The organism is Paenibacillus sp. EKM211P, assembly GCF_011066175.1.
GTDB lineage: Bacteria > Bacillota > Bacilli > Paenibacillales > Paenibacillaceae > Paenibacillus > Paenibacillus polymyxa.
In genome coordinates, this window is record NZ_JAAMNS010000008.1 from 1 (window position 1) to 57,671 (window position 57,671).

52 protein-coding genes, 6 tRNA genes and 1 pseudogene (1 of these 59 running past the window's edge) are annotated in these 57,671 nt (G+C 44.3%); 47 read left to right on the forward strand and 12 right to left on the reverse strand.

All coding sequences use genetic code 11. The annotated features are described in order from the left end of the window. Nucleotides 1-77: 77 nt before the first annotated feature. The 6 genes from G9G57_RS13285 to G9G57_RS13310 all read left to right on the forward strand — a co-directional run bounded on the left by G9G57_RS13285 (nucleotide 78) and on the right by G9G57_RS13310 (nucleotide 581). Nucleotides 78-151 (forward strand) — tRNA-Trp (locus tag G9G57_RS13285). 18 nt (nucleotides 152-169) lie between these two features. After that, a tRNA-His gene (locus tag G9G57_RS13290) sits at nucleotides 170-242 on the forward strand. 9 nt (nucleotides 243-251) lie between these two features. After that, nucleotides 252-326, forward strand: a tRNA-Gln gene (locus G9G57_RS13295). Nucleotides 327-332: 6 nt separating this feature from the next. After that, nucleotides 333-404, forward strand: a tRNA-Gly gene (locus G9G57_RS13300). A 12-nt stretch (nucleotides 405-416) separates the two neighbouring features. After that, nucleotides 417-491: transfer RNA gene (locus G9G57_RS13305), tRNA-Cys, on the forward strand. Nucleotides 492-502: 11 nt separating this feature from the next. Further along, a tRNA-Leu gene (locus tag G9G57_RS13310) sits at nucleotides 503-581 on the forward strand. A gap of 657 nt (nucleotides 582-1,238) precedes the next feature. Here G9G57_RS13310 and G9G57_RS13315 read toward each other — a convergent pair. Further along, the gene (locus G9G57_RS13315; protein WP_164965052.1) at nucleotides 1,239-1,433 is read right to left on the reverse strand and encodes a hypothetical protein; all 195 of its coding nucleotides are present in this window, start codon (nucleotides 1,431-1,433) and stop codon (nucleotides 1,239-1,241) included. A 222-nt stretch (nucleotides 1,434-1,655) separates the two neighbouring features. Here G9G57_RS13315 and G9G57_RS13320 point away from each other — a divergent pair, with 222 nt between their 5' ends. The 14 genes from G9G57_RS13320 (at nucleotide 1,656) to G9G57_RS13385 (ending at nucleotide 13,539) form a co-directional block, all read left to right on the forward strand. Then, nucleotides 1,656-2,177 carry a MarR family transcriptional regulator gene (locus G9G57_RS13320; protein WP_016819923.1) on the forward strand — a complete coding sequence of 174 codons (522 nt, stop codon included), beginning with the start codon at nucleotides 1,656-1,658 and terminating at the stop codon, nucleotides 2,175-2,177. Further along, the gene (gene sufC, locus G9G57_RS13325; RefSeq protein ID WP_016819924.1) at nucleotides 2,158-2,934 is read left to right on the forward strand and encodes a Fe-S cluster assembly ATPase SufC; all 777 of its coding nucleotides are present in this window, start codon (nucleotides 2,158-2,160) and stop codon (nucleotides 2,932-2,934) included. Before G9G57_RS13320 ends, sufC begins: the two co-directional genes overlap by 20 nt. A gap of 23 nt (nucleotides 2,935-2,957) precedes the next feature. Beyond that, entirely contained in the window at nucleotides 2,958-4,265 is a 1,308-nt protein-coding gene (gene sufD / locus G9G57_RS13330; protein ID WP_446724831.1) for a Fe-S cluster assembly protein SufD, read from the forward strand. A 43-nt stretch (nucleotides 4,266-4,308) separates the two neighbouring features. Beyond that, nucleotides 4,309-5,706, forward strand: coding sequence for a Fe-S cluster assembly protein SufB (sufB, locus tag G9G57_RS13335; RefSeq protein WP_025365814.1), 1,398 nt, complete (start codon nucleotides 4,309-4,311; stop codon nucleotides 5,704-5,706). 313 nt (nucleotides 5,707-6,019) lie between these two features. Continuing rightward, nucleotides 6,020-6,259, forward strand: coding sequence for a NifU family protein (locus G9G57_RS13340; RefSeq protein WP_013373004.1), 240 nt, complete (start codon nucleotides 6,020-6,022; stop codon nucleotides 6,257-6,259). Nucleotides 6,260-6,698: 439 nt separating this feature from the next. Beyond that, nucleotides 6,699-7,256, forward strand: a complete 558-nt coding sequence (locus G9G57_RS13345; protein WP_016819928.1) for a TetR/AcrR family transcriptional regulator — start codon at nucleotides 6,699-6,701, stop codon at nucleotides 7,254-7,256. A gap of 143 nt (nucleotides 7,257-7,399) precedes the next feature. Then, entirely contained in the window at nucleotides 7,400-8,626 is a 1,227-nt protein-coding gene (locus G9G57_RS13350) for an MFS transporter (RefSeq protein WP_164965053.1), read from the forward strand. 127 nt (nucleotides 8,627-8,753) lie between these two features. After that, complete coding sequence (locus G9G57_RS13355; RefSeq protein ID WP_017428655.1) at nucleotides 8,754-9,065, forward strand: LiaF transmembrane domain-containing protein; 312 nt, start codon at nucleotides 8,754-8,756, stop codon at nucleotides 9,063-9,065. An 88-nt stretch (nucleotides 9,066-9,153) separates the two neighbouring features. Next, nucleotides 9,154-9,822, forward strand: coding sequence for a PspA/IM30 family protein (locus G9G57_RS13360; RefSeq protein WP_164965054.1), 669 nt, complete (start codon nucleotides 9,154-9,156; stop codon nucleotides 9,820-9,822). Nucleotides 9,823-9,829: 7 nt separating this feature from the next. Beyond that, complete coding sequence (locus tag G9G57_RS13365; protein WP_016819932.1) at nucleotides 9,830-10,315, forward strand: PspC domain-containing protein; 486 nt, start codon at nucleotides 9,830-9,832, stop codon at nucleotides 10,313-10,315. Continuing rightward, the gene (locus tag G9G57_RS13370) at nucleotides 10,315-11,019 is read left to right on the forward strand and encodes a PspA/IM30 family protein (protein WP_016819933.1); all 705 of its coding nucleotides are present in this window, start codon (nucleotides 10,315-10,317) and stop codon (nucleotides 11,017-11,019) included. Before G9G57_RS13365 ends, G9G57_RS13370 begins: the two co-directional genes overlap by 1 nt. A gap of 148 nt (nucleotides 11,020-11,167) precedes the next feature. Continuing rightward, nucleotides 11,168-11,815 carry a cell wall-active antibiotics response protein LiaF gene (gene liaF, locus G9G57_RS13375; protein WP_164965055.1) on the forward strand — a complete coding sequence of 216 codons (648 nt, stop codon included), beginning with the start codon at nucleotides 11,168-11,170 and terminating at the stop codon, nucleotides 11,813-11,815. A gap of 16 nt (nucleotides 11,816-11,831) precedes the next feature. After that, on the forward strand, nucleotides 11,832-12,911 hold the full coding sequence (locus tag G9G57_RS13380; RefSeq protein ID WP_164965056.1) for a sensor histidine kinase: 1,080 nt from the start codon (nucleotides 11,832-11,834) through the stop codon (nucleotides 12,909-12,911). Beyond that, nucleotides 12,889-13,539: a response regulator gene (locus G9G57_RS13385; RefSeq protein ID WP_013372995.1), complete on the forward strand. Its 651-nt coding sequence runs from the start codon at nucleotides 12,889-12,891 to the stop codon at nucleotides 13,537-13,539. The genes G9G57_RS13380 and G9G57_RS13385 overlap by 23 nt, the downstream gene beginning before the upstream one ends. Before the next feature lie 76 nt (nucleotides 13,540-13,615). Here G9G57_RS13385 and G9G57_RS13390 read toward each other — a convergent pair whose 3' ends face one another. Next, nucleotides 13,616-14,071 (reverse strand): hypothetical protein, encoded by a 456-nt coding sequence (locus G9G57_RS13390; protein ID WP_016819935.1) that lies wholly within the window; start codon nucleotides 14,069-14,071, stop codon nucleotides 13,616-13,618. Between the two features lie 248 nt (nucleotides 14,072-14,319). Here G9G57_RS13390 and G9G57_RS13395 point away from each other — a divergent pair, with 248 nt between their 5' ends. The 3 genes from G9G57_RS13395 (at nucleotide 14,320) to G9G57_RS13405 (ending at nucleotide 18,706) form a co-directional block, all read left to right on the forward strand. Then, a complete protein-coding gene (locus G9G57_RS13395; RefSeq protein ID WP_164965057.1) occupies nucleotides 14,320-15,084 on the forward strand; it encodes a YwmB family TATA-box binding protein in 765 nt (254 codons plus the stop codon). A 187-nt stretch (nucleotides 15,085-15,271) separates the two neighbouring features. Continuing rightward, the gene (zwf, locus tag G9G57_RS13400) at nucleotides 15,272-16,828 is read left to right on the forward strand and encodes a glucose-6-phosphate dehydrogenase (RefSeq protein WP_164965058.1); all 1,557 of its coding nucleotides are present in this window, start codon (nucleotides 15,272-15,274) and stop codon (nucleotides 16,826-16,828) included. A gap of 297 nt (nucleotides 16,829-17,125) precedes the next feature. Beyond that, nucleotides 17,126-18,706, forward strand: a complete 1,581-nt coding sequence (locus G9G57_RS13405) for a peptide chain release factor 3 (RefSeq protein WP_164965059.1) — start codon at nucleotides 17,126-17,128, stop codon at nucleotides 18,704-18,706. A 152-nt stretch (nucleotides 18,707-18,858) separates the two neighbouring features. Here the strand turns inward: G9G57_RS13405 and G9G57_RS13410 are convergent, their stop codons facing one another. Further along, a complete protein-coding gene (locus G9G57_RS13410) occupies nucleotides 18,859-19,092 on the reverse strand; it encodes a small acid-soluble spore protein SspI (protein ID WP_016819939.1) in 234 nt (77 codons plus the stop codon). 157 nt (nucleotides 19,093-19,249) lie between these two features. Between G9G57_RS13410 and G9G57_RS13415 the strand changes: the two are divergent. The 12 genes and pseudogenes from G9G57_RS13415 to G9G57_RS13470 form a co-directional block, all read left to right on the forward strand. Then, a pseudogene (locus G9G57_RS13415) lies at nucleotides 19,250-19,918 on the forward strand (potassium channel family protein); the annotation flags it as partial. Nucleotides 19,919-19,995: 77 nt separating this feature from the next. Continuing rightward, nucleotides 19,996-20,784 (forward strand): TrmH family RNA methyltransferase, encoded by a 789-nt coding sequence (locus G9G57_RS13420; protein WP_164965060.1) that lies wholly within the window; start codon nucleotides 19,996-19,998, stop codon nucleotides 20,782-20,784. 515 nt (nucleotides 20,785-21,299) lie between these two features. Then, the gene (locus G9G57_RS13425; protein ID WP_019688572.1) at nucleotides 21,300-22,001 is read left to right on the forward strand and encodes a response regulator transcription factor; all 702 of its coding nucleotides are present in this window, start codon (nucleotides 21,300-21,302) and stop codon (nucleotides 21,999-22,001) included. Beyond that, nucleotides 21,998-22,984, forward strand: a complete 987-nt coding sequence (locus G9G57_RS13430; RefSeq protein WP_113050500.1) for a sensor histidine kinase — start codon at nucleotides 21,998-22,000, stop codon at nucleotides 22,982-22,984. Before G9G57_RS13425 ends, G9G57_RS13430 begins: the two co-directional genes overlap by 4 nt. Nucleotides 22,985-23,085: 101 nt before the next feature. Beyond that, a complete protein-coding gene (locus G9G57_RS13435) occupies nucleotides 23,086-23,865 on the forward strand; it encodes an ABC transporter ATP-binding protein (RefSeq protein WP_013372981.1) in 780 nt (259 codons plus the stop codon). Continuing rightward, entirely contained in the window at nucleotides 23,831-25,843 is a 2,013-nt protein-coding gene (locus G9G57_RS13440; protein ID WP_113050499.1) for an ABC transporter permease, read from the forward strand. Before G9G57_RS13435 ends, G9G57_RS13440 begins: the two co-directional genes overlap by 35 nt. A gap of 181 nt (nucleotides 25,844-26,024) precedes the next feature. Next, a complete protein-coding gene (locus tag G9G57_RS13445) occupies nucleotides 26,025-27,134 on the forward strand; it encodes a TolC family protein (protein WP_113050498.1) in 1,110 nt (369 codons plus the stop codon). 35 nt (nucleotides 27,135-27,169) lie between these two features. Next, nucleotides 27,170-28,648, forward strand: a complete 1,479-nt coding sequence (locus G9G57_RS13450; RefSeq protein ID WP_164965061.1) for an efflux RND transporter periplasmic adaptor subunit — start codon at nucleotides 27,170-27,172, stop codon at nucleotides 28,646-28,648. Beyond that, entirely contained in the window at nucleotides 28,645-29,382 is a 738-nt protein-coding gene (locus G9G57_RS13455; RefSeq protein ID WP_016819949.1) for an ABC transporter ATP-binding protein, read from the forward strand. The genes G9G57_RS13450 and G9G57_RS13455 overlap by 4 nt, the downstream gene beginning before the upstream one ends. Next, entirely contained in the window at nucleotides 29,379-30,593 is a 1,215-nt protein-coding gene (locus tag G9G57_RS13460; protein WP_044787961.1) for an ABC transporter permease, read from the forward strand. Before G9G57_RS13455 ends, G9G57_RS13460 begins: the two co-directional genes overlap by 4 nt. Nucleotides 30,594-30,658: 65 nt before the next feature. Then, nucleotides 30,659-31,600: a polysaccharide deacetylase family protein gene (locus tag G9G57_RS13465; RefSeq protein WP_164965062.1), complete on the forward strand. Its 942-nt coding sequence runs from the start codon at nucleotides 30,659-30,661 to the stop codon at nucleotides 31,598-31,600. Nucleotides 31,601-31,662: 62 nt separating this feature from the next. Further along, a complete protein-coding gene (locus G9G57_RS13470; RefSeq protein ID WP_025365800.1) occupies nucleotides 31,663-32,139 on the forward strand; it encodes an RNA polymerase sigma factor in 477 nt (158 codons plus the stop codon). Between the two features lie 131 nt (nucleotides 32,140-32,270). On the opposite strand, the gene G9G57_RS13475 is transcribed toward G9G57_RS13470, so the two are convergent. The 9 genes from G9G57_RS13475 to G9G57_RS13515 form a co-directional block, all read right to left on the reverse strand. Further along, nucleotides 32,271-33,551: an apiosidase-like domain-containing protein gene (locus G9G57_RS13475; RefSeq protein WP_019688565.1), complete on the reverse strand. Its 1,281-nt coding sequence runs from the start codon at nucleotides 33,549-33,551 to the stop codon at nucleotides 32,271-32,273. Between the two features lie 75 nt (nucleotides 33,552-33,626). Next, entirely contained in the window at nucleotides 33,627-34,928 is a 1,302-nt protein-coding gene (locus G9G57_RS13480) for a PTS sugar transporter subunit IIC (protein WP_019688564.1), read from the reverse strand. A gap of 154 nt (nucleotides 34,929-35,082) precedes the next feature. After that, nucleotides 35,083-35,382: a PTS sugar transporter subunit IIB gene (locus G9G57_RS13485; protein ID WP_019688563.1), complete on the reverse strand. Its 300-nt coding sequence runs from the start codon at nucleotides 35,380-35,382 to the stop codon at nucleotides 35,083-35,085. After that, nucleotides 35,379-35,735 carry a PTS lactose/cellobiose transporter subunit IIA gene (locus G9G57_RS13490; protein ID WP_019688562.1) on the reverse strand — a complete coding sequence of 119 codons (357 nt, stop codon included), beginning with the start codon at nucleotides 35,733-35,735 and terminating at the stop codon, nucleotides 35,379-35,381. The genes G9G57_RS13485 and G9G57_RS13490 overlap by 4 nt, the downstream gene beginning before the upstream one ends. 188 nt (nucleotides 35,736-35,923) lie before the next feature. Continuing rightward, nucleotides 35,924-37,870 carry a BglG family transcription antiterminator gene (locus G9G57_RS13495; RefSeq protein ID WP_019688561.1) on the reverse strand — a complete coding sequence of 649 codons (1,947 nt, stop codon included), beginning with the start codon at nucleotides 37,868-37,870 and terminating at the stop codon, nucleotides 35,924-35,926. 130 nt (nucleotides 37,871-38,000) lie between these two features. Next, entirely contained in the window at nucleotides 38,001-39,542 is a 1,542-nt protein-coding gene (gene glpK / locus G9G57_RS13500) for a glycerol kinase GlpK (RefSeq protein WP_019688560.1), read from the reverse strand. Nucleotides 39,543-39,557: 15 nt separating this feature from the next. Then, a complete protein-coding gene (locus tag G9G57_RS13505) occupies nucleotides 39,558-40,493 on the reverse strand; it encodes a transketolase family protein (RefSeq protein WP_019688559.1) in 936 nt (311 codons plus the stop codon). A 3-nt stretch (nucleotides 40,494-40,496) separates the two neighbouring features. Then, a complete protein-coding gene (locus G9G57_RS13510; RefSeq protein ID WP_019688558.1) occupies nucleotides 40,497-41,342 on the reverse strand; it encodes a transketolase in 846 nt (281 codons plus the stop codon). 23 nt (nucleotides 41,343-41,365) lie between these two features. Next, nucleotides 41,366-42,826, reverse strand: coding sequence for an L-fucose/L-arabinose isomerase family protein (locus G9G57_RS13515; RefSeq protein ID WP_019688557.1), 1,461 nt, complete (start codon nucleotides 42,824-42,826; stop codon nucleotides 41,366-41,368). Nucleotides 42,827-43,253: 427 nt separating this feature from the next. Here G9G57_RS13515 and G9G57_RS13520 point away from each other — a divergent pair, with 427 nt between their 5' ends. The 12 genes from G9G57_RS13520 to G9G57_RS13575 all read left to right on the forward strand — a co-directional run. Then, nucleotides 43,254-44,693, forward strand: coding sequence for a 6-phospho-beta-glucosidase (locus tag G9G57_RS13520; protein ID WP_019688556.1), 1,440 nt, complete (start codon nucleotides 43,254-43,256; stop codon nucleotides 44,691-44,693). A gap of 275 nt (nucleotides 44,694-44,968) precedes the next feature. After that, on the forward strand, nucleotides 44,969-45,799 hold the full coding sequence (licT, locus tag G9G57_RS13525; RefSeq protein ID WP_025365791.1) for a BglG family transcription antiterminator LicT: 831 nt from the start codon (nucleotides 44,969-44,971) through the stop codon (nucleotides 45,797-45,799). Between the two features lie 252 nt (nucleotides 45,800-46,051). After that, nucleotides 46,052-47,941 (forward strand): beta-glucoside-specific PTS transporter subunit IIABC, encoded by a 1,890-nt coding sequence (locus G9G57_RS13530; protein WP_019688554.1) that lies wholly within the window; start codon nucleotides 46,052-46,054, stop codon nucleotides 47,939-47,941. 219 nt (nucleotides 47,942-48,160) lie between these two features. Beyond that, on the forward strand, nucleotides 48,161-49,651 hold the full coding sequence (locus G9G57_RS13535) for an alanine/glycine:cation symporter family protein (protein WP_025674188.1): 1,491 nt from the start codon (nucleotides 48,161-48,163) through the stop codon (nucleotides 49,649-49,651). Nucleotides 49,652-49,803: 152 nt separating this feature from the next. Continuing rightward, nucleotides 49,804-50,409 (forward strand): bifunctional transcriptional activator/DNA repair enzyme AdaA, encoded by a 606-nt coding sequence (locus tag G9G57_RS13540; RefSeq protein ID WP_025674186.1) that lies wholly within the window; start codon nucleotides 49,804-49,806, stop codon nucleotides 50,407-50,409. Next, nucleotides 50,390-50,926: a methylated-DNA--[protein]-cysteine S-methyltransferase gene (locus G9G57_RS13545; protein ID WP_164965063.1), complete on the forward strand. Its 537-nt coding sequence runs from the start codon at nucleotides 50,390-50,392 to the stop codon at nucleotides 50,924-50,926. Before G9G57_RS13540 ends, G9G57_RS13545 begins: the two co-directional genes overlap by 20 nt. Nucleotides 50,927-50,937: 11 nt before the next feature. After that, complete coding sequence (locus G9G57_RS13550) at nucleotides 50,938-51,753, forward strand: SPL family radical SAM protein (protein ID WP_164965064.1); 816 nt, start codon at nucleotides 50,938-50,940, stop codon at nucleotides 51,751-51,753. A 62-nt stretch (nucleotides 51,754-51,815) separates the two neighbouring features. After that, nucleotides 51,816-52,433: a DNA-3-methyladenine glycosylase family protein gene (locus G9G57_RS13555; RefSeq protein ID WP_164965065.1), complete on the forward strand. Its 618-nt coding sequence runs from the start codon at nucleotides 51,816-51,818 to the stop codon at nucleotides 52,431-52,433. 19 nt (nucleotides 52,434-52,452) lie between these two features. After that, nucleotides 52,453-53,142 carry a DNA alkylation repair protein gene (locus G9G57_RS13560; RefSeq protein WP_058710774.1) on the forward strand — a complete coding sequence of 230 codons (690 nt, stop codon included), beginning with the start codon at nucleotides 52,453-52,455 and terminating at the stop codon, nucleotides 53,140-53,142. A gap of 70 nt (nucleotides 53,143-53,212) precedes the next feature. After that, nucleotides 53,213-54,808 (forward strand): response regulator transcription factor, encoded by a 1,596-nt coding sequence (locus tag G9G57_RS13565; protein WP_164965066.1) that lies wholly within the window; start codon nucleotides 53,213-53,215, stop codon nucleotides 54,806-54,808. A gap of 23 nt (nucleotides 54,809-54,831) precedes the next feature. Further along, nucleotides 54,832-56,688 (forward strand): sensor histidine kinase, encoded by a 1,857-nt coding sequence (locus G9G57_RS13570; RefSeq protein WP_164965067.1) that lies wholly within the window; start codon nucleotides 54,832-54,834, stop codon nucleotides 56,686-56,688. Nucleotides 56,689-56,786: 98 nt separating this feature from the next. Then, nucleotides 56,787-57,671, forward strand: the 5' portion of a protein-coding gene (locus tag G9G57_RS13575) for an ABC transporter substrate-binding protein (protein WP_164965068.1). 477 nt of this gene lie beyond the right edge of the window; the window shows 885 of its 1,362 coding nt (coding positions 1-885); the start codon lies at nucleotides 56,787-56,789; its stop codon lies off the right edge, out of view.

Sequence of the window (57,671 nt, forward strand, 5' to 3'; positions counted from 1 at the left end):
GGCCAAACGCATCAGACTGTAAATCTGCTCCCTTACGGGTTCGGTGGTTCGAATCCATCATCCTCCACCAGTTTTATAGGGGCATAGTTTAAAGGTAGAACAACGGTCTCCAAAACCGTTGGTGTGGGTTCAATTCCTGCTGCCCCTGCCAATTACTTCTTTTCCTGTGGCGGTCGTGGCGAAGTGGTTAACGCACCGGACTGTGACTCCGGCATTCGTGGGTTCAAGCCCCATCGGCCGCCCTTTCTTATTGGGGATTAGCCAAGCGGTAAGGCAACGGACTTTGACTCCGTCATGCATAGGTTCAAATCCTATATCCCCAGCCATCTTATGCGGACGTGGCTCAGCGGTAGAGCATCGCCTTGCCAAGGCGAGGGTCGCGGGTTCGATTCCCGTCGTCCGCTTAGTTATATTCTGGCGCCATAGCCAAGTGGTAAGGCAAAGCTCTGCAAAAGCTTTATTCCCCAGTTCAAATCTGGGTGGCGCCTCCATAATTAAATATGCCGGCGTGGCGGAATGGCAGACGCGCTCGACTCAAAATCGAGTGGGAAACCGTGGAGGTTCGAGTCCTCTCGCCGGTATTAACTAAAAAAGTTCATTAGAGACATTCTCTAATGAACTTTTTTTATTTGAGCTTTAGTACCCCACTCATTGCTTGAGCTGAAGACACCTTTGATTACCGGATGGAGTAGCCGCTTTTACTCTTGCAGCATATCTTCGTTTTCAAACGCAAGTGCTTGTCCTTCCATATGATAATTCTTTCTGGCTTCCTGAAGCAAGATTTCGGCTCTTTTCTTGGTTCCTTTTATCTTAAGCCCCGTAGGGATCCATTTTGGTTATCGTTTACCATTCTCATCTTTACAGTTAGGCGGATGTCCCGTTGCGCTTTCTCCTCTTCCAACAACTCCAGAGGGTGAACCCGATCCTTTTTCAAATACCAGTTGAGCTTCGGAATGGATTTGCTACAAAAGTGGTAGCTAATCCGCCGATGGATTGCTTTAGCGCCCAGAAGGTGCATTTGATTTTGAACTGGGCGGATAAAGTTCGATGATCTAGGTCATCTCCAGTGTCAGATCGGTGCTGGCTAGAATGGAGCATCGCCTGTTCGGATTCACCAGCAAAAACCACAGTTTTTGGTATACTCTTTGGCCTCATAACATATCCAGACACAGGCAACTGACTGATTATTCATTGCTATACATGCTCACGATAGCGTACTCAAACGCGGCGATACGGCTTTAAAACAGCTCGGCCAAGCACCACCTTTGTCCTCTTTTACGATAGCGACCCCGGTCTTTGGCAGGTGTACCATGACGTTCATAGGCAACGGTCTTGGACTTGGCTTCGGTTACCAGATCCATCCGGGTGCTGCCAAATTGGTTCCATTGTTCAACCCCCGCAAAGCAGGATTGATCAGAGGTATTCAAAACCATTTCCAGAACGTGCCCTAGTCAAAACACAGCCTGAGGCCGATGACAATGACAACAAACCCATGATGAAAAGTGCCTCCAAAATTGTATCACATTTAACACAATTGATATTGATAATCAATATCAATTGTGTTAATATAACTTTGTTTACTAGTGAACAAAAATAATCTAATGGTGACACTAAACTTGGTCTGCAACTACTACAAAAGAGGGGAGATTGGGAAATTGGAGTTTCAAAATCATTTTAAAGGTCATCTTTACGAGCAATATATTAAAATGCTACATCTGAATGAGCTGTATACTGAACAAGAAATTAACTCGTTTCGGCAACAGGCCAGAAAGTACCAGATTGACATGCTCTCCAACAATATTACTAGTGTACACGTTATTGATTGCATTGGTGATTATGAACCGATAAATCATACCGGGATTGTGGAGAAGATGGGGTTGTCCAAAGCTAGTATTACTAAAATTAGTGCAAAGCTGCTGGAAATGGGCTTCATTATGAAAAGTCAACTGAACAGCAATCGTAAGGAGATTTACTTTAGTTTAACGGATAAGGGAAGACACGTTTATCATTTGCATAAAGAACTGCACAAAGAAAAAGAAGAAAGGTTTTACCAATTCATTGAATCCTATTCAGAGGTTGAGCTGCAGACTATTGGAAAATTTATGAGTGATTTGGTGGCGCGTGCCGAAGAATACTCCGAAGGGAAGTTTATGATAAATGACGACATTAAAGATTGAGGAATTAAGATCCAAGATTGAAGGGAAAGAAATTTTAAAAGGGCTCACACTGGAGATTCATGGCGGAGAGATTCATGCGATTATGGGGCCTAATGGGACGGGGAAAAGTACATTGGCTTCAGCTTTAATGGGCCATCCCAAATATGAGGTTACTGGCGGTAAGGTGACATTGGACAATGAAGACCTTCTGGAGATGGAGGTGGATGAGCGTGCCCAGGCAGGCTTGTTCCTCGCTATGCAATACCCAAGTGAAATTGCTGGCGTGACCAACTCGGATTTTCTCAGAAGTGCCATCAATGCACGGCGTGAAGAAGGCGATGAGATATCCTTAATCCGTTTTATCCGTGAAATGGAGAGCAAAATGAAGGGGCTGGAGATGAACCCGGAATTTGTGCATCGTTATTTGAATGAGGGATTCTCTGGCGGTGAAAAAAAGCGGAATGAGATTTTGCAAATGATGCTACTTGAACCCAAGTTTGTGATCCTGGATGAAGTGGACTCAGGGCTTGATATTGATGCACTGCGTATTGTGGCCAATGGCGTAAATGAGATGCGCAGCCCGGATAGAGGCTTTTTAATCATCACCCATTATCAACGATTGTTGAATTATATTACCCCGGATTTTGTGCATGTCATGATGCAAGGCCAGATAGTTAAATCTGGCGGTCCGGAGCTTGCCCATCGTTTGGAGGCTGAAGGGTACGATTGGGTGAAGGAGGAACTTGGGATTACGGATGAGACGGTAAGGGAAGCTTAAAAGCCGGAGAGGAGGAACAGCACGTGGATATACAAGCTAGAGTTTCAATGAATGTGGACGATTTACGCGCATGGTCAAGTGCTAAGGATGAACCTCGTTGGCTGATTGAACGCCGCGTTCATGCACTCGAACTGGCAGGGACCCTGGAGTTGCCTAAAGTGGAGAAAATCAATCTTGAAAAATGGGATATCTACGAAAGTGGAGATTACAAAGCTGAGAATGCGTGGTCTAGTTTGGAGGAAGCGCCGGAGGTTGTTCGAGGTTTGGTTACTTCTCCGGTGAAAGGCGGACTAATCGTTCAGTTCAACTCGGATGTAGTGTATACGAAATTGTCCGAGAGCTTAGCCGCCCAGGGAGTCATTTTAACGGATCTGCATACTGCGGCAAAAGAGCATGAGGAGCTGGTTCAACGTTATCTCTTTCAGGCAGTAAAGCCAGAAGAACATCGTTTATCTGCTGCACACAGTGCCTTATGGAGTGGTGGCGTTTTTCTATATGTCCCAGACGGTGTAGAGGTTGAAGCACCTATTCAAGCGATCTTTCTTAACGATACAAGCGGTGTGTGTTTTGCTCCTCACGTCTTAATTGTGGCAGGGAGCAACAGCAAGATCACTTATGTGGATAATTGTGTATCGAGTGGTGATGATGTCAAGGTATTGCATAACGGTGTGACGGAGGTCTTCGCGGGGGCGGGCTCAAAGGTGCAAGTAGCTTCGGTTCATCAGCTTGCTGCAACTACAACGGATTTCACCCAGCGACGGGCGGTCGTTCTTGTTGATGGGGATGTGGAATGGATTATCGGTGAGATGAACAATGGTTATACTGCCAGCGATACCAAGACTTTGCTACAAGGCAACAGGGCGGTCTCCGACAATAAGGTAATTGCTATTGGCACGGGCAATCAAAAATCGAGCTATACTACTCAAGCTCAGCATTTTGGCAGAAGCTCGGTAAGCCAGATGATTACGCGTGCAGTCATGCTTGAAGAAGCTACGGCCATTATCAACGGCATTACAAAGATTGAAAAAGGTGCAACCCATTGTGATGGTCAGCAAACAGAACGCGTGCTTATGCTAAGTCCTAAAGCTCGCGGCGATGCCAATCCGATCCTGCTGATAGATGAGGATGATGTAACCGCGGGTCATGCTGCATCCGTGGGGCAAGTAAATGCAGAGCAAATCTATTATCTGATGTCGCGCGGGATATCACGGAGTGAAGCCGAACATCTTGTTATTTTCGGATTTCTCGCTCCTGTCATTTCGGAGATCCCGCTGGAAGGTGTTCGCAGTCGCCTAAAAGATTTAGTGGAAAGCAAGCTCGGCAGATCATAGCAAATCAAAATGAATCTTGAAAGGTTAAAAAGGAGTGATACTAATGGCTAAAAAAGCACCAGATATGGGCGAATATAAATATGGGTTTCGCGACAAGCACCAGTCTATTTTTCAATCTGGAAAAGGTCTGACGGAAGAGATTGTCCGGGAAATTTCCCGGATCAAGGAAGAGCCGGAATGGATGCTCAATTTTCGGTTGAAAGCTTTGAATCAATTCTACAAAATGCCGATGCCTGAATGGGGAGCGGATTTGACCGGGCTAAATCTTGATGACATCCAGTATTACGTTCGCCCTTCTGAAAAACAGGGAAAGACCTGGGAGGAGGTTCCTTCCGAGATCAAAGCAACCTTTGACAAGCTGGGAATCCCTGAAGCGGAGCAAAAGTTCCTGGCGGGCGTATCCGCTCAATATGAGTCGGAAGTAGTTTATCACAGCATGCGGAAAGAACTGGAGGATCAGGGCGTTATTTTCCTTGATACGGATACTGCATTAAAGCAATACCCCGAAGTGTTTAAGCAACATTTTGGGACGATCATCCCTCCCGCAGACAATAAATTTGCGGCGCTTAATAGTGCGGTTTGGTCAGGCGGTAGCTTTGTATACATTCCGAAGGGTGTTCATTGCGAGGTTCCTATACAAGGTTATTTCCGTATTAATTCTGAAAATATGGGTCAATTCGAGCGGACATTAATTATTGCCGAGGAGGGCAGCTTTGTCCATTATGTTGAAGGATGTACAGCACCTATTTATAGTACCAGTTCTTTGCATAGTGGAGTTATTGAAATTATTTGCCGGAAAGATTCCCGTGTCCGTTACACGACCATTCAGAATTGGGCTCCTAATATCTACAACTTGGTAACCCAAAGGGCTGTGGTAGAAGAAAATGCCACAATGGAATGGGTGGACGGCAACATCGGCTCCAAGGTAACAATGAAGTATCCGGCAGTATTATTGAAAGGACGGGGAGCCAAGGGGTCCATCCTGTCTATTGCTGTAGCCGGTAAAGATCAGCATCAAGATGCTGGCGCGAAGGTAATTCACCTTGCTCCCGAGACAACATCTACGATTATATCCAAATCCATCAGCAAGCAGGGCGGAAAAGTAAACTACCGAGGGTTGTCCAGCTTCAGCCGCGATTCCGCAGGGTCTAAGTCCAATATTAAGTGCGATACGTTGATATTGGATAACATGTCAACATCAGATACGATTCCATACAATGAAATTAAAAACGATCAGATTACTTTGGAGCACGAGGCAACAGTATCCAAAGTGTCTGAGGAACAATTGTTTTACTTAATGAGCCGCGGGCTTACAGAACAAGATGCTACACAAATGATTGTAATGGGCTTTATTGAACCGTTTACCAAAGAATTGCCAATGGAATATGCCGTTGAAATGAATCGGTTGATTCAATTTGAGATGGAAGGTAGCATCGGTTGATTCATTAATTTAATAGATCAAACCTTTATCATTCTTTAAAGAGGTGCTAGTAATGAAGAAAAATAAATCGGACGATTCAGAACTAGCTCAAATTACCCGAGAGATACGAAAACTTCAATTCTGCCTCCATATGCTGTCAGGATTGAGCGCAAGTTGTGGTGTGATGATACCTTTAGACTCTATTCATACGCTTATAAGGGAACTTTCGGATCAAGAGGTTACTCTTAGGCAAAAAGCAAAGGATCACTCAGACGATCTAGGATGAAAAAAGGTCTGAATGACGGTTGGTAAAACAATGGGAGGAGTTGACATAATGGATGAAAATGGAGTTTTATTCGATGAAGTATCGGAAGTTCTTCTCAAACTACGTCCTTTCTTACTGCGTGACGGTGGAGATGCTGAACTGGTCGAAGTTGAGAACGGTATAGCAAAATTAAGATTTTTGGGAGCATGCAATGGTTGCCCAAGTGCTACGATTACGTTAAAGGTTGCTATTGAGCGCGCAATTCTTGAGGAAATTGATGATATTAAAGAAGTTGTACAAGTATTCTAAAATTCCTCGATACTGAGCAACTGAGTTAGTCCTGTCGCAGACCATAGCTACGGAAGTTGATCCCGCTGCTCAATACCAAAGTACATCGACAGATTACCTTGCGGGTAGAAATCGACGAACAGCGCTTTTTCCCCTTCGTCAAACAAGGTATTATCAAGATTTAATTCGGTATCGAGTGGGAAACCGTGGAGGTTCAGTCCTCTCGCCGGTATACACAAAAGGGTGATAAAAGCTTAAAGGCATTTTATCACCCTTTTTATTAATTGCATTCTCAATTTCGGCTACATAATTAATCGGGTGTCAGATGAATGAAGATAAGAACTTCACATAGTTTCTTTTCTAAATAGTATATTTGACTGGGACTTTGGGGTTGTAGTAGGATAGTGGTACTGAAAAAACATTTATAGTTTATTAAGTGTAAAAGAAATGAGGAATGCATATGCAAGAAAGAATTTTGGAAGCTTTTGTAGAGGAAGTTCATGAGAATGGATTGAAATTTACTATGGATGATCTTGCGAAAAGACTTGCCATCAGTAAGCGTACGTTGTATGAAAATTTTTCGTCTAAGACTCTTATTTTAGAGACACTTATTGAGCGTACAAATGATGATATGATTCAAAAGACGGAGCAAATTATCCAAAACAATGAATTATCTTTGTTAGAAAAGATTAAGCAGTCGATTAGGGTTATGCCGCTGTATTATAAGTTTTATGATTTAAGAATATTGGACCAGATGAAAAAGTATTATCCTGAGCAATGGAAAAGAGTACATGCTGATTTAAATGATTGGTCCCCGATTAGAACATTAATTCAGGAAGGTATTCGAGAAGGAATTATTGTGAACAAAAATGAGGCTCTGATCATGAAGCTAATTATTGATTCAGTGAATTTAACGCTTGATCAGCGTTTCTTTCTGGATAACAGTGTGACGGTAGAGGAAGCAACTTATTCCATTGTAGATATATTGTTATTTGGGTTAGTCGAAAAACAAAAATAGCCTAATAATATGTGTGTATTAAAAGAGGCTATTTTTTTATGTGAAAACTAATAAAACAATTAAAGTTTTTTTGTTTTTGAAGTTGGAATATTGAAATTTATTACTGATAAATAAAAGGGGTTCTGAAAAGGAAGGGTGGAAATATGTCTATACTAACAAGAAATCGGGGAGCAATGCTGTTATTGATGCTTAACATTTTTTTAGCATTCATGGGGATTGGATTAGTCGTTCCTGTTTTACCTAAATTTATAAGTGAGCTAGGGATGAACGGTTCTTCAATGGGACTAATGGTTGCAGCCTTTGCGCTGACACAGCTCTTATTATCACCTTTGTCAGGAAAGTTGTCTGACCGTTATGGACGTAAAAAGTTGATTGTTTCTGGGATGTTTATTTTCATGCTGTCAGAGCTTGTTTTTGGACTGGCGAGTTCCGTCCCTACCTTGTTTGTTGCACGAATCATGGGCGGGGTAGGGGCAGCGTTGCTTACTCCTTCTATTATGGCCTACGTCGCTGATGTGACCTCGTTTGAAGAAAGAGGCAAGGGTATGGGGATGATTAATGCAGCGATTAACACAGGCTTCATAATCGGACCAGGGATTGGCGGTTTGCTTGCTGCCTATGGAATACGTATTCCCTTCTTTGCGGCGGCAGGTGCTGCAGGGATAGCGGCTATTTTGTCTCTGCTCGTGTTGCCTGAGTCTTTGAGCAAGGAAAAGCAACAGTACAATAGAGAGCTTCCGCGTGAAAAAGAAAACCTTTTACAGCAATTTGCGAAGTCCTATCAATCTCCGTATTTCATGGGCTTGCTCATTGTATTTGTCGTTGCTTTTGGATTGGCAAATTTTGAAACGGTATTTGGACTGTTTGTTGACCATAAATATGGTTTTACACCAATGGATATTGCCATCATTATAACGACAGGGTCTATTTTGGGGGCAGTTGTTCAAGCAACTATATTTGGTTGGATCATTAACCGTTTTGGTGAGAAAAAAGTAATTCACCTTTGCTTGGCTATTGGAGGACTGTTTATTTTCCTAACTTTATTTGCCGAGCAGTACGTGATGATTATGCTGACGACTTTTATCATTTTTCTGGCTATGGATATCCTTCGCCCAGCAGTAAGCACTTCTCTATCGCGGCAGGCTGGGGATGAGCAAGGGTTTGTAGCGGGTATGAACTCATCCTATACCAGCTTGGGGAATGTAATTGGACCGTTAGTTGCAGGACTGCTGTTTGATGTTCATATTAATTTGCCTTATATGGTGGCAGCGGTAGCCTTATTTGCTTGTCTCGTCCTTTCACTACGCTCTAAGCATGCAGGAAAGCGACACTCAACAACCCTTGCAGCAGAGCAGCGTAGAAGTGGTTAGCCGCAGGTCTATATTCACCCCCGACTTAGGTCTAGGTTCAAAAACCGTCTGGGGTCCGTTTTGTCAAACGTTAGGTCAGCGTACAATAAGGACATAAGCAAGACACAGTGAAAGGCGGTGAGAGATAATGAGAGTTAACAAAGGGAATGGATTAGCCATTGTACTGATCGTGTTGGGTTCGATTATGCTGCTCGGTAAGTTTACTCCGTTTTTCGGTCACTTTGTAGGACATCTGATTGGTTACTTAATTCCGATAGCCATGATTATGTTGGGGTACTACGGTGTGAAAAGAGGAAATGCGCTCTTCGGTTGGATCGTGCTTGTGCTCGGGGTACTGATTTTACTGGGCAAGCTGTCCTGGCTTATTGGACCACTGTTAGCAATCGGATTAATCATATTTGGTGTATCCATGCTGAGTGACCGTAGAAGACGCTACTGAATGTGACAGTTTGAGGATGAAGAAAAATGTACGAAAGCAAAGAGCAAGAAATGATGAAAATACGAACTTGTGAAAGGAGTAGACGCCAATGAGTGTTTTTCGAAGAATGCGTGATATTACGGTAGCAACCTTCAATGAGCATTTGGAACAAAGTCAAGATCCGGTACAACTCATTGACCAGTTTCTATATAATACCCGTCAGGAAATCGCCGAAGCGGAAAAGCTTCATCAGCAGTATGCAGTGCATACAAGACAAATGAAGCAGCAGTTGGATCATGCATTGTCCATGCAGTCCAAACGGGAGGAACAAGCGCTGCTGGCCTTGAAGGCAGATGAGGAACACGTCGCAAAGCTAGCCCTTCAGGAAAAAATGCTGTATGCAGAAAAAGAAGAGCAGTATAGAGAACTGTGGGAGCAGAGCCGTGAATCATTACGTGAATTGGAGCAACAGCTGGATACATTAAAGACAGAATACCAAACGGTACACAGTAAGCGTCAGTATTACGCTGCACGTGTACAAACGTTGAGACTCCAGCAGCAAATGAACGAACGGGCAGGTACATACGGTGGACGAAATGTTCCCCGAATGTTCAACCGCTTGGAAGACCGGGTAGCCGATATGGAAGCAGAAACGATGAGTCTGCGTGAATTGCGTCGGGGTGAGGAGTATACAAGGGATGCTCACAGCGGTGGATCGCTACTCGAACAAGAGTGGGCGAGATTGAAAAGCAAGCTGAACAACAGCGGGAAGGAGTAAGTAAATTATGACCCGAATTTACCGATCAAGCCGGGATAGAGTATTAACTGGAGTATGTGGCGGTCTTTCTGACGCAACAGGAATGGACTCAACTTGGATACGTATTCTGGTTGTGATCAGTTTCTTTATTACAGCAGGCACCACATTTATGATTTATGTGATTGCAGCGTTGGTTATTTCCAAGGAACCAAGATCTCCTTACGATGGAGGATTCGGTCCAGATAGCGGTCCCTATACCCAGCAAGATCCGCGCTATTATGGCGGTAGTAATACTAGAACACAGTACGGACAAGGAACTGGTTACAATCAAGGCGGAGCATACGGCAACTCGAACCCGTTTGGTCAGGATGCCCGCTATTCATCCAAATTTAATGCAGGACACAACAGTGATCTGGATTCCATGATGGAAGATATCGAGAAAAAAGCAATGAAAAAGGAACTGGAAGAGTTACGTAAAAAAGTAGAGCAATTCGAGAAGGGAGAACGTAAATAATGGGAATCTTTAAAAGAATGAAGGATATGACAAGAGCATCGGTGAATGAAATGTTGGATAAAGTTGAAGATCCGATTATCATGTTAAATCAGTACTTGCGTGATATGGAGGCAGAAATTCACGAGGCTGAGGTAACGGTCGCCAAGCAAATGGCAAATGAGCGTCGTATGAAACAGCGCTTGGAGGAGGCTGTACGTGTATCCAATGAGCGCGAAAAGCAGGCCGAATCTGCATTGCGAAATGGTCAGGAAGAAGTAGCCCGCAAGCTGCTGGGCGAGAAGATTTATTTTGTGCAAAAGCAGGATGAATACCGTGACTTGCACACTCAAGCCGAGCTTCAAGCGAAAGAACTGGTACAGCAGCTTCATGGAATGAAGGATGAATTCTACAAAATGCGCAATAAGCGTAATGAGCTGGTATCCCGTGCTCAAATGGCAAAAGCCAAAAAGCAAATGTCGCAAATCAATAGCTTGCACACGATTGAAAGCGGGTCTGCTTCGCTGGGCTTCCACCGCATGGAGGAAAAAATCATGCAAATGGAGGCGGAAGCTGACGTACTGCGTGCCCCTTATCGTCAAGCACCGGGAGAGGCATATGTTAATCCCGCAGAAGCTGAAAAACAATTTAAAGTGGATGAGCAGCTTCAACAATTGAAGTCCAAAATTCAGACAGGTGCTAAACCTGTAGATATGAAGAAGGACTAACTACTCGGAACCCAAACATTATGATATGCTGTATAGATGGACACTGACCAATAACAGTGCTCAATCTGTATGGTTCGGGAAGCCATATGGCGATAAATTGCGCCACTATGGCTTTTCCTTCCTGTATAAACAAAAAAGGGGGTGCAGCATGGAGAGAAGAAAATCAGCCTTGGCACTGGCAGGGATTGGCATCGGGATTATCGTTTTATTCGGTCAGTGGATTGGGTTCCTCTCCGTGTTTGCACTGATCCTAATGTTGGCGGGAATATATAAGATTCGCAATTCCAAAATCAAAAAGGGCTATACGATGCTTGCCATCGGTGCTGGTCTACTAGTGCTGGATCATTTGTTCTTGTTTGTGGTGATCACATTGGCTTCGCTGGCTGTGTTCTATTCACGTTCCAGAAAGCTGCATAAAGGTCAAAGCTCCATATTCAAACACAATTTCATATCAAATCACAAATGGGATGAAGTGCCGTGGAGCTTGCGCAGCACAAGCATATGGCATGTGGTTGGGGATGTGGATGCAGACCTGACGCTGGCTCTTCCAGAGGAGCGTGAGCCCGTCATATTTTTACAGGGGATCTTCGGTGACATTGACATCACGCTGCCGGATAATTACGGTGTAGAGGTGGAGATGTTCGTATTGTTCGGGCAGATTCAGTTCGACCGGGACCATGAGGCAGGGATGCTCAACCGACTGGTGTGGAAGTCTCCTCATTTTGAGCAGAGTGAATATAAAGTGAAGTTTGTCGTTTCGTACCTGGCGGGCGATGTCCGCATTCGATTTTATTGAATCAGGAGGAACCGGGATGAATCATAAAAAAACGTCCAACATGGTAACCCGCAGTATGGGTGAAGGTATCCTCCTGTGTGTTGTTGTGGGTGTAGTTGTCTTTTATATGCTGTATACATATGGATATGTGAAGTCGTTCCCAACCTGGGGAATGATACTGAAAGTAGCAGGAGCCGTTATACTGGTGTTGATTGGTACAGGCGCAATGTACGGATTTTATGAAAGTTATCGCTTTAAAAGCAGACTGGAAATGTTAAGAGAGACATTGCTAATGTGGGAAAAGGGCACCCCTGCACGTGAGTTGCCTCCCCTAGGGCATGATGAGCTTGGCAGGCTAGGAGAGCAGTTGGAAAGAATCGGGCGTAAATGGCAGGAACAAGTTACGTCTTTACAACGCTTATCTACAGATAATGCTCAGCTGGCAGAACAGGCACGAATGACTGCGATCGTAGAGGAACGGCAGCGGCTGGCCAGAGAGTTGCATGATGCAGTATCGCAGCAATTGTTTGCTATTTCAATGACAGCGACGGCTGTGGGCAGGACACTGGACAAGGATTTTGATAAAGCGCAACGTCAGGTTGCATTAATTGAAGAAATGTCTTCCGTGGCACAATCCGAAATGCGGGCGTTACTCCTTCATTTACGGCCTGTCTATCTGGAAGGAAAACGGCTTGAGCAGGGTTTGCGTGATTTGGTACAGGAATTACAGGCAAAAGTACCAATGGAGATTGATTTTGAGATGGAAAGCGGAGTACAGTTGGTTAAAGGCATTGAGAATCACTTGTTTCGCATTGTTCAGGAAGCGATGTCTAATACATTGCGCCATGCCAAAGCAACTCGTATGGAAATTCGTATCGTGCAGCGCCCGGATTCCATTAGGCTGACGATTCGGGATAATGGTATTGGTTTTGAAATGGATGAGAAAAAGCAGACATCATATGGATTATCCACCATGCAGGAGCGGGTCAGTGAAATTGGGGGGGCTATTCAGTATATAACGGCTCCGGGAAAAGGGACACGCATCGAGGTGTCTGTGCCAGTTATTTATGTTGAAAGCGGAAGGAACGATGATCATGGAAACGGAATTACCGATTAGCGTGCTGCTGGTAGACGACCATGAAATGGTGCGGATCGGGCTTGCGGCAGTGCTGGGGACAGAAGAAGGGATTGAAGTGGTCGGCGAGGCTGGAAGCGGAGAAGAAGGCATACGGTTAGCATCAGAATACAAGCCAAATGTGATTTTAATGGATTTGGTCATGGATGGCATGGATGGTATTGAAACGACACGCCAAGTGACACGCCTGCTTCCAGAGACAAAGGTGATTGTACTGACGAGTTATTTGGATGATGAGAAAATGTACCCGGTCATTGAGGCAGGTGCATTCAGTTATTTGCTCAAAACGTCTCGTGCTTCCGAGATTGCGGATGCGATCCGTGCAGCTGCACGCGGACAGTCCGTACTCGAGTCACAGGTGGCCTCTAAGATGATGAATCGATTCCGCCAGCCACAGGCTGAAGCGCCCGCGCATACAGAGCTAACAGATCGTGAGATGGAGGTTCTTCGCTTGTTGGCACAAGGGAAGTCTAACCAGGATATCGCAGATGAACTGATTATCGGGATTAAGACGGTAAAATTCCATGTCACGAACCTTCTCGCCAAATTAGGAGTGGAGGACCGCACACAGGCGGCAATCTATGCCTATAAGAACGGCTTAGCAGAGTAGATTATAAAACGACAAATACAAAGAACCGGAGGCGATGAATGGTCCTCCGGTTCTTTTGTGTTCTGAAATACGGCGTTTAGATAAGGAGGAATAGAAAGGCGATTAAGGCCAGATCTAGTGCAAGCCCTCCCCCGTATCCATATCTGCCGCGATAGCCTGCTCTGCCATTTGCATAATTTCCATTTCCGTTTGAGCCAAATTCGCCTACGTTATAAGGAAAGTATGGATTTAGAAGTTCGTCGGGCGGTCTATTAAAGGCATTTAGCTTGGCAGAAGGGCGAGCTTTGTTTTTGGAATTCCTTTTTTTCTTTTTAGAGGAGATTTTTTTAGCTTTTTGTTTTCCTTTGTTACTGTAGCTTCCGGCATAGAGACTACCAGGAAAGGAGGATGGATATCCGTTCAACATCAGCTTGCCTTTGCTACACCCGCTTAAGATGCCGATGTGTCGTGTACCATCACGCATGACGGCACAGACCATCCGTCCGCCATGAGGTGCCACACTGGCTTCATTTACTGGATAAATGGGAAACATGATTTCACCTCTTTTGGTGTAAGATGCGTTGTGATTATAGTCTATTCTTATAGTGCCTACGGTGTATGGTCGAACACCCAGTAGGCGAATGAATATTTCTGAACGGTTGTGCTGACTTCCTCTGCGTATAAAACCTCTGGCAACGGGCATGCTATTGATAGATTCATAGATTTCAATCGAGCCGAAAAAAGAAGCATTCTATCGTGGATATGCGGAGAACGTATGGTTATGGAGGGGAAGGAACGTCCATGTTAAAAGTAGAGATGATTAAAAAGGGAGTTATTGCGATTTTGGTATTAGGAACGGTGTTGGTACTGGCTGGCTGGCGTTACGGAACTCTTCAGACCAACGGAACTGATTCCCGCGAGGCAGAAACGGCTTTACGCTCGTTGTTATTCCTATCGGATCAAACCCCGGGTACACTGGATAAGCTAGTTGTAAAATGGCAAGGCGATTGGATTCCTAATTATGAAGATCCGGCAGATATAGCGGCACAGATAGCTGATCAACTGAATATACCCACAGCAAGTAAACTCGTGGAAAATGGACATACACTTTATCGTTCTGTTCGTGATCGTGAGGATTTGAAAATTCGTTTAAATGTGATGGAACGTCAAACTGGACAATGGTATGTAGTCGTTCAGCTGGAAAGCAGTGACACAGGACGTGAGCAATTGATTCAGCTTCATAAGCTTTGTGCCGAGCAATTAAATTCTATAGGGGTTCAAGCGCAGTGGAACACCTCCGTTCAGCGTTCGCTGCAAGCAAAGGAAAGCGTGGATCAACTGATGAAACAAACAGAAGCGAGCTTAGCAGGGACCATCTCTATGCAGGCTAAAGAAAGATACACAGATGTAAATACAGTAGCCGTATCTTATGAAGCTCCAGACCTGCCATTAATGGTTCAAAGCGGTGAGCATCAAGTTCAGATGCAGATGGCTGTACATGAAAATAAGGAGCAGCAGGATAAACGCATAACACTTGGTTTTCCGCTTATCACGATTGAATACTGACTTATAAGGTAAATTTATGATTCATCGGATAGCTTATCCATGTGGAATATGTTAAAATGTCATCAAATCTTTAGTTCCATGTTTTTCGAAAATCAAGTATGATCTTGTATAAATATACACAATACTACATGCGGATTTCGAGGATTGTGGATTGCGGAATCTTGACATGGGAAGAATGAGGTACTTCATGGCTGACATACCTGTTAAAGAATCTCTTGTGACACAAGGTGCAGTTCTGTTTATTTTTGGTGCTACGGGCGATTTGGCTCGCCGCAAGTTATTTCCTGCTATCTACAGCTTGTACCGCGAAGGCAAGCTTGCTGAAGATTTTGCTGTTATTGGTGTAGCAAGACGTCCTCGCACAGAAGCAGAATTCCGTAATGACCTGTACTCTTCCATACAGGAGTTTAGTCGCTATAAAGCAGAAAATGATCAAGAATGGCAGGCATTTGCCGAGCATTTTGAATATAAATCGCTGGATATCAACAATGTCGATGGGTTTCATGAGCTGAGACAGCAGACGGAGGCTATAGAAGGTAAGTTTAACATACCGGGAAATCGGTTGTTTTATTTGGCCTTGGCTCCTGAATTATTCGGAAGTGTGTCGAAGAGCTTGAAAGAGGGCGGCATGTTGGACGGCAAGGGCTGGAATCGTCTGGTTATAGAGAAGCCTTTCGGCTACAACCTCGAATCTGCACAAGAACTGAACATTGAAATTCGTGAAGTATTTGCCGAAGAAGAAATTTATCGGATTGATCACTATCTTGGTAAGGAAATGGTACAAAATATCGAGGTGATCCGCTTCGCTAACGCCTTTTTTGAACCACTATGGAATAACAAGCATATTGCCAATGTGCAAATTACGCTGAGTGAAACGGTAGGGGTAGAGGAACGCGGAGGTTATTATGATCATTCCGGTGCCTTGCGTGATATGGGACAGAACCATATGCTGCAAATGCTTACGATGATCGCGATGGAGCCACCTAGTCGTTTGTTGCCAGAGGATATCCGCGATGAAAAGGTAAAAGTGCTGCGTTCACTACGACCTTTTGGATCATCTGAGGATGTGAAGACCAACGTGGTACGTGGTCAATATACTGAGGGCAGTTATCGCGGTCAGCAGTTGCCAGGGTATCGTCAAGAAGACAAGGTTGATCCACAATCGAATACAGAGACTTATTTTGCTTCACGCGTGTTTGTTGATAACTTCCGTTGGGCTGGCGTACCGTTCTACATTCGTACGGGCAAACGCCTCCCTGTAAAAACTACGGAGATCGTTGTGGAATTTAAGAGCATGCCGACCAATGTATATCTCGGTCAAAAGCATAAGCTCGAACCCAACTTGCTCGTCATTCGGGTTAATCCAATGGAGGGCATATACATTAAAATCAATGCCAAGAAGCCTGGTTCGGAGTCAGATATTGAGCCGCTGGCGATGGATTTTTGCCAAAGCTGTATGGTGGGGATCAACTCACCGGAAGCTTATGAACGGTTGCTGATGGATGCGATCGAGGGTGATTCGACGTACTTCACGCGGTGGGATGAGGTGGCTACCGCGTGGGGATTCGTTGATCGAATCGCCAAAGCATGGCAGCAGACCCCGGATACACTGGAAACCTATGCTGCAGGCTCATGGGGACCTGATGGTGCTCACAAGCTGTTGGAGCAGGATGGCTACAAGTGGTGGCCGGTTAGCGGTCAGGATGAAGATAATGTCATCTGGCGAGTAGGCGGCACTCAGTAATCCCGATTTGTCCAGCATCCCCCTATGTCCTGTTCAGGATGTAAGGGGATGCTTTGCGTTCGGAGTATGCTATAATAGCTTAGTCTCAGGTTTTCAGTTTGCAACTGATTATACGTTAAAGGCAGGCTAAAACATGTAAATAGATCGTATCTATCATGAATATGGTGACGGAGTATGCCGAATACTGGAGCTAACGGCAATGAGCCGATGAACTTATGAAAATAGGCGTGCAACATGGCCTTTTTATAATAGCTTGAGCAGAAATGCAATGGATTTGATCATGAAGGGATATGTGAAATGAGTAAAACAACAGATATACTTCAACAGGAAGTCGACAAACGGCGTACGTTTGCGATTATTTCTCACCCGGATGCGGGTAAAACGACACTGACGGAAAAGTTGCTGCTGTTCGGGGGCGCTATTCGTCTTGCAGGTACAGTCAAAGCTCGTAAAGCTAGCAAGCATGCGACGAGTGACTGGATGGAGATTGAAAAACAGCGGGGGATTTCGGTAACATCCTCAGTAATGCAATTTGATTATAATGGGCATCGCGTTAATATTCTGGATACCCCAGGTCACCAGGATTTTAGTGAAGACACGTATCGCACATTAACAGCTGCAGATAGTGCGGTCATGCTGATTGACGTAGCGAAAGGTGTGGAAGCGCAAACGATCAAGCTGTTCCAGGTTTGTGCGAAGCGCGGAATACCGATATTTACCTTCATTAATAAGCTGGACCGTGAGGGACGCAGTCCCTTTGATCTGATGGAAGAGCTGGAACAGGTGCTTGGTATCCGTTCGGTACCGATGAACTGGCCGATTGGTACTGGGCGTGATCTGTGCGGTGTTTATGATCGTGTCAAAAATCAGGTTGAGTTGTTTCAGGGAGATGACTATTCCACGATCAAGGTACAAAAAGTGGAAGGTTACAATGATCCGATTATTCGCGAGATGGCGGGCGAATATTTGCACGACCAATTATGCCAGGATTTAGAGTTGCTTGATGTCGCAGGTGACCCTTTTGATATGGAAAAAGTACAGCGTGGAGAATTGACGCCTATATTCTTTGGCAGTGCGATTAACAATTTTGGCGTGCAAACATTTTTGGAAAACTTCCTCCAGCTTGCGCCTAAGCCAGAACCGCGCCGCAGTACAGTTGGGGAAATTCAGCCAACGAACGAGAAGTTTACTGGCTATGTATTTAAAATTCAGGCCAATATGAACCCGGCTCACCGTGACCGTATTGCATTTTTGCGTATCGTGTCTGGTAAGTTCCAACGCGGGATGAGTGTTAAACATGTTCGAATGGGTAAGGAAATTAAGCTGTCCCAACCACAGCAGTTCTTGGCACAGGACCGTGATATTGTCGAAGAAGCATTCCCTGGGGATATTATAGGCTTGTTTGACCCAGGTATTTTCCGCATTGGCGATTCACTGAGTCAAGGTGGCGAGGTTGTATTTGATGAACTGCCAACCTTTTCACCTGAGATTTTTGCCAAGGTTACTGTAAAGAATGCTTTAAAGCACAAGCAGTATCTGAAAGGTATTGACCAGTTGACTGAAGAAGGTATGATTCAGGTGTTCCGTACGGTAAGCTTCGATGATACGCTTCTAGGCGTAGTCGGCCAACTGCAATTTGAAGTATTTGAATACCGCATGAAGGGTGAATATGGGGTAGATGTACAGCTTCAGCGTATGCCGTTCCAATTTGCTCGCTGGATTGTGGATGAGCAGATTGATCCGAGCAAGTTCCGTATCAACTCTACGCTGGTGAAAGATAAGAAAGGCAATTATGTCGCCTTGTTCGAAAATGAGTATGCCATGCGTACGGCTATAGAAAAAAATCCGACCGCTAAGTTTTTGGAAATGGCTCCATAAAATTTTATATGCAGAGCAGTCTGATCTCAGTCATTTGATATATACCACGAATAGTCCACTCGACATGAATGCGAGTGGACTATTCTCATTTTCGAATACGGGTAAAAATAATGAGCACAATTAAAGCATAACAGGAAGTTGAGTAGCTAGAGCTAGGTTAAGGGCACGGGTTTGATTTTATCGATTTGTTCATGTGCCAAATGGACGAAGTCATGCTGCTGGTTTGGACTCATATGCTTCCATGCGATTTCAAGAATGACACCCAATCCAGGCAAAGCGGCTTCCGGTCCATCCACTGACCCAATAATCATATCCGTAAGATCAGCCTCTGATTTGCCGTGAACTTTGTGAACAATCGCTTGTCGTAAATCCATTGTAATGGGCATGTGTACCTCCCGTATGTTGTAATAGTGATCGAATGTATTATGGCTTGGGCTGTGGTCCAGTATACATGGAGAAGCATTTGGAATAAGGATGCCAAAATTTATGTTTGTAGCATGATATGCTATACTATGACGGACAGTATGGTGAGCGGGAGGTAAAGAAGGAATGGCGAAAAAACAGTATGCGGTCATTGGCATGGGGCGCTTTGGCTCCAGTGTTGCCAGCGCGCTGAGTGAGATGGGTTTTGATGTGTTGGCTATCGACTCGGACGAGCAGCGTACACAGGAAATGTCGAATATTGTGACGCATGCGGTGTCTGCCGATTCGACGGATGAGGAAGCACTGCGAGCACTGGGTATCCGCAATTTTGACGTAATTGTAGTCGCAATTGGTGAAGATATACAAGCCAGCATTCTAACAACATTGATTCTCAAGGACATGGGTGTGCCCGCTCTTGTGGTCAAAGCACAAAATGAACTACACGGGAAAGTGCTGCAAAAAATAGGTGCGGATAAAGTGGTTTATCCTGAACGGGATATGGGACTGCGGGTAGCCCATCATCTAACATCTCCCAATATTCTGGACTATATCGAGCTGTCCAAGGACTACAGTATTTTGGAGATGCGAGCCGCTGATTCCATGATCGGCAAAAATCTGAAGGAGCTAGACATACGTGCACGCTTCGGCTGCAATGTAATGGCGATTCGCAGAAACCAGGAGATGAACATTTCACCTTATGCTGAGGATCGTCTTGAAGCGGGTGATGTGCTGGTCATTGTGGGTCACAAGGACGATCTAACCAAGCTGGAGCTGGCTTTTGCAGCTTAGAGAGATTTGAAGTTCAAGTACAAGTGATGCATCATTTATTTTTAAAGAAACGGACCATAGAACGGAAGGTTAAACGAATGGAAATCATTTCACCGAATAATGCGCGTGTAAAAGAATGGTCGCAATTGCTGGAGAAAAAGCATCGTACACGGCAGCATAAATATATTGTTGAGGGTATTCATCTAGTGCAGGAAGCGTTGCGTTCGAACGCGGCAGTAGAAAGCGTCGCCTATGATTTGGACAAGGGGATTCCTGCCGAGCTGAATGGTCTGGATTCAGCCGACCAGCCGGTGGAATGGATTCCCGTGTCGGCGGCGGTCATTGCCAAATGCACCGATACCAAGACGCCGCAGTCTGTCTTTGCTATCGTGCGTAAGCAGGAGCAGAGCGCATTCGCAGCATTACTTGAGCAGCCAGATGCGCTGGTGATGGTGCTGGACGGGGTACAGGACCCCGGCAATGTAGGCACCATTATCCGCAGCGCGGACGCTGCTGGAGCCGCAGGCGTTATATTGGGTCATGGCTGCGCCGACCTGTACAACCCCAAAACGATCCGTTCCACGATGGGATCGTTATTTCATCTGCCGGTCATCGAAGGCAGTCTGGAGGAGCTTTTGCCGCAGGCCAAAAGCAAAGGGGCCCGCTTGCTCAGCACCTCGCTGGATGCAAGCTTGTCATGCTATGCCGTGGATTTGCGTGTATCCACCTGGCTCGTGATTGGCAACGAGGGCCGAGGTATTTCTGCTGCTACCGCTAGTATGGTGGATGAATCAGTATTCATTCCAATGCAGGGACAAGCAGAGTCACTGAATGCAGCCATGGCCTCTACAGTGTTATTATTCGAAGCAATGAGACAGCGGAGCTAAGAGATAGAGCGATGAGTCTGCTATAACATCAATTGATACTAAAATGAGTCGGGTCATAGACCTGACTCATTTTTTGTAGAAAATGTTATATCTGTCCAGTCTTTATACCTTACAACAAAGTAATGTTTTTGTAAGCTTTGGCTGTTGTTCCTTAGGTAGAAGCTAATTAGTATGAAAAATAGCGAGCCGAGGAGAGAAGTGAGCAAAATATGAAATATTCAAAGTATAAACTTAAAGAAGTATTGAAGTCCAAATTATATTGTAATGAAACGTTAAATAACTATAAAGGGATCATGATTACTGTAATAGCCATCGTCATTATAATTATCATGTTAACCGCTCTGGTGCTTGGCACCATGCATATCATTCGGGATTCAATTTACACCATGAAGCCCTCCTAAACTATAAACTTAAGTAAAGTAAGATTATTGTTATTGCTTAGACGATTAAATCAAGGCATTATATAGAGAAATTATGTTATTTAAAATTCAAGCACTAAGAAGGTAGAAAACACGATGCATAAAATATTAATCGTAGAGGATGATCCTCAAATTAGCTCCTTACTTCAATCCTATCTTGAAAAGTATGGTTATGAAGGAGTTATCGTTTCAAATTTTGATCAGGTATTGAGTACTTTTCAGGAAGTAAAGCCTGATTTGGTCATATTGGATGTGAATTTACCTCGTTTTGATGGATTTTATTGGTGCAGACAAATTCGCACCCAATCTACTTGTCCTATCCTTTTTGTGTCCGCGCGGGATGATAAGATGGATCAGGTCATTGCTTTGCAGAACGGGGCGGATGATTACATTACTAAACCGTTTCATCCCGAAGTACTGTTAGCCAAAATAGAAAGTAATCTGCGACGTGCCTATGGTTTATATGCAGGTGTCCAAAAATCACGCTCCATAACAGTGTCAGGCTTGAATTTATACCCTGATACTATGGAGCTTATGTTTCATGACAAGCAGGTAGAGATGAGTCATAAAGAAACGGCCCTGCTGGAGCTACTGATGACATATCCCAAGCAGGTTGTAGGGAGAGTTCATCTCTTAGAGGCTTTATGGGATGATTACCAATATGTAGGAGAAAATACGCTGAACGTTTATGTTACCCGTGTCCGTAAAAAGCTGAGCGAACTGGGGTTGGAGGATATTATAGAAACGGTTAGAGGAGCTGGATACCGGCTGCACTTGACTGAGGAGGAAGAACAGTGAAGCTGTTTTGGCGTGATCATTTTTCCATGATCATTTTTAATATTATCCAACTTTTTCTTGTGTTGAGTATTTACTGGATGGATGGTTATCGTAACTTGTCGACCGCCTTGTATTCGGTCTTTTTTGGGTTTATCCTTTTGCTGGTCTATTTGCTATTTCGGTACGTCATGTATTCTGGTTTATATCGAATATTATCCACTGCTAACATTAGAGATTTAGATGAGCTTATTCAGATGAAGGTACTTAATCCGTTAGCCTCTTCTTTACAGCATTTGCTTTTGCAGTTCTACCAGTTGTACCAGTCTCGGATTCATCAATTGGAGCATCAGCAGCGTGATCACATCACATTCATTAACCAGTGGGTTCACCAGATGAAAACGCCCCTAGCTGTGATTCATTTAATTCTCAAAGGAAAAATAGATCCCGAGTCGGATCAGATTCACGATGAGATTGATCGAATGGGAAAAGGACTGGACATGATTTTGTATATGTCACGATTGGAATCCTTTGAACCAGACTTTCATGTGGAGCCTGTTGTATTACGAAAGCTGGTTAGTGATGTGATTTATGATAACAAAAGATTATTGATCCGCAACGAAATTTATCCTTCCAATGAAGTGGACGAGCAGTTGAGTGTGATTACCGATGCCAAATGGCTAAGATTTATCATTAACCAATTGGTGACCAATGCGGTAAAGTACTCTTCAGGTCATGCCCGCAGTCTGAAGCTGATGTCTGACGTAAGAGAGGAAGTCATTGTGTTGGAAGTACAGGATGAGGGGATTGGTATCCCTAAAAAAGACATAGAACGGGTATTTGAGGCTTATTACACAGGTGAAAATGGGCGGAAGTATCGTGAATCAACCGGGATGGGACTCTATTTGGTGTCTGAAATCTGCAAAAGACTGAATCATAATATTCAATTGAAATCGACGGTTGGTAAAGGGACGACGGTTCAAATCCTGTTTCCAATACACCCATAAGAAACCTTACAACACATTTAAGGTTTTTGTAATGTTAATCGATCGACGCTCTGATCCGGATGGATTATGATCATGACATAGGAAAAAGAAAGGAATGAACGATGGAGATAGTACGAATGGATCAAGTCACCAAAATATACTATGGTAAGGTTCCACACCGAGCTCTCAACAATATCCATTTAACGATTCAACCAGGTGAGTTTGTCGGCATTATGGGTCCGTCTGGTAGTGGGAAGACAACTTTATTAAATATGATTTCGACCATTGATATGCCGACTTCTGGCGAGGTTAGCATTAAAGGGGAAAATCCACATCTGCTCAAGAAGGATAAGCTGGCTTTATTTCGCCGCAAAGAACTGGGGCTTGTATTTCAAGATTATAATTTGTTGGAAACCCTCACTTTGGGAGAGAACATACTGTTTCCTCTGATGCTGAATAAAAAAGGGTTAAAGGAAATGGAGCACAAACTGGAAGAAGTAGCGAAAAAACTGGATATTACAGATGTTTTGGACAAACGGCCTTATGAGGTGTCAGGGGGACAAAAACAACGTGCAGCCATAGGCAGAGCTATGATTCACTCTCCTTCGCTCCTGCTTGCAGATGAACCAACCGGAAATCTCGATTCCAAGTCTTCGCGTGTTGTAATGGAAATGCTGAGCCTTGTCCACCGTGTAGACTATTCTACAATTGTGCTGGTAACACACGGCGCCTTGGAAGCCAGCTATTGCGACCGGGTAATTTTTATTAAAGATGGTGAGTTATATAATGAAATCCGTCGTAGTCATAGTCAGCAAATATTTTTTCAGGAAATCATAGATATGCTCTCCTTTTTGGGGGGAAGTAGACATGCACATGAGCTTTCGTCTGTTAGCATGGAATAATCTCAAACGCAATGCGCGTGCTTACGTTCCTTATTATTTAAGCAGCTCCTTGATGATTACGATTTTTTTCGTATATGCGGTATTTATTTTTCACCCGGATGTCTCGAATGTAATCACAGCAGCTAATGTAAAAAAGGGATTACAGGTTGCGGATCTGTTGATTTTTGTATTTTCCTTTTTTTTCGTATTATACACAAATAATATCTTTGTTGCTGCACGTAAGAAAGAATTTGGTATACTCACCATTTTAGGAGCAAGTCATAGGCAAATATATTTTTTAGTAGCTTTTGAAAATCTAATTATAGGCTTTTTATCATTGGTGACCGGGATGATCGGAGGATTTGTTTCAGCGAAGTTTTTCCTGCTTATGGGTTCCAATGTCATAGGAATGTATTTAAGATTTTATTTTCCCTGGAAAGCACTTGCCTTTACAGGAATCGGCTTTATGTTTTTGTTTATATTGATCTCACTTGTGTCTGTTTTCTTTATTCGACGTTTTAAACTACAGCAGCTTTTTAGCAAGGCTCCTCAGCTCAACAAAGAGCCTAAAGCTTCATGGAGTCTGTCCATTCTTGCCATAGTATTAATCGGAGCGGCTGTATATTTAATGAAGCTTGATTTTTCACCCTACATTTATCTGGCACCTTATCGTTTAGGGACCCTTTCCTTTTATATATTGCACTATTCGGTTGGAGACACCTTTAAATATACAATTATAATGGGATCTCTGGGTATTTACTTATTTTATACTCAATCATGTATACTATTCATTCAATTGCTTAGAGCTAACAGGAAATGGTCTTGGAGCGGATCGCGTTTGTTATGGTTATCTGAGATCACATATAAAATGAGGAATAATGCCGGGCTTTTTTCATTGATTACCCTCATTTCTATCATTTCCTGTGTAGGAGCCGCATCAACTTTTGACTCCATGCAACAGCAAAAAAGATTTCTTAGGGAGCAATCTTATTCATTTGCATTTACTTCTGATGTTGTAAGTTCTAACGAGCTTGAAAAAGAGATTGACCAAAATCTGTATACGGCTGGAGTGGATTATGGAAAAGGTGAAGTATTAGTCTTCCCTTTTCGGGAACAGATTGCGCCAGTGATGAAACAATCCAACTATGAAGCACTTGCTTCCAAGTTTAAGAAGCTAAAACAGGTACCTACGCTTCGGGAGAATCAAGGTTTTTTCATTATCGATCCAAACGAGATGCCTCTCGAAGAAAAGAAAGCCCTTTTTGAAAAAAAGCTAACTTACAAGCAAGGGAAATCTCATATGATGAATCTTGAGATTATGGATACTAAGACGATAGATCATAACCTGAAGTTTGATGGAAATATCGTCTCTGAACTTGGAAGGCTACTTGTTGTTTCTGATCGAACTTACGACTATTTAATTGAACATCGGTATTTCAATGATCCGTTGGCATATAAATCTACTTATTATTTTGTGCCAAAATGGAAGAATGGCCAGCTTTCCTTAGAAACTTCTGAAACTCAACAAGAGGTATGGTTGTATTCTGTGTTGGCCAATAAGGTGAATAAAGGGGTGCTTAACTCTAGGGCCGTAGACTATTTGACATCGGAGATGGATCTGGTTATTAGTGAATTTATTGGCGGATTTATCGCCATTATTATGTTGGCAAGTACAGTAAGCCTGCTGTATTTCAGACTATATGTAGATCTTCAGCGAGATGAAGAAATATACCGAGCTTTATCGAAAATTGGACTAAACTCAAGGGAAATGAGACAATCGGCTTCCAGACAAATTGCATTCCTGTTTCTTCTGCCATTAGTCGTATCGTCTATGGGAATGGTGCTTTGTTTAGTGATGTCAGAACCATCTGTAATATATGGAGTACCCGTTCATCTTACGCTGATTCAGATTATGCTGTGCTTCTGGGCCATCCAATTTCTTTCCTTTCTTATTGTACGTTCTCTGTATCTTCGTCAATTAGATTTAAAGATACTATAAGGAACGGTACGTTGTGTGTAAAAAGTTGCAGAAGGGCAGGACGGTGTTCCTCCTTTCTGGAATGTGCACCGAATAGAAGGTAAGGTCTCAAGTGGGATACAGAAGAAAACACATAATTCATATAACAACTCATTGAAGAACCGACCTTAGTCGTTACCATATTTTTAAAGTGGGGATATCTATGAAAAAACGTATGTTCATTTTATTGCTGCTCGCCTTGTCGGCCAGTTCTTTATCAGAGTCCTTTGTTCAAGCAGAGGAGGCGCAGCAGCAGGTTACCAAAGCAAGTGTGAAATTAACATTGAGTCAAGCCCAGCAGTGGGCACGATTCAATAGTTTTAGCTTGAAGGAAGCCCAGCAAACGATAGATCGCAACCGGATTATGCTGAAAAATGCAGGCAAGAATCTGGATTTCATTCCGGCAGGTCAAGGCAACGGTGAAGAAGATGCGGCTAGTAGTTCAGCATGGAAGGGGTATGCTTCATCGACAGTTTCTTATTTGGAATCCAAAAAGCAAATCGAACTTGCCCAAGATCAGACAGACTACGCTGCCATGAAAAACTATTATGACGTACTTCTGGCTGATAACAAAGTCAAGAGTAGTGAGGATGCACTTTCGCTTGCGCTATTGGAGGAAAAAGCTGCTGAAGCGAAGGCCAACCGTGGGAAAATTTCTCCAGGTGATCGAAGTACGATTATTCAGACTCGTATAGAGGCTCAAAAGAATGTAGACATTGCTAAAGCTGCACTGCAAAAAGCGCAGGATTCGCTTAATACACAAATGGGACAGTCACAAGGAAATTTATATGAACTGGTGGACAGACCCGTTTACCGGAAAATGGATAACACGAATCTGGATACACTGGTGTCGCGTGCCATCTCAGCGAGTCCTTCGGTATGGAGACAGGAGGAGGCAGTCAAGCTAGCAAAAATGGAAATTAAATATTACACGTGGAACTCGGGGACGGATGACTATGAAATTAAACAGATAGATGTAGATTCAGCACAAGGCGGACTGGAAAATACCAAGGATCAACTGGCAGAAACACTGAAGAGTATGTACTTTAACTTACAGCAAAATGAAGAACAATACGAGCAAATGCGAAGTAATCTACAGAACCTTAATAAAGTGTTGGACATTTCTCGCAAAAGAAAGGCGCGTGGATTTGCAATAAGTACGGAGGTCGCCACGAATCAGTTGAAAGTAAAGCAAATCGAACGGAATATGGATGAACTCATTGTTCAAATGACGCTGCTGCAACATGCTTTAAACAAGCCGTGGAGTGTATAGGATTTAGCAAAAATACAATTTAAGGGGATATAACATTGTCGGAAACAGAAAAGAAAGATAAAGATTCATTACAAGTATTAAGAAAAAAAAGAAGAGTGAAAAGGAGCATAGGTATTCTGATCTTGCTCATTATAGCGGGAATTGGCGGTACGCTCTACATGAAAAGGGGCCAGGAAAAGCCTGTGGAGGCTCCGGCGAATCAGGTCGTACAGGTACAGAAAGCTAACATAATCGAGTCGCTTACCGTTACTGGAACCGTTCAGGCTTCCAAGGAAGTAAATATTAATTTTACAAATGTCGAGGGTGCCAAGCTCGTCGCTGTCAATGTCAAAGCGGGAGATAGCGTCAAAGCAGGTCAGGTTCTAGCACGATTAGATGATTCGGATGCCAGACTGCAAATTAAGGATGCCGAATCCAATGTGGCGATTGCAAGAGCCAAACTGGAGGAAGCCAAGCGCGGACCCAAAACGAATGATATAGAGTTGCAGAAAGCTAATGTCTTAAAGGCACAGATGGCGATTAAAACAGCCAAGAACACGATGGAATTAGAGGAAGCCGCTGCTCAAAAGGAGTCGGCCAAGGTGACTTTGGATAAGGCTCAGAAGGATTATGATGACCAGGCTTATCTGGTTCAGAATGATGCGGCAGCAGAAAGTGACCTGGCAACAGCCAAGCAAAATCTGGATAAGGCAAAATTGGATATGAGCAATGTGGAGCTGCAGTACAAGAAGGCACAGACCAAGCAAACTGAGGCGATCGAAGAGGCGGAAATGGGCTATAAAACAGCTTTAATACAATTAAAGGCTGCACAGTCCCCGCCCGAAGCTTCCAACATCCAATCCGCACAGGCTTCTTTATTGCAGGCTGAAACGGCATTAGAGCAGAAGAAAAGTGTCCTGAGTAAATTACAGGTTACGGCGCCGTGGGACGGGATCATTTTGAAGGTCAACGGCGATGTGGGTACCAGTCCTACTGCACCTTTTATTGTCATGAATAATTCAAACACAGGGGCTATGAAGGTTCTTGCCAAGGTGAACGAAAGTGATATTGCTAAATTGAAGACTGGACTTCAGGCGACAATGCACTCGAATTCATTTCCGGACAAACAATTTAAAGGCGAAGTCCTCTTTGTTTCTCCAGAGCCGGTTACCGAATCCAATGTGACTACATACAAAATCGAATTGTCTTTGGATAGCCAAAAGATAAGGCTGCAACCAGGGATGAATATGGATGTATCCCTTCTGTTAGCTGAACACAAAAATGCGTTATCTGTGCCGTTGTTTGCACTGAGATCTGAAGGCGGTGTGGATGGAGTATATGTGGCGAAGAACGCGGCGAATCCGGCGGATTATGAGTTTAGACCAGTGAAACTGGGTGTCTATACAGCAGATCAGGCGGAAATCAAGTCTGGTGTCAAGGACGGTGAGACCATTGTGATCCCACCTCAGGGTGGTAGTGCTGGTTCGAATGGCAGTCCAGAGGGTCAAGACCCTGATGGGGGGCAGGCACAATGAGTGAAACTCAATCCCATAAAGCTGTAATCGAAATTAAAGAACTGAAAAAAATGTATGAGGTAGGCGGACAGAAGATTCAGGCTCTGCGCAGTGTTAATTTATCTATTAGCGAAGGGGAGTTTGTTGCTATCATGGGGCCCTCTGGTTCGGGCAAGTCTACCATGATGAATGTCATTGGCTGCCTGGATCATCCCGATACCGGAGAGTACTACCTGGATGAGTACTCCATATTGGATGCTAGAGAGAACGAGCTTTCGGAGATTAGAAACCAGAAGCTGGGTTTTGTATTTCAGAAATTCTATCTACTTCCCCGAACTACAGCATTAGCCAATGTAGAGCTGCCTATGATGTATGCAGGTGTACCTGCCAAGGAGCGTCGGGAAAGAGCCGTAGAGGCACTACGCAGCGTTGGCCTTGCAGAACGGATGTACAACAAGCCTAACGAGCTATCTGGTGGTCAGCAGCAACGTGTTTCCATTGCCCGGGCATTGGTGAATAATCCTGTTATTCTGCTGGCGGATGAGCCTACGGGAGCACTGGATACGAAGACGAGTATCGAAATTATGGAATTATTTCAAGGCTTGAATGAGCTGGGAAAAACCATCGTCTTGGTCACGCATGAGCTGGAGATTGCTGAATATGCCAAACGGTTGATCAGCTTTCGGGATGGTAATATTGAACGAGATGAGCCTATTGCAAATAGACGAATTTCATCAAGGAAGGTAAGCCTATGAATGTAATGGAAACCATCCGTGTATCCATGAATAGCTTAATCACTAACAAGCTACGCTCATTTTTAACGATACTCGGTATTATTATCGGGGTGGCAGCAGTTATTGCCATTATGGCGATCGGAAACGGATCTACAGCCCGCATAAAGGCGGAAATTAATAAATTAGGAAATAACGTATTGATGGTTGCGCCGGCTATGACAATGGTCGATGGTGAAATAGATTATGACCACACACCATCATTTACTTGGGCTGATGTCGAGGCGTTGGAACAAAAGAAGTCTATAGATGCATTAATGCCGAATATAACGAGCAATTCAAAAGCTACGTGGGGGCGATATAACTATAACGCCACTATTGTAGGAACTTCCGCTTCATTTTATAAGGTCAAAAAGTTTTCCTTTGCCGAGGGTAGAACATTTACCAATGACGAGATGGACAAACGCATGAATGTCGCCATACTTGAAAGCCAAGCGGTCCAACGTCTTTTTGGTGGAGATAGCCAAAATGTATTGGGACGGACGTTTCAAATTAAGCAGATCCCCTTCAAGGTAGTCGGAGTATTGGATACTCAGCCAGTTACGAACTTAAGCTACAGTAGTAATGAACAAATTTACATCCCTGCTACAACCATGATGAACCGTCTGGGTGAGGAGAATATTACCAGATTGGACGTGTCTGCCAAGTCACCAGCCTTGATGGATCAGGCTCGCTTAGACATCTTGGAAAGCTTGCGTATGACACACCAGCTAAAACCTTCGGAACCAGATCAATTTGAAATTATGAGTCTGTCAGAGGCAGCAGGTGCAGCTTCTGGTGTAGATAGTATTATGACCAGCCTATTGGGTGGGGTAGCCGCGATATCCCTCGTGGTAGGGGGAATCGGAATTATGAATATTATGATGGTCTCAGTTATAGAGCGTACAAAAGAAATCGGTATTCGGAAAGCCATTGGTGCCAAGCCGAGAGATATTATGATTCAATTCCTGTCTGAAGCGATCATTTTTGGTCTGTTAGGAGGCACAATCGGAGTTGTTACAGGTATAGGAGCTTCCAAAATACTTGAGGCGGCTGCGCATATGACCATTGAATTTACAATCTCGCCTATCATATATTCGTTTCTTAGCTCTGCGGGCACAGGCATCCTATTCGGAGTATATCCGGCTTATAAAGCAGCAAGTTTGAGGCCAATAGATGCATTGAGGTACGAATAATTGAATGGGCACATGGTCGCAACATAAAACGTGAACTGCTTCTAGATTTTGGAGGAACATATACTATGGAAAAAAGCTATGTGCAAAATAGAACCAGAGCTCATCGAATGAAGAGGAAGAGAAGAAGACTACTGTTTATAATTATCATTTGTATTGTTCTAGTTATTATAAAACTCTTTGACATCTTCAGTAGTAAACCACAGCCAGTAAAAACGATTGAGTATGCAGAAAAAATAGAATCCGTATCAACCGACAAATTAAATAACGAATCCAAAGGGAGCGAATTCCTTGTAAAAAATGTTTCGGGTGTTGAGGATGCTGCATTTGTTGAAAACTACTTAAATCAGCAAATCCAAGGTCAAAAGCCCGATGGGATAGACGGTAAAAAGGTTGTCTATTTATCTTTTGATGATGGGCCATCAGTAACCGTGACGCCTAAGATTTTAGATGTTCTTAAAGAACAAAATGTAAAAGCGACGTTTTTTGTGGTCGGAAAAGCAGTCGAAGAAAATGAAGGTACTAAACATTTAACCAAAAGAATAATTAAGGAAGGGCATGCTATCGGAAATCATACCTACTCACATGATTATGGTTATTTATATCCTAATCAGACTGTGAATTCGAGCATTTTTATGAGCGATATTGAAAAAACAAATCAAATTTTAAAGCAAATTTTGGGACAGGATTTTTCCACAAGAGTGATTCGATTTCCGGGTGGCCATGTGACGTGGCAGAGAAAGGATCCCAAAGGTATGGAAGCGTTAGATGAAATTTTACATGATAAGGATTATCATCAGATTGACTGGAATGTGTTGCCTAAAGATGCGGAAGGTACCTCTAAGAATGCCGAGGAATTAATACACGAATTTATGAAGAGCATTGGGACTAGAGAAAAAGCAGTGGTACTCATGCATGACACTTACGGGAAGGAAGAAACAGCTAAAGCCTTGCCTGAAATCATAACATATTTAAAAAAGCAGGGATATGAATTCAAGACTATAAAATAGCTAGTGTATTTAAGTCAAGGGGAACACCGTAATCCATCGAAACAGAAAGGATAAGCCATAATATGGACATTAAAGATCTGGAAGATCTATATTTATCTCATAAATCAGAACTCCTTGGCTATCTTTTGAGAATAGTGCATAACAAACAGGATGCCGAAGATTTGTTGCATGAATGCTTTATTCGGTTTATAAGAGCTTCCCCTGATTTGCCCGAAGATCGTATCCGATTTTATCTTTTGAGAATTGCTAAAAATTTAGCCATAGATATAATAAGAAAGCGAAAAAAGATGGAGGAATATTTCTTGCGTAAGGAGCACGTCTACTATCACTGGGATACCCCCGATTTTGAAATTCAGGATGAGGTCGATCGAATTCTTTTGATGGCAAGTAATACCGAGCAAAGAACGGTACTTAAATTGCGTGTAGTCCAAGGATACTCCATAAAAGAAACGGCTAGAATTTTAAATAAGAGTGAAAATTCAGTGAAATCTTCGCTTCACAGAGCTTCCAAACGTATTAAATTGAGATATATTTCCTGACCACAATGGAGTGCTTGCTTTTTATAACAAGAAGTAAGACAAACAGTCCCGATGAGAAATCTCGATTGCGGGGCTGTTTGTACGTTGTACATAGTAGTTGAAATGATGAAAAAGGCGGTAAGTAATCACGGTTATTTTCTTATGCCAATCAGCAAGACATCAGCTTCAAAATCATGCATCCCAATGATCGTGATTTGCTCTTGCACAGAGATTGAAGCTGTGCCAAAACGACGATTCTCCAGGTCAATGACCGTGAAGTCGTATTCACTCAAATCCACGTTTAGCTTCAGCACCGTGTTGATTGGAACGTAGATGGCGACCTTGGTGTAATCGGTGCATACAGCCGCACGAATTTCTTCCGTATTTTTAAGCACTATGTTCCAAGGCTGCATATCTGTAATTCCATATATCCCGAAGAGCCATTTGGCCAATCCATAATCCCATGCCCCTTCAAACTTAAGTGCAGACTGCCAATCATATGGACTGTCGAATCCCTCCCCAGTTATCCCGAACCTTTTGCCTTTTCGATGCCAGCTCAAAATACCGTGGGCTCCATAGGTTATGCCCGCAGACGCCCCGGACAGAAGACTTTGCCAGGCTGCCTTACGAACATCGGCGCGGCTGAAGCGGCCATAGACTTTTCGACTGTAGCCCATTTGTTCATAACAGGGCTCCGAGTTGAGCACTGGTCGTGTGACAGGCTTATTGCAGAAATCCAGTGCGAGTGTATACGCCGTTGGTTGAAATTGTGAATTATGTCCTGACTGGTACATGTAAAAATCCAAATGGGGATCATCAATAAATTCCTCTGGCAGTGCCGCTAATCTTCCTTGAATATGCAGGGTAGTCAGACACTGCGGGCTGTGCTGTTTTATGGTATGGAGAGCAAGTCGGTAATATTGGTTGGCACGCTCGGAAGGGAAATCAGTGTCGCCACTTATAATATAAATAGGGTAGAATTTGGAGAACCGATCGGCAATGTAACGTACATAAGGTTCCACTGCCCCAAGTGGCATTTTTTTCTCCTCACGAAGCTTGGCAGCCCAGGTATCCGGGATATAATTACACCATAGTAGAACCAGTGCAGGAACAAAGCCTCTGTTCACAGCCATTTCGATCATCGTCTCGGCTCTGGTAAAGTATTCTTCGTTCGGCATATAGAAATTGAAGCTGCCATTCTCGGCATATGCGAAAGGCTCATAGTTCAAATCGCTGCCACTTGCATCCCACTGGCGCAGCAAATTGATTTGCAGGACATTGAAGCCCTGACTTTTACGGTAATCCAGATAATAGGCCCATTCCTCCAGCGTAATGTTGGTAAATGCGCTCCAAACCGTATCCGCCAAATAAAAAAAGGGGTTACCCTCATTCATGAAATATCGTTTGTTCTCAGCGATACTCAGTTGAATCAAAAGCTTCCTCTCCTAACGATTGTAATGGCAGAAGCGGCGAGCGTTTATCCGTCTCGCCGCTTCTACTTTTTTCTATTATAAAATAACGGGACTTGCTGTAGTTTCATTTGCTTGCTTGTCCAGTTGCTCCTGCGCTTCGTGTTCCTTTTTTAGAGCCTGCTTATCCAGCGCTCTAAAGAACGGGTAGTAGATCAGCATACTGATCGGAATGAGTACCAATTGTGCGGCGGCTAGTTTCCAACTGCCCTCAATGAAGCCCAGAGCAAAGATAGGGGTGCCGAAAGGCGGGTAAATTCCGATGGGTGCAGGCAACAAGCCGATGTTGGTGGCAATATAGCCGAGTACCGCACAAATGATGGGAGCAACGATAAACGGAATGGCTAGCAACGGGTTCAATACCATTGGAATTCCGAAGATCAGCGGCTCGTGAATGGAGAAAAAGGTACCCGGAAGACCAAGCTTGCCGATTGTGCGAAGCTGCTTGCTCTTGGCCAGGAAAACCAATAGCAGAGCAAATCCAAGCATCGGTGCATAGTTGCAGTAGATGGACCAGAAGGCCAGACCGATCGTGTTCGGAAGTGGAGCGCCTGCCTGGAAAGCGTCAAGGTTGGCTAGATCCAGACTCATCCAGATGGGTTTAACGATAGCGAGTATAACAATTGCACCGTGAATTCCGAACATCCACAAAGCCTGCATAATGATTAGCGCGATAATTAAAGCGCCGAGTGATCCGCCCAACCCTTCCAGTGGTATTTGGAGATAAGTGTAGATAAAATCGTGAACTGTACCAAATGGAGTCTGCATAAACAAACCAGCAACGATAACAAACACAAGGGCTACCAAGACAGCTGGGATCAAGCCTGAGAAGGTTTTGACAACGGTAGGCGGGACCCCGTCAGGCATTTTAATCGTCCAATTGCGGTCGACAATCCAAATATACAACCGTGCGGCAATCAAACCGACGATCATGGCAACGAACAATCCCTGCGCGCCGAGCCATTGAAGTGGCAAGGCACGAACTTTATCAAAGGTTTGGATCGGTGTAACGATAAGAAAAGAGAGAAGAGCGGTTGCCGCTGGCACAAGGGGGTCCTTGTCAAAAGCTTGCGCCAGTCTGTAGGCGATAAAAAATACCGCATACAGTGCAATGATGCCAGTGGTCATTGTCGATGCCAACCCGATTATAGCCTTTACGGGTGCAATAAGATTCTGGTAAGGCTCCCAAGCAAGTGCAGAGAAGAGGGTTGCAAATGCTCCGATAATCAGAAAAGGAAGGGTGGACATCAGCCCGTTGGAAATTGCGCTCATGTAACGGTTTTGCTGAATTGTACCCGCTACTTTTTGAAGCTTGTAAGAGAATTTTTGTTGGTTAGCCATATTTATTCAACTCCTACTATAGACTTTCATTCGTCTATATAATGACTTAGAGAACGCTTTCATTTGGCGAAACACCATGCAGAATATCATATATCGTTGCCCGATTTGACCAACCTTCTTGTTCGGTCTGGTGATGAGCATCTGACTCTGAGCTTTACAGCTTAAGCGCGTCTCCTAGCACTTTTTCGCCGTTCATCATTCCATAGTCTACTATATTGATAACACTTACCTTAATGCCTTTAGGTTCATATTTTGCCTTGAAATCATCCTGCAGGTAGCCGACCTGTGGTCCAATTAGCAGTACATCTGTCTTGTCAGCATATTCTTTAAACGAACTTTCGGAAGTCGCCCTAATTTCAACCTCAAGATTTTGCGCTTGTGCGGCCTTTTGCATTTTCTGTACCAACATACTTGTAGACATTCCTGCAGCACATACGAGTGTAATTTGTTTCATCCGTTGTTCCCTCCGTTGGAAGTGTGATTTGTGATATCTTCATAGCGATTCAATCTGTTGTAAAGCTCAATCATATGTCCCGCCAGATCTTTAGTTGTGATGGCTGACATAAGGTGATCTTGAGCATGTACCATAAGCAGTGTGACTTCGTGGGCGGTTCCGCCAGCTTCCTGTTGAATCAGTCTCGTTTGTGATTTATGAGCTTTAACCAACTCGGCTTTGCTTTCTTCAAGCCGCTCTGCCGCCAACTGTGTGTTACCTTTTTGAGCAAGAGCGATCGCGTCCATCGCTTTACTCTTGGCAACACCTGAGTTGGTGATAATTCCCATAATGATTTCTTGATACTCCTCCATCTCGTTCACCTCATGCTTTTTTCTCTTTAACTTACAGATTCAGTGTATAGGTTTGCTGCCGAGATCTAAACCCAAGTCTTTTCCGCCAGTAACGGAAATTCATTCATTGCTACTACGCTTTCATTTTAAAAAGCTCCAAGCAGCACCCGCTCTGTGAATATCAGCTAGATGCACTGCGAAAGCTTGGTTCAATACAGCTTATATTTAACGATAATCCTGGAGAATTCCTCGTACGTTTCGCATTTTAACATCTGCTGGACGATATCCGAATTGTCGACCAGTTCCATGAGATGGTTATACATTTTAGACGGTGGCTCTTTACCGTTTTTTTCAATGCTGAGTAGACAGATGAACTGCACTGGTTTGTCGCCCCACTCGATAGGTTGTTGAAGGGTACAGACCGCCCATACGGTTTGATTGCTTTGCGGAATGATAGGGTGAGGAACGGCTACCAAATTTCCGTAAGCCGTGGGTGCAGCCTGTTCTCGTTCCAGAACGAGTCCAATAAAGCCTTCTGCAGAGCGGATCAGCCCTTCAGCATATATTTTTTGGCCCAGAAATGAGATGACCTCTTCCTTGGTGGTAAAATTTTGTCTCAGAAATACGAGTTCCTTCCGAATGTAGTGAAAATCAAACTCGGCTTCACCAGCCAGCAAACTTTCAATTTTCTCCATATCGCTGCCCCCAAGAAGAGTCTGCACGACCACGACTGGAACCGATAATGGCAGCTGAATGGGAATGGTGCTCACCACGAAATCAATGTCATGGAGGGGAACCTGCTGAAGCTTGTAATATTCCGTTGTACCCGCCACCTCAAGCGAGCTGCCAAAAGTGCTTTGCAGTTTGTACTTGAGTAGCCGGGCGCTTCCAACTCCTGAAGTGCAGACGACCAGACAGCGTTTTGGCCGGGTGTTCATACGCTGTCGTTCGATGGCTGCCCCGATATGAATGGCGAGATAGCCCATCTCCGCTTCCGGGATCGCAATATTCAGCTTGCTCTCGATCAGCTTGGTGCCAATGACTCCCGCTTGAAAAGCCAGAGGGTAGTTGCTCTTGACATGCCCCAGCATGGGGTTTCGGATGTTCATCCCGTACTTTACCCGGTTCAGCGCCGGCTTCAGATGAAGGCAGATGCCTATGAGCAGTTCCATATCACGGCTGATGTTCAGATTCAAATCCCTGTCGATCTCGGCGAGCATTTCCTTGCCCAATTCATAGATGTTCCAGTCCAGCAGCTTCTCGGGTCCCATGTCCTCTATTTGTTGTCCTTCAATTCCGACAAACCACTTGTTTCCGGCAAGATGCATGGCAATGTAGGCGATTTCATCTTCGGGAAAAGACAACTGCAATTCCTTTTCGATCAGCCCGACAATATGCTCGGCAGCCCGAAATTCGTCGGTGCCCCGCAGATCTCCTATTTCCGTCGAGAGCATAGCTACCTGGTTTCCGTCACGAATACGCTTGCAGGCGATTGCAATATGAATAGATAAATTGCTGAACGCGATATCGGAGAGCGTTACTTCATATTTCTGAGTTTGTTCCAGAACGATCCCGCAAATCAGCGTCATTTCGTGTGGGGTGACGATGCGCAGCGCTGCATGAAGTGTTCCGCCGTGTTCTTCGGAACGACTTACAATAAACTCGGACAAGCAAAACCGAAGCTGAACTTCATCACCCTTCAGTTTGACTCCGTAATTTGGCCGTTTGCCAATGGTGATTCCGTAGCTTTGGAGGGTTTGTTTGACCTCTTTGAAATCATTCTGCACCGTAGACTTGCTTATATATAGCTCATCTGCGAGGTCTTCCAGCTTCACATAATGATCAGCGAGCAGGAGACGCTTGATTAAATACAATTGCCGGTAGCCGGGAGAACCTGGATCATCGGGCTCGCCAGACATGAATAAATGCTGCAGCAGTGCACGAAAGCTACGATGATCCGTAATTTTTAGTTCATATCCCCTTGAACGAACAGGTTCAATTGCTGCCCCGTGCTTGGATAGAAATTTGTCTAGTTCCCGGATATCGCTGCGAATGGTACGTGAAGTAACTTGAATCAATTTGGCCAGATAATCACTTTTGACAGGAGCATCGGCAGCCAGCAAGTGCTGAAGAATTGAAACCATGCGTGCATTCATTCAAGGTTTCCCCCTTTCTGTAAAGCGGAATACATGCAGTGTACATAAAAAACCTCCGATTATCCAAGTGTAACACCTGTAAAATAATCGGAAGCTTGTAGTGAGCTCAAAAGTAAATGAGGAAGATTCATCAACAATTAGCGGAAGAAGATGGTGTAAGCGGTTGTTCTGAACGTATTACCATCTGCACTGCATTCTGCCAACCTGCATAAAGCCGCTGGCGGCTGACTTCATCCATACTAGGAGTGTAGTGCTCATACAGATTCTGATCAGAGGTATTTCCCGTGATGATGCCTTTAGGATCTGACCAGTATCCGACACCGAGACCGCCCAGATACACAGAACCCATTGCAGACAGCTCAGCACAGGTAGAGCGGGAAACATGGGTACCCAGAATATCTGCCTGAAACTGCATGAGCCAGCTGTTAGATGAGCCCCCGCCATCCGTACGTAAACTAGTAAGGGGCACACCGGATTGTTCACGTATAAATTGAACCGCATCTCTCACTTGATACCCGATGCTCTCTAGCGCTGCGCGTACAATATGTGCTTTGCCGTTTCCACGGGTCATACCTACAATTGCAGCACGTGCAGAGGGATTCCAGTAGGGAGCACCTAAACCGACAAAAGCAGGGACCAGATATACGCCCTCATTGTCCTGCAATTCGGTGATCATGGATTGCATTTCCTCAAATGAAGAGAATAATCCTAAATTATCCCGTGTCCATTTTATACTGTCTCCGGTCGTACGTATAACAGCTTCCAATGCATAAGATACCTTTCCTGAAGCCCCCCAGGCAATCGTTGTAACCAAGCCTTCACCGCCCTGTACGGGTTGCGAACCAATATTCATAAGTACAGATGTTCCAGTCCCATATGTCGCTTTGGCATCGCCAGTATCGAAGCAACGATGCCCGTACAGTGCACCCTGTGAATCTCCGATTATCCCTGATATCGCTACTTGTTCGTCCCATAATTCCGCTTCCTGCGTATAGCCATACAAGGCATCGGATGCTTTTACCTCAGGGAGCAGGGAGGAAGGAACACTGAATATATTGCACAACTCCATATCCCAAGCCAGAGTATGAATGTTAAAAAGGGAAGTCCGGCTGGCGTTACTGTAATCGGTTGCATGTATTTGACCGCCCGTAAGCTTCCATAGCAGCCAGCTGTCAATAGTCCCTGCAAGTAGTTTACCTTCAGCAAGCAATTGGGGGGCATGAGGTACATGTTCCAAAATCCAATTGAACTTGGCGGCAGAGAAATAAGGATCGAGCATTAGACCTGTCTTGGAGCGTATAATATCTTCATAGCCAGTATTCTTCAAGCGTGTGCAGACCTCTGCCGTTCGCTGGCACTGCCATACAATGGCATTATAGATAGGTAAGCCAGTAGAACGGTCCCAGATCAGAGCCGTTTCTCGCTGATTCGTAATGGTTACTGCGGCCAGTGAGGAAGGAGAAAGCCCTGCCTTCTCCAGTACGCCTTTCGCAGCAATAAGCACATTGTGATATATCTCAAGCGGGTCATGTTCGACCCAGCCCGGCTGCGGGTAATATTGTTTGTGCTCCAAAGAATAACGGGTAATCACTTCGCCTTGCTGATTAACCAGCAGTGTTTTGGTTCCGGAAGTGCTTTGATCGATCGCCAGAATATAGGTCTCGATATTCATTACAGCTACAGCTCCTTACTTGTTCATCAATTCGAGCACAATCTTGCTGATATTTTCAGAGGTAAGTCCATAATGTTCAAAGACTTCAGCTGTTTTGCCGGCAATCGCCGGCTCATCCGGTATGCCCAGCATTTTCATAGGAACCGGTTGATGTTGAACCACCACTTCTGCTACAGCGGCACCCAAGCCTCCGAATACACTATGCTCCTCTACGGTGACAATACCTCCCGTTTCCCGGGCTGCGGCGATGATCGCTTCCTCATCAAGTGGCTTGATGGTGTGCATATTGAGAACACGAGCTTTAATACCCATCTGCCCCAGCAGCTCAGCCGCATCCAGAATGATACGGACGGTCTCACCAGCGCCAATTAGGGTAATGTCTGATCCTTCTTGTAGGGTAACAGCTTTCCCAATCTCAAACGGATAATCATCGGACGGATAGACATCCTCAACAGCATTACGTCCGATCCTTACATATGCGCCTCCTTCATGCTGAACCAGCGCTTCGGTCATTTTCTTGGTTTCATGACGATCGGCGGGGAGTAAGACCATCAAACCAGGAATCGCTCGCGCGACAGCAATATCTTGGACAGAGTGGTGGGACATTCCTAGTGCACCGTAGCTAACACCACCGCTTATCCCAATCAGCTTTACATTGGTTCCGGAATAGGCTACATCTACCTTGATCTGCTCAATACTACGCATGCTCAGGAAGCAGGCAGGAGAGGTGACGAACGGCTTTTTACCGCTGTGTGCGAGTCCAGCAGACATACCGACGATATTTTGCTCGGCAATGCCTACCTCCACAAATTGTTCCGGATAGGCATCGGCAAAGGGAGCCATAGCAGCAGAGCCGCGAGAATCACTAGCCAACACCATAATATCCCGATCCTCTTTGGCAAGGCTAAGCAGCGTTTCACAGATGACCTGACGATTTGGGATTTTGTTCATTGTTTATCTCACCTGTCCTTCCCCGGATAATTCGTCTATTTCTTGTGTCAGTTCCGCCAGTGCGCGTTCAAGTTCATCATCACTTGGAATACGGTGATGCCAGCCTGGAACACCCTCGGCAAAGGATACACCTTTTCCCTTGATCGTGTTTGCCAGCACCAACGTTGGTTTGCCTTCAATTTCAGGGACATTGCGGAATGTATGGATCAGTTCCTCCATGCTGTTGCCGTCAATGGAGATCACGTTCCAGCCGAAAGCGGCCCACTTTTCCTCCAGCGGCTCAAGTCCCATAACCTCCTCGGTTGTACCGCTAATTTGCAGGCCGTTGCGGTCAATGATACCGACAAGATTATCCAGTTTGTAATGGGCACCTGCCATAGCTGCTTCCCAATTGGAGCCTTCCGCTTGCTCTCCGTCACCCATGAGACAGAATACACGGTAGGATCGCCCGTCACGCTTGGCAGCCAGTGCTATACCGACTGAGATGGGGAGGCCATGGCCCAATGCGCCTGTATTCATTTCAATACCGGGAACTTTATTGTTCGGATGCCCAATCAGACGGGTTCCGAACTGGCTATAGGTTTCCAGTTCTTCTTTAGGGAAGAAACCAAGGTCTGCCAGAATACACCATAAAGACTCGACGGAATGTCCCTTGCTGGCAATGAAACGGTCACGTTCCTCCCATTTAGGATTAGTGATATCAATATTCATGATTTCGTAGTATAGGGCGGTGAGTATATCCGTATTGCTCAGCGAGCCTCCTGTATGCCCTGTTTTGGCACGATGAATAATGGTGAGCAGGTCCTTACGGATTTGTGCGGCTTTGATTTTCAAGTCTAGGATTTCCATAGTGCCCTCCTGAAATAATATAGTTAAACCAGAATACCCGACTTGGTGACAGCGAGATCGGAACCACGCAACCAGTGTTGAATTTCCTGTTCGGTAGGATCTATCGGATCTGCCGTGACACCTGGAAGGTAATTGCAGGCCTCGTACAGAGCCGGGATGACATTAGCATGAATGCCAACAGAGTGATGGACGTAAGGACCTTTGACGAGCTTTTCTTCCCATAACGGCCAGTCGTTGACCTCTACCCAGACATACGAGCCGCGGGTATAAGGTCCCTCAATTCCTTTAGCCTTGCCGAGGAAAATGGAATAATCTCCGTGATCACCATCAAAACGGGCGATGGTCATGCCGCCGCCTTTGATTTGTCCTTCATGTGTGCCTGGTGCGTGATCATCGAACAGGAAGTGCTTGCGTAGTTTGGGTTTGTTCTCAATAGACATGGATACTGGAAAGTTCCCGCAGTGGAAAAGAAGCTCTCCATTGTCATTCTCAGGATGACGTACCGTAATATCAGCAAAAAAAGTGGGGAGTTCGTTCATCGCAGCCGCTTGTACCATAACCGAAGTAATAGCTCCGTGAATATCGGTTTCGCAGGTGACCGGAATTTGTTCATCTGTCAAAATGGCATTAGCCAGACAAGGCATAATTCCCATAGCTTCCTGGAGGGAGGACCAGCATTGAATGGCGATGGCTGTACTTCCCGTTTCGATGGCGTAGGATTTCATGGCTACTTTAAGTGCAGCAATGCGTCTGATATCTTCTTCGGTGACTTCACTGTAGTCCAGCTTCTCTTTGATATAATCAATCGCTTCTGAAAGTTCAGCACTGCTCCCGGATGCAATTTTCTTTGAACGGAGTTGAATATCTACTAGTGTAATTGGATGAATCTCAATACCGAATCGCTCCAACAGCTCCCCTTCATTGCAGATCATAGTCCAAAAGGAAGCAGGACGAGGACCTATCTGGAGAATCCGTAAACTTTTGAACTGTCGTACTACATTGGCAGCCGAGATAAAATTGTTAAAGCCTCGTTCAAATACCGGATCGGCTACACGACTGTTTGTGATATAGGTAAAAGGGACATTAAAGCGGCGAAGCACCTTTCCGCTAGCGAACAATCCACACTGGGTGTCCCGTAATCTCATGCCGTCGGCCAACGGAGCCTCATCACGTGGACCCCACAATAGAACCGGCTTGCCAAGCGCCTTGCCCACACGGGCAACCGTATCCTCGGTACCAAAATTACAGTGGGGGAAGAAAACGGCGTCCACTTCCTCTTCCTTGAAACGTTTGATAATCAAGTCCGCGTTAATATGGTCGTCATACAGCAAACCTTCCTCATTAAGCCCTTCCAAATCCACGATATCAATGTTCATTCCGAAGCTCTCGATTTGTTGGCGAATGGCAACTTTGTAGCGGAATGCATCTTCAGCACTGAAGGTGAATCGTCGAGTAGGCGCATAACCCAGTTTCAGCTTTTTCATGAATAACTCTCCTTGTACTAGAAGTAAACAAATTAAAATTTCACTAAACAAAACTAAATTGTAGTGGATAAATTATATAAATTTTTATTTTCAAAGTCATCGTATCACCTCTATAAACCGCTGTCAATTAGCTTGTTTATAAAAAAATAGTTGTTTAGTTTAGTTATTTTGCGAAAATAAACTAAAAATTCGTATTTTGTTTAGAGTGAATAGCGTATGTATCATATCTATTAAATTTGACAGGCTCCTAAATCTTTGTTAGAGTTTCAATCAAATATGAATAACCTTTTCATGGGATGTTACCGTTAGGGCATAACCTGAATCGGCTTGTTTACACCGCAAGTGTAACCAGGCTGGTTTGGGTTTTTTTATTATTCATCTCCCTTTCTGTACACCCTTTTATCACACATTTGGAAGGAGAACGTTTATGTCCAGTTATATTTTTCCTAAAGACTTTTTATGGGGCGGTGCTCTTGCAGCCAACCAGGCCGAGGGGGCTTATTTGGAAGACGCTAAAGGATTGAGCCTGGTGGATCTGCTGCCTACCGGAGAGAAGAGAAGAGGCATAATGAAAGGGAATGTTCCTTCGTTGACTCCACTTGAAAGCGAATTCTATCCTTCCCACGAAGCCATTGATTTCTATCATCGCTATCGCGAGGATATTGCACTATTTGCGGAAATGGGTTTCAAAGCACTGCGTGTTTCCATTGCCTGGGCTCGTATTTTTCCAACTGGAGAAGACGCTACTCCCAATGAGGCGGGGCTGCAATTTTACGATGATTTGTTCGATGAATTGCATAAACATGGCATTCAGCCGGTTGTGACCCTTGCTCATTTTGACGTGCCGGTAGCTCTGATCGAGAAGTACGGAAGCTGGCGCAACCGGAAACTGGTTGGTCTGTTTGAAACCTATGCCAAAACCGTATTCACTCGTTACAAGGATAAAGTGAAATACTGGATGACGTTTAATGAAATCAACATGCTGCTCCACTTGCCGTTTCTCGGTGCCGGGCTTGTATTCCAAGAAGGCGAAAACGTTAAACAAATTCAGTACCAGGCTGCGCATCATCAGCTTGTTGCAAGCGCGCTGGCTGTAAAAGCATGTCACGAGATCATTCCAGATGCGAAAATTGGCTGTATGCTTGCTGCTGGCAGCTTCTATCCGTATACATGTAATCCCGAAGATGTGTATCAGGGGATGGAAAAAGACCGTGAGTCCTACTTCTTCATTGATGTACAGTCACGCGGCGAATATCCTGGTTATGCCAAACGCTTCTTCAAGGATCATGGACTAAACATCGAGATGGAATCCGGCGACGCAGCCATTTTGAAAGACCATACCGTCGACTACATCGGATTTAGCTACTATTCGAGCCGGACAACCAGCACAGACCCGGAAGTTGTCAAAAATATGACCAGTGGTAATGTATTCGGCTCCGTGGCTAATCCATATTTGGACAAATCCGAATGGGGCTGGACGATCGATCCAAAAGGATTCCGCATTACAGCCAACCAATTGCATGACCGTTACCAAAAGCCTCTTTTCGTAGTGGAAAATGGCTTTGGTGCCAATGACGTGGTTTCACCTGAAGGAGAAGTGAATGACGATTACCGAATCGACTATCTCAAGCGACATATTGCTGAAATGGGTGAGGCTCTTCAAGACGGCGTCGAAATTATCGGTTACACCAGCTGGGGACCTATTGATATTGTCAGCGCATCCTCTGGAGAAATGAAAAAACGCTATGGTTACATTTATGTAGACCGTGACAATGAAGGCAACGGTACGTTGAAACGTATTAAAAAGAAAAGCTTTGACTGGTATAAAAACGTAATTCATTCCGATGGTGAAAATCTCGGCGAATAGTCGTACGACAAGAAAATAGGATCGGACGTCCTGAATCAACGGGAATTTCCGATCCTCGTTTCTCAATTGAAAGCGTTGACAATCGTTCCTTTTCGGGCTATACTTGACGCAATTCCATCATTTTTAGGATTGTTACTGCAGAGCAGGCAAAACCTAAGCCACGAATAAGCGGATTTTACAGTCTTGTTTATTTGGCGTGCTTCGGTTTTTTTTGTTTGCAATAAAGTGGATGGAGCATGAGTGGCTCTTGCTGGCATATGGAACGGGGGATCGAGATGAATATAGCAAAGGTCATCAACAACAATGTAATTAGTGTTTACCAGACAGACGGTACTGAACTCGTAGTAATGGGTCGGGGGATTGCTTTTAAGAAAAAGCCTGGAGACACAGTAGATGAAACCAGAATTCAGAAGGTATTTGCGCTGAAAAACAAGCAGACATCCGATAACTTCAAAATGCTGCTGCGTGAGGTACCGCTGGATTTGATTGTGATTGTGGAGGAAGTCATTAATGACGCCAAGCATAATCTGAACAGAAAGCTGAACGAAAATATTTATGTTTCTCTGACCGACCATATCAATTTCGCTATTGAAAGGTACCGGGAAGGACTGGAAATCAAAAACGCGTTATTGTGGGAAATCAAGCAGCTGTACAGAGAAGAATTCGCGATTGGTCTAAGAACGCTGGAACAAATTAAACAAAAGCTCGGTATTGAACTGCCTGTGGATGAAGCGGCTTATATTGCCCTTCACATTGTGAATGCTGAAATGAATGAGGAAGTCATTACAACCATGAGCATTACGAAGTTTATCCAGCAAATTATCAATATCGCAAAATACCACTTTAAGGTTGATTTTGACGAGGATTCTCTGAGCTATTTCCGCTTTATTACGCATCTGAAATTTTTCGCCCAGCGTGTATTTAAGGGAAATCACTATGAAAATAACTATGATCATTTATATGACTTGATTAAGGAAAAGCACAAGGATGCAGCCGCTTGTACGGAGAAAATCGGAACTTTCGTTAAAAAAGAATACAATCATGAATTAACGAACGAAGAAAAGCTGTATTTGACTGTGCATATTGAACGAGTGGTGAACAGATAAGCTCTAAACTTTTTATTTGAAAAAGAATCGAAAGTATATGTTTAAATGTTTTTGTTGACAAATATGGTAGATTAAATGTATTATGTGAGTAACAGGAATTTAATAAGTTTTAACTGGGATTGTTACTGGTTATGCAGGCAAAACCTAAGTCATGAAAAATCGCGGGACTCAAGTGCCCACCATTTTTCAAGGCTTAGGTTTTTTGTGTGCCTAAATATGTAAAAAGCCCCTTAGAACATGGAGGTGTCCATCATGAGTTATGAAAAACTGGCTAAAGAAATTGTGCACCTGGTAGGCGGGGAAAAAAATGTAGTATCGCTCGTACACTGCGCCACGCGCCTGCGTTTTGTGCTAAAAGATGAGGCGAAAGCAGATAAGGCAAAGCTGGAGAAAACCGATGGAATTATTACGGTCAAGCAGAGCGGTGGCCAGTTCCAGGTTGTGGTTGGCAACAAAGTACCAGAAGTATACAATGCCATCGGCCAAGTATCCAACATTTTGAATGAAACTGGAAAAGAAGAGAACTCAACTAAAGGCAAAAAAGGATTTGGCGCTGTAATTGACGTAATTTCCAGCATTTTCGCACCATTGCTTGGAGTTATGGCGGGGTCCGGTATTTTGAAAGGTCTGCTGCTGATTGCGAGCAACCTTGGCTGGTTGGTACCAAAAGACACGACCTATATGATTTTGTATGCTGCGGCCGACAGCTTGTTTTATTTCCTGCCGCTCTTGTTAGCGGTTACAACGGCACGGAAATTTGGTGGTAATATCTTCGTTGCTCTGACCATTGCCGGAGGATTGCTGTACCCGACGATAGTCACGCTGAAAACAGAAGGCACAGCAACAGACTTTTTCGGTATTCCTATTGTGATGATGAGTTATTCATCAACCGTTATCCCGATTATTTTAGCCGTTATCGTCATGAGTAAGCTGGAAAAATGGTGCAATCGACTGATCCATGAGAGCGTCAAAAACTTTATTACACCTTTGATTCTACTTGTAATTATGCTTCCTCTGACTCTGATGGTTTTTGGTCCAGTTGGGGTGTATGTGGGCAATGCAATCGCTACCGCGCTCGTTGCTGCATTCAGCTTTAGTCCACTGCTGGCTGGAGCAATCCTTGGTGCTTGCTGGCAGCTGCTCGTTATTTTCGGTGTTCACTGGGGTCTTGTACCTGTATTTATTAATAACATTGCTGTTAACGGTAGAGACGGTATTAAGCCTTCTGCTGCGGCTTCCATCTTTGCTCAAACCGGTGCAGCGTTTGGTGTTATGCTGAAAACGAAAAATAAAAAGCTGAAAACGCTGGCAGGTTCTGCTACACTTACCGCTTTGTTCGGCATTACAGAGCCAGCGGTCTATGGGGTTACGCTGCCACTGAAGCGCCCGTTTATTGCTGGTGTTATCGGTGGTGCTGTCGGTGGTGCCATTATCGGCCAAGCGGGGACGCAAGCATTTGCCTCCGGCGCACCTGGGTTGCTGACTTTGCCGATCTTTTACGGTCCTGGCGGACAAGGCTTCCCAGGATTGATTCTAGGGATTACTGTTTCATTCTTGGTTTCGGCTATCTTGACTTATATTTTAGGCTTCGAAGATCCAGTTGAAAAGGAAGAAACCACTGACAACTCGGCTAAAGAATCGACTTCTACAGTTACCGTTTCTAACGAAGAGGTGCTAAGCCCGATTGAAGGAACGGTGGTCGCTCTGTCGGAGGTTCCCGATCCTGCGTTTGCTTCGGAAGCTATGGGTAAAGGTATCGCCATCCAGCCGACAACAGGCAGAGTCGTAGCTCCGTTCGACGGAACTATTACTGTAGCGTTCAAGAAAAAGCATGCGCTGGCAGTGGTTTCGCATCATGGCGCAGAAGTTCTAATTCACGTCGGAGTAGATACGGTTAAGCTGGATGGTAAACATTTTACTTCCTATATCAAAGAAGGTGACCAAGTAAAGGCAGGAGATTTGCTACTCGAATTTGATGTTGAGCAAATCAAGGCAGAGGGTTATCCTACGATTACGCCAGTTATCATTACAAATTCTTCTGAATATACGGAAATCCTCCCCATCCCTCAAGGGCAGGTAACGGAGCAAGCACCGTTGTTGAAACTGTCTAGCGCTCCAAATGAGCAAGCAGGCAACGCTTGAAATCTTAAGTAAGGACCAAGCTCTGATGATCCACATTCTCGGATCATCAGAGCTTTTTTTGTCGTCCTATGATGCCGAATAAGGCTATTTGTAATTGACAATATGTCAATTAAATTAGCTTGTACGGTCGTAAAAACTAATCTATAATTTTTTGTAATTATGCAAATTTTCTGAAAACATAGACTAGATGAATTGATGGATCAGGGGGAAATGCAAGGAATGTTAGAGAAGTGGGCAGAGGCAGTAAATGGCGTCATTTGGAGCAATCCTGTGGTATATGTCTGTTTGAGCGTGGGGCTATTATTTTCAATTATGACTCGATTTCTGCAAATCAGACATTTCAAAGAGATGATTCGCCTTGTATTTAAAGGGAAAAGTTCTGAGGCAGGTGTATCCTCATTTCAGGCCTTTACGATGGCGTTATCAGGACGTGTAGGAACGGGGAATATTGCGGGGATTGCACTGGCAGTCGGTATGGGGGGACCCGGGGCAATATTTTGGATGTGGGTCATGGCTTTTATCGGATCGGCCACTGCGTTTGTTGAATCTACACTGGCTCAGATCTATAAGGTAAAGCGTGATGGTCAGTATCGAGGCGGCCCGGCCTTTTATATTGAAAAAGGGACAGGCTTAAAATGGTTTGCGGTTATTTTCGCAGTTGTAGCGTTGGTCGCTATGTGTTTACTGTTGCCGGGAACTCAATCGAATTCGATTGCGGTAGCTTTTCATAATTCGTTTGGTATGGATATGAAGGTTTCCGGGATAGTAGTTGTCGTGTTGCTGGCGCTTATCATATTTGGTGGTGTAAAAAGAATTGCCAATGTGGCACAGGTAGTCATACCCTTCATGGCACTTGGCTACATCCTTGTCTCTTTCTATATTATGGTGACGAACATTACTGCGCTTCCCGATGTATTTACCCTTATTTTTCGCAGTGCCTTCGGTATCGATTCAGTGTTCGGTGGTATAGCAGGGACAGCCATTGCCTGGGGGGTAAAACGAGGCATTTATTCGAATGAAGCGGGACAAGGTTCTGGTGCGCATCCGGCAGCAGCCGCAGAAGTGTCCCATCCAGCAAAACAGGGGCTGGTTCAAGCATTTTCCGTGTATGTAGATACTTTTTTAGTCTGTACGTCCACGGCTTTCATGGTCTTGTTTACAGGGATGTACAACGTGAAGGGACCGGGTGGGGGTTATATTGTGCAGCATCTCCCGGGTGTTGAAGAAGGAACACAATATACACAGGCTGCTATTGAATCGGTATTCCCGGGTTTCGGATCAAGCCTCTTGTCCATAACCTTGTTCTTTTTCGCATTTACCACCATTATCGCCTATTATTACATCGCTGAAACCAATATGGCCTACCTGGTTGCCGACCGTAAAGCCAGATGGCCTATGTTCCTGTTAAAGTTGGTTATTCTGGGTTCGACCTTTTATGGAACGGTCGTCAAGGAATCTGCGTTGGCGTGGACACTGGGGGATATGGGGGTCGGTATTATGATGTGGGTGAATCTGATTGCTATGATCCTTTTGGCCAAGCCTGCGCTTCTCGTGCTTAAGGATTACGAGCGGCAACGGCGCCAAGGGCTAGACCCGGTATTTGACCCGAAGCAGGCGGGAATTTCAAATGCAGATTATTGGTCACAGGCATACCAGCATCCTTCAGATGAGTTGACGATCACGGTTGAACCGGGTAAGCTTCAAGCCTAAATAGGATAGATTACTACCTTTAAAGGTGGCTCCTCGTGGGGTCATCTTTTTTCATTATCTTGCCTTTACATTCCAAAAGGGGTACATATGTTCACTGTTTAGTTTATAATTTAGATATGAGGCAGGGAACATTGCACAAGAGGGGGATTGAAATGAGAGCATCCGATTTATCCATAACAGACGAGAAGTGGAGAGCTATTGTAGAAAATGACAAGTCTTATGACGGGGTATTTTTGTATGCTGTGAAGACAACGAAAATATTTTGTCGCCCCTCCTGCAAATCCCGACCTCCTAAAAGAGAGAACATCCGTTTATTTACATCAGCAGAGCAGGCTTTGGCTGAGCATTTTCGTCCGTGTAAAAGATGTAAACCGACAGGACAACGATTGCCTGATCACGACTGGATCGCAGGAGTTGCAGAATACGTAGATTCGAACTATATGAAGGACTTAACATTGCACGTCCTGGCAGAGATAAGTCATGGAAGCCCGTATCATTTACATCGTACCTTCAAGCGAATCATGCATGTCACTCCGATGGAATATATACAGCGTACTAGGTTGAAACAAGCGAAGAAGCTGCTTATTTGCTCACATCAATCTGTTGCGGAAGTGGGGGAGAACGTAGGTCTGTCCAATATCCCTTACTTTATTACGTTGTTTAAAAAGAATACAGGTTACACCCCGTTGCAGTATCGCCAACTCGAATCCAAAGCAACTCAAAAAGGAGGTACACAGCATGGTACATCAAATGAATAAAACGATCTATTGGTCATTATTGACGCACGAGGATTGGAATTTATATATTGCAGCTACATCGGAAGGATTATGTTATGTCGGTTCGCTTAATCAGCCTGTAGAGGAATTGATGGCATGGGCAGGAAGTCGATTTCCCGGCAGTCCTTTAGTTGAAGAGGATATCGTTTTACAGCTCTATGCCAAGGAGTTGATTGAATATTTCCAAGGGGAGCGCACACATTTTACATTCCCTTTTGACTTTCATGGAACTGCATTTCAAATGGCTGTATGGAACGCGCTGTGTAATATTCCGTATGGGGAGACACAATCCTATTCAGACATTGCCAACGCTATTCAAAAGCCGAACTCTGTTCGTGCGGTAGGTACTGCCATCGGTGCTAATCCGATTTTGGTCACCATCCCTTGTCACCGGGTCATTGGTAAGAATGGAGCTTTGACCGGATATCGTGGGGGGCTGGACATGAAGGTGAAGCTTTTGCAGCTTGAAAAAAATCGCACACACAAATCAATATGGTAGTGAGGTTAGGTATGAAAAATGAGTATTACAAATCTCCCAAGACTCTTTTGAATAAAGGAACCGGCTTCTTGTCAGGGTATACACACTCGTTGAACCCATATACCGGCTGTACCTTTGGTTGCTCGTATTGTTATGTACGCCAATTGCCAGTCTCTACGTTTCGGAAGGAAGCCTGGGGAACATGGGTTGATATTAAAAAAGAAGCGGCAGATATTCTTCGCAAGGAACTTCGCAGGGCCAAATCCAAAGGTAAAGTCACGATTTTTATGTCGTCAAGCACAGATCCTTATCAGCCGGCCGAGTACAAGGAAGAGGTGACTCGATCTCTGCTGGAAGTGATGGTGGAAGATCCGCCGGATTTTCTGTTTGTACAGACGCGTAGTCCGCTTGTACGACGAGATGTTGATTTATTGCTCGAATTGAAGGAATGTGTACGTGTGAGTATCACGGTAGAAACAGACCGTGAGGATATACGCAAACATTTCACTCCGGAAGCTCCTCCCATCCAGGCTCGTCTCCAAACGCTGCAACTTTTAAAAGAGGCAGGTGTGCCTACGCAAGCTACTATTGCTCCGATGCTGCCAAGCAGTGAGCATTTTGCAGACAAGCTTTTGCCTCTGGTCAACCGTGTCTGTATAGATGATTATTTTATGGGAGACGGCAGCGGGGGAAGGCGGACGCGCAGCTTGAACATTGGTGCGCTGTACGAGTCATTGGGGCTGGAAGAATGGTATCACCCTGCCGCCTATAAGGCGGTTTATGAGCGTTTTCTTCATGTTTTTCCCGAAGAACAGCTCTATGTGAGCAAAGAAGGATTTGAGCCCTGATATGAAAGCAGCCTATGCAATTAAAATGAAGAGTGTACCATACAAGGGGAGCGGGAGAACAAATGGAAACGGTCATGACCAAAAACTTTGACTATGGAGAAAAGGAAATCAACTACCTGAAAACGGTAGATACCGTACTTGGTGCCGCTATAACGCAAATGGGCAAGGTAGAACGCGTAATCATTCCCGACCTGTTTGCGGCGCTTGTTCATGCGATTGTGGGGCAGCTTATTTCGGCCAAGGCGGTTCAGACCATATGGACAAGGATGCAGGAGAAATTAGGCGCGATCACTCCGCAAAATATAGCCGTTCAGACGGCTCAGGAAATTCAAAGCTGTGGCATAACCATGAAAAAAGCAGCATGTATCCTGAATATAGCCCAAACGATCGAGCGGGGATTGTTGGATTTACAGGAATTATATGGGCTTTCTGATACACAGGTGATCCAGAAATTATCCTCGCTACAAGGGATAGGCCCTTGGACAGCTGAAATGATGCTGATTAATTGCATGGAACGACCGGACGTCGTCAGTTGGGGCGATATGGCTATTCGGCGGGGAATGATGAAGTTGTACCATTTGGATACACTGACCAAGCAACAATTTGAGGAGTATCGCCGAGTGTATTCACCTTATGGTTCAGTGGCCTCCATTTATTTGTGGAGCATTTCATTTCATTAACAAACAGGGAGTGGAAAATATGGAGAAGACCATCAGAGAGCAGATACTGTCACAAGTGGATACGGATTTTCAGAAATTTACGGCTGCATTGCTGCCAACGATTAATAATGTGCTGGGTGTGCGTCTGCCGGTGCTGCGTAAGCTGGCTCAAGATATTGCCAAAGGAGATTGGCGACTTTATCTGGAGACCGCCGAAAGTGAGCACTTTGAAGAAGTGATGCTGCAAGGTATGGTGATTGGTTCTGTAAAAACAGATATTGAGGAAGTTTTGAGTTATACCGCCAAGTTTGTTCCTAAAATTGATAATTGGTCCGTATGCGATAGTTTCTGTGCCGGATTGAAAATCACGAAACAACATAAAGAAAGAGTATGGGATTTTATTCAGCCCTATCTGTTCTCTAAGAAAGAATATGAAATTCGGTTTGGGGTGGTTATGCTGCTGAATTTTTATATTGAAGAACAGTATATTAACCGGGTGCTTACTTTGCTAGATCAGACCCATCGAGAAGATTATTATGTACAAATGGCGGTAGCATGGGCGATATCAATCTGTTATATCAAGCTGCCTGAGGTAACGATGGCGTATTTAAGTCATAATGCATTAGACGATTTTACTTTCAACAAGGCTCTGCAAAAAATCACAGAATCATACCGGGTGGATCAGGCAACGAAAACGACCATTCGTAGTATGAAACGAAAAAGAAAATAGGATGGGTCCCCGCCTGTAAGTGTTATACTGAAAAAAACATACGTGTATAAGATCGACAGGAGGGGAGTCAGTGAATTCGATCCCGCTGGGAGTGCTGGTTGTAGATGATGAAACTAGGCAGCGCCGTGGGTTGGCTGCCATGGTCCGGGATTTACGTCCAGAATACGAGGTTTGGGAAGCCAAGAACGGGAAAGATGCTTTAAACATTTCATTATCCCAACCGATCCAGATCGTTTTTACAGATATTCAAATGCCGATTATGAACGGGATTGAATATCTTCAACAATTGAGGACATCGGGTCAGCATGAGACCAAAGTTATTTTAGTGACAGTTTACCAGGAATTTAGCTATGCACAGCAGGCGGTACGATACGGAGCGAATGATTATTTGGTAAAACCGGTGCAATCACAGCAGCTTATTGAAGTGATTCAACACATGGAGAAGATCATTGTAGAGGAGCAGGAAGCACTTGGTGAAAATCGAACAGCGTTGAATCAGATCGAGCAGAGCATGCCTGCATTTGTGGAGCATTTGTTTAGCAGATGCGTGACAGACAAGTTGCAGTCGAACGAGAAAAGCCTATTAAAAAGTCACTTTGGATGGCAGGGGGTAGGAGAAGTTCTCGCATTGGGAGCATCTGCATCCCGCCCAGAGGATATATATACGTGGGATAATAAGCTGCGAAACACGGTTGTTGAAATATTGCGGCCTTGGGCGTCTTCTGTCGTGTTCCCACTTGAAGTCCATAAAGACCATATGGTCGCCGTGGTGAATTGGAGAGACAGGACTGAAGGCAAGGAGGCCAAAGGTGCACTTCAAGCTGGTCTGAAAAAGTTGGAGCAACAGCAAGCTATCTCTATTTGGTTTGCTTGGGGTCAGCCTTTTGATTTTGATGAAATGCAAATAAGCCCATCTTACGAAAGGGCTGTTCGACTGATCTCCATGCGTTTTTATACACCTCACATCAGATGTTTGAACCTTGTCGCTTCAGATGATGACCAGCCGGTACAGGAATTGAGCACTCATGAACAAATAGCCTTTCTAAAATTCGTTGAAAGCGCTATCTCCAATGGAAAGCCCGATCAGCTATTGGAATGGGTACAACATTTCATTGGACGAATGACGCAAGGGTACCCTCCACCTGATGCGCTTAAAGCTAAATTAATACACCTTCTCCTAGTTAGTTTACCACGGTTAAATATAGGGTGGAGTGAGGAAGCCTACTCACGTTACTCGGAACAGTTGAACCGAGCTGTCGAAGAGGCCACATGTCTTCAGAATCTTGAGGATCGTATTGCAGCATGGTTAAAAGAGCTGATTCTTGAGCTTGACGGCAGCTCCAAAGGTGAACCTATCATGAAAAAATGCAAGGAATTTCTGGATACACATCTACATGAAGACCTAAGTCTGGAGATTGTGGCCCGGCGCTTTCACTATAATGCGTCCTATTTTAGCATTCTGTTCAAAAATTATTTTGGGCTCTCGTTCACGGAATATATGGTGAAGCTCAGAATGCAAAAGGCTCAGCACTTACTGCTGCATACAGACGCCAAGGTCGCAGAAATTAGTAGACAGGTTGGTTATAAAGATATCAAATACTTCTTTAAAGTGTTCAAAAAAAACGTAAAGCACACACCTGAAGAATTTCGCAGAAAATTCAATTAATCGTTAGGTGAAAGGAAGGTACAATGCGCCAAGTCAAATATATATATCAAAAATTTTTGGACAGTAGCTTTCGTACGAAGTTGATGCTGTCCTATTTTTTGTTGTCTGGTTTTATCGTTTTGATCCTGGGCTTTGTCTACTTCGAAACTAGTGCGCGGAATATTACTGCAAACGTAACAGATAGTGTTACAAGTGTACTTCGAAGTAATAACCAGCTGCTGGATAACAAGCTGACAGCTATTCAAAAAACCGTAGATATGATTCCAATTGATCATGACCTTCTACAGACCATTACAGACGTGGATACTACGGATTCTTCATCGCTTTTACGAACTGATCGCAGTATTACGAAAATTTTGTACAGATACTTTGGCAATATGGAGGAAGTATACGCTTCTCAAATTATGACGCAAAAGTATGCATACGGAAGTACAGAGCGGATGTATATTCCCGTTCTGCCATTCTATTCTTCTTCCTTGGCGACAACTGCGGTGCAAGCAGAGGGGGCTACCAAGTGGATTCCTGCCTATTCGTATGCCGACACCTTTCATCAGCAGGATTTAAAACAAGGTTCCTATGATTTTAGTTCTTTATTTGCTGTGGTTAAGCAGCTTCATTTGACTGCATTAGATGATGCTGGAACCTTTCATACGCTTCCTGAAGGCAAGGAAAAGCCTATACTTATATTGAATTTCCGGCCTGATTTGCTAAAGGTCGGTTTTGAAGATTATGCAGCCCGCAGCGGATTTGCACATCTATTCTACGGTATGATTCACGATAACAATGGGATAGTCATGAGTTCAGATCGACAGCAACAAGCGGGGGAGCCGGTGGCAGATTGGCTGAAGAAGGCCATTACTTCGGAACAAGGGACGAAAATGGTAAACGTGAAGGGTCAAAGCATATTACTGGTTTACGATGCGATGAAGACGACGGGCTGGGTATCGTATATAGCCATTCCCATGGAAGATGTACTGGGACATCTGTCAACGATTCGTACCTACACCTTGTTTTTTTTAGGCTTTATGATGCTCATTGCTGTTATCCTTGCTTATTTGCTGTCTGTATACATCAGTAAGCCCATTACAGATATGAAACAGGCGATGAAGGTAATGGAGAAGGGAGATTTTGATATTCGAATTCCTGAACGTGGCTATGATGAATTGGGGGACCTGGTGATCCGATTTAATCAAATGAATGAGAAAATTAAAGATTTGATCGAAGAAAATTACAAATCACGTCTGCGAGCTAAAGAGTCGGAGTTAATGGCACTTAATTTACAGCTTAATCCCCATTTTTTGTATAACACCTTAACGACAATGTATTGGATCGCACTAGAGCATAAACAACAGGAACTGGGCCAATTGATCATTAGTCTGGCGGAAATGCTGCAAATTACGACTCGAAACAAAAATGATACATGGAGCCTGGAAACCGATCTGAATTGGCTGGAAAAATACATTTACATTATGCAAAATCGCTTTGAGAACAAGTTCACGGTGGAATATGATATTGATCCCATTTTGCTTCAGATGGAGGTTCCCAAACTCTTCTTGCAGCCTTTTGTGGAGAATTCAATTATTCACGGTTTCGCCGAAATGGAATCAGGCGGTCAGATTAAGATCACAGCCTGGATCGAAACGCAATTGGTGTGTTTTAAAGTCGAGGATAATGGATTAGGAATTCAAGAAGATCATATACGCCGAATTCAAGCTGGAGAAATCCGGTCAACAGGCATTAAAAATGTAGATAGAAGAGTGCGGCTGTTATATGGGATGGAATATGGGATTGCGCTCCACTCGCCAGAAGGTAAGGGGACATTTGTCCTGATCCGAATCGGAGAAACGCATAGATCTAATCAAATGACACCAATCCAATGAGAGTACGACTTTTCAAAATGTAAGCGTTTGCTAGAATGGATTTAGTGACGAAGCAACAAACGAAAAGATAAAAAATAAACGGTTTGGGGGCGCTACTCATGTTAAAACGAAAGTTATGGATCGTCTGCATGTGCTTGATCGTTGGACTTATGTCAGCCTGTAGTTCAAATGAGAGCAGCAAGCCAGTAGATTTGCAGGGGCACGAGCAAGTGACACTGACCTATGCCAGCTGGGGGAGCACCAATGAAAAGAAGGTTCAACAGGAGATTGCCAAAAAATTCACAGACAAATATCCGTGGATCAAAATCAACTATATGCACATCCCCGGGGATTACGTAACTAAATTAACGACGATGTTTGCCGCCAACCAGGCACCAGATGTATTTCCTATTTATAAAGCACAGGCTCTGCAATGGGCTGAACAAGGCAAACTATATAATTTAAATGAATTTTTGAAGGAGGATAAGGAGCTAACGAAGGAAAGCCTCATTCCTAATTCAGTTATCTATTGGGATAAGGATAAAGTGGCAGGGGTCAAGGTGACGGAGGAAGCCTTTGCGCTTTATTACAACAAGGATTTGTTTGATGAGGCTGGTGTTGCCTTGCCGCCAGTCAAAGCTGAAGAGGCTTGGACATGGGAACAGTTCTTAGAGACAGCACAAAAGCTCACCATTGATAAAGCGGGAAATAATGCGCTCAGCCCCAATTTTGATGCAAGTAACATCAAACAGTATGGAGTTAGGTTTGACACATGGATGTGGCACCTGCTAGTTCCTTCCAATAATGTAAGTGTGATTTCCGACAAAGGGGACTCGCTTAACCTTGAAAACCCTGATGTGATTGAAGCCGTGCAAAAGATGGCGGATCTGATTAACGTGTATCATGTGGCACCGTCGCCGACGCAGTCCAAAAATATTCCTTCTCCGGCCGTAGCATTGCAAAGCAAACGTGTAGCGATGGATCTGGATGGGCAGTGGGTCCAA

Excerpts from the sequence above, each read along its gene's own strand:
- G9G57_RS13315 (WP_164965052.1), bottom strand. The coding sequence starts at position 1,433 with ATGGTTTTGAATACCTCTGATCAATCCTGCTTTGCGGGGGTTGAACAA.
- sufC (WP_016819924.1), top strand. The coding sequence starts at position 2,158 with ATGACGACATTAAAGATTGAGGAATTAAGATCCAAGATTGAAGGGAAA.
- sufB (WP_025365814.1), top strand. The coding sequence starts at position 4,309 with ATGGCTAAAAAAGCACCAGATATGGGCGAATATAAATATGGGTTTCGC.
- G9G57_RS13340 (WP_013373004.1), top strand. The coding sequence starts at position 6,020 with ATGGATGAAAATGGAGTTTTATTCGATGAAGTATCGGAAGTTCTTCTC.
- G9G57_RS13345 (WP_016819928.1), top strand. The coding sequence starts at position 6,699 with ATGCAAGAAAGAATTTTGGAAGCTTTTGTAGAGGAAGTTCATGAGAAT.
- G9G57_RS13350 (WP_164965053.1), top strand. The coding sequence starts at position 7,400 with ATGTCTATACTAACAAGAAATCGGGGAGCAATGCTGTTATTGATGCTT.
- G9G57_RS13355 (WP_017428655.1), top strand. The coding sequence starts at position 8,754 with ATGAGAGTTAACAAAGGGAATGGATTAGCCATTGTACTGATCGTGTTG.
- G9G57_RS13360 (WP_164965054.1), top strand. The coding sequence starts at position 9,154 with ATGAGTGTTTTTCGAAGAATGCGTGATATTACGGTAGCAACCTTCAAT.
- G9G57_RS13365 (WP_016819932.1), top strand. The coding sequence starts at position 9,830 with ATGACCCGAATTTACCGATCAAGCCGGGATAGAGTATTAACTGGAGTA.
- G9G57_RS13370 (WP_016819933.1), top strand. The coding sequence starts at position 10,315 with ATGGGAATCTTTAAAAGAATGAAGGATATGACAAGAGCATCGGTGAAT.
- liaF (WP_164965055.1), top strand. The coding sequence starts at position 11,168 with ATGGAGAGAAGAAAATCAGCCTTGGCACTGGCAGGGATTGGCATCGGG.
- G9G57_RS13380 (WP_164965056.1), top strand. The coding sequence starts at position 11,832 with ATGAATCATAAAAAAACGTCCAACATGGTAACCCGCAGTATGGGTGAA.
- G9G57_RS13385 (WP_013372995.1), top strand. The coding sequence starts at position 12,889 with ATGGAAACGGAATTACCGATTAGCGTGCTGCTGGTAGACGACCATGAA.
- G9G57_RS13390 (WP_016819935.1), bottom strand. The coding sequence starts at position 14,071 with ATGTTTCCCATTTATCCAGTAAATGAAGCCAGTGTGGCACCTCATGGC.
- G9G57_RS13395 (WP_164965057.1), top strand. The coding sequence starts at position 14,320 with ATGTTAAAAGTAGAGATGATTAAAAAGGGAGTTATTGCGATTTTGGTA.
- zwf (WP_164965058.1), top strand. The coding sequence starts at position 15,272 with ATGGCTGACATACCTGTTAAAGAATCTCTTGTGACACAAGGTGCAGTT.
- G9G57_RS13405 (WP_164965059.1), top strand. The coding sequence starts at position 17,126 with ATGAGTAAAACAACAGATATACTTCAACAGGAAGTCGACAAACGGCGT.
- G9G57_RS13410 (WP_016819939.1), bottom strand. The coding sequence starts at position 19,092 with ATGCCCATTACAATGGATTTACGACAAGCGATTGTTCACAAAGTTCAC.
- G9G57_RS13420 (WP_164965060.1), top strand. The coding sequence starts at position 19,996 with ATGGAAATCATTTCACCGAATAATGCGCGTGTAAAAGAATGGTCGCAA.
- G9G57_RS13425 (WP_019688572.1), top strand. The coding sequence starts at position 21,300 with ATGCATAAAATATTAATCGTAGAGGATGATCCTCAAATTAGCTCCTTA.
- G9G57_RS13435 (WP_013372981.1), top strand. The coding sequence starts at position 23,086 with ATGGAGATAGTACGAATGGATCAAGTCACCAAAATATACTATGGTAAG.
- G9G57_RS13440 (WP_113050499.1), top strand. The coding sequence starts at position 23,831 with ATGCACATGAGCTTTCGTCTGTTAGCATGGAATAATCTCAAACGCAAT.
- G9G57_RS13445 (WP_113050498.1), top strand. The coding sequence starts at position 26,025 with ATGAAAAAACGTATGTTCATTTTATTGCTGCTCGCCTTGTCGGCCAGT.
- G9G57_RS13455 (WP_016819949.1), top strand. The coding sequence starts at position 28,645 with ATGAGTGAAACTCAATCCCATAAAGCTGTAATCGAAATTAAAGAACTG.
- G9G57_RS13460 (WP_044787961.1), top strand. The coding sequence starts at position 29,379 with ATGAATGTAATGGAAACCATCCGTGTATCCATGAATAGCTTAATCACT.
- G9G57_RS13465 (WP_164965062.1), top strand. The coding sequence starts at position 30,659 with ATGGAAAAAAGCTATGTGCAAAATAGAACCAGAGCTCATCGAATGAAG.
- G9G57_RS13470 (WP_025365800.1), top strand. The coding sequence starts at position 31,663 with ATGGACATTAAAGATCTGGAAGATCTATATTTATCTCATAAATCAGAA.
- G9G57_RS13480 (WP_019688564.1), bottom strand. The coding sequence starts at position 34,928 with ATGGCTAACCAACAAAAATTCTCTTACAAGCTTCAAAAAGTAGCGGGT.
- G9G57_RS13485 (WP_019688563.1), bottom strand. The coding sequence starts at position 35,382 with ATGAAACAAATTACACTCGTATGTGCTGCAGGAATGTCTACAAGTATG.
- G9G57_RS13490 (WP_019688562.1), bottom strand. The coding sequence starts at position 35,735 with ATGGAGGAGTATCAAGAAATCATTATGGGAATTATCACCAACTCAGGT.
- G9G57_RS13495 (WP_019688561.1), bottom strand. The coding sequence starts at position 37,870 with ATGAATGCACGCATGGTTTCAATTCTTCAGCACTTGCTGGCTGCCGAT.
- glpK (WP_019688560.1), bottom strand. The coding sequence starts at position 39,542 with ATGAATATCGAGACCTATATTCTGGCGATCGATCAAAGCACTTCCGGA.
- G9G57_RS13505 (WP_019688559.1), bottom strand. The coding sequence starts at position 40,493 with ATGAACAAAATCCCAAATCGTCAGGTCATCTGTGAAACGCTGCTTAGC.
- G9G57_RS13510 (WP_019688558.1), bottom strand. The coding sequence starts at position 41,342 with ATGGAAATCCTAGACTTGAAAATCAAAGCCGCACAAATCCGTAAGGAC.
- G9G57_RS13515 (WP_019688557.1), bottom strand. The coding sequence starts at position 42,826 with ATGAAAAAGCTGAAACTGGGTTATGCGCCTACTCGACGATTCACCTTC.
- G9G57_RS13520 (WP_019688556.1), top strand. The coding sequence starts at position 43,254 with ATGTCCAGTTATATTTTTCCTAAAGACTTTTTATGGGGCGGTGCTCTT.
- licT (WP_025365791.1), top strand. The coding sequence starts at position 44,969 with ATGAATATAGCAAAGGTCATCAACAACAATGTAATTAGTGTTTACCAG.
- G9G57_RS13530 (WP_019688554.1), top strand. The coding sequence starts at position 46,052 with ATGAGTTATGAAAAACTGGCTAAAGAAATTGTGCACCTGGTAGGCGGG.
- G9G57_RS13535 (WP_025674188.1), top strand. The coding sequence starts at position 48,161 with ATGTTAGAGAAGTGGGCAGAGGCAGTAAATGGCGTCATTTGGAGCAAT.
- G9G57_RS13540 (WP_025674186.1), top strand. The coding sequence starts at position 49,804 with ATGAGAGCATCCGATTTATCCATAACAGACGAGAAGTGGAGAGCTATT.
- G9G57_RS13545 (WP_164965063.1), top strand. The coding sequence starts at position 50,390 with ATGGTACATCAAATGAATAAAACGATCTATTGGTCATTATTGACGCAC.
- G9G57_RS13550 (WP_164965064.1), top strand. The coding sequence starts at position 50,938 with ATGAAAAATGAGTATTACAAATCTCCCAAGACTCTTTTGAATAAAGGA.
- G9G57_RS13555 (WP_164965065.1), top strand. The coding sequence starts at position 51,816 with ATGGAAACGGTCATGACCAAAAACTTTGACTATGGAGAAAAGGAAATC.
- G9G57_RS13560 (WP_058710774.1), top strand. The coding sequence starts at position 52,453 with ATGGAGAAGACCATCAGAGAGCAGATACTGTCACAAGTGGATACGGAT.
- G9G57_RS13570 (WP_164965067.1), top strand. The coding sequence starts at position 54,832 with ATGCGCCAAGTCAAATATATATATCAAAAATTTTTGGACAGTAGCTTT.